Below are 42,325 nucleotides of genomic sequence, written 5' to 3'. Positions count from 1 at the left end.
GCGCCCGCCCCGCGCGGGCCCAGACCCCCCCCGGGGGGGGTGTGGGCGTGGTCTCGGCGTCCCCCGTTTTTGACCGGGGGGGGGGGGGCGGCGGCGGGGGCCGCGCGCGCCGCTCGATGGGCGATGTGCAGCAGTTCCTGTGCGCGTGGCAGGAATGCCGCGCCGGCCGCGCTGAGGCGGCTGCCCTGGGTCGTGCGCTCGAGTAGCCGCACGCCCAGCACGTCCTCCAGCCGCTGGATCTGACGGCTCAGGGAGGGTTGGGCGATGTGCAACTCCGCTGCTGCCCGGGCGAAGTTCAGGTGCTCGGCGACCACCGTGAAGTATCGCACCAATCGCAGGTCCAGATCCGTGCCGGGATCAGCGGCCGGGGACATCAGGGTTTCGTCGGGCATGGACTCACTGTATTCGTTATGCCGCTGCCGCATAACGAGGTGCAGAACAGGTCTTGGACGCCCAGGTCACGCGACTGTTGACTTGATATTGCCCGGCCGGGACTCCTCCGCCGGCCACGAAAACCATCCCGCCGATTCCAGAACCAGGAGATACCCGCGATGGGCAGGTACGAGGACAAGAATATTGTGATCACCGGCGGCAGCAGCGGTTTCGGTCTGGCGACCGCGCAGCTGCTCGTCGACGAAGGGGCACGGGTGCTGATCACCGGGCGCGACCAGGACAGACTGGATACCGCCCGGAAACAGCTCGGCGACAACGCGATCGCGGTCCGCAGCGACGCGGCATCGTTACCTGCTATCGATGCGCTCGCCGATCGGGTCGAGACCGAGTTCGGCACCGTCGACGCCCTGTTCGCCAATGCCGGTGTCAACGGTTTCGCACCGTTCCAGGCGACGGACGAGGAGCTGTTCGACCGGCTGCTGGCCATAAACGCGAAAGGGCCGTACTTCACGGTGCAGAAACTCGCTCCGCTGCTGGCCGAAGGTAGCGGCGTCGTGCTCACCACGTCGGTCGCGAACGTGCTGGGCCTGCCGATGCTCAGCGCGTATGCGGCGGGTAAGGCAGCACTGCGCTCGATGACTCGCACACTGGCGCGGGAACTGTTGCCCCAGAAGGTCCGCGTCAACGCGGTCAGCCCGGGTCCCATCGACTCCGGGATCCTGGAGAAGTCGATGCCGAGGGAGGTGGCCGAGCAGATGAAGACACAGATGGCCGCGGACAATCCGATGTCGCGGATGGGCACCCCGTCCGAAATCGCCCGGGCGGTGGTATTCCTCGCGTTCGACGCCACCTACACGACCGGCGCCGAACTCGTCGTCGACGGCGGCGGTTCGCAACTCTGATACCGGGGGAATTCCGAACCCGAAATACCGGTCGAGCGCCCTTCGTCGGTTCGGATCGGGTACCAGGGTCGTCGACGGACCCCGGCCCGGCGCCAACCAGCTGTATACATGGGGCATGCCGACTCCGCATTGGCAGCCGTTCCTGGCCGCGGCTGCTCTGATCGCATTCACTCCGGGCGCGAACCAGCTGCTGTCGCTGCGCAACGCGGTACAGCAGGGGACCGTGGATGCCCTGGTAGCGGTGGCCGGCCGGCTGTCGGCTTTCTTGCTCCTCGTATCGGCAACAGCGGTGGGTCCGGGGGAGTTGCTGGTCACCTCGGAGCCGGCGTTCACGGCTGTGAAATGGTGTGGCGTGGCGTATCTGCTCTACCTCGGCGGGCAGCTGCTCTACCGGAGTCGCAGTGGCGTATCGGACGCCTCCGGCGGTCCGGAGCCGGATGCGTCATCGCTGCGGCGAACGCGCTGGCAGCTGACTCGCCAGGAATTCGTCGTCGCGCTCACAAACCCCAAGGCGCTGCTGTTGTTCGCCGCGCTCCTCCCCCAATTCGTCGACGACACGGCAGGGGCGGTGCCCTTGCAACTGGTTGTGCTGGGCATGGTGTACCTCGCTGTCGAGTTCGTCGCCGCGACGGTGTATGCGGGAGTGGGCGGCACCCTGAACAGTTTCGATATGGGCGCACGCACCCGGCGTCTACTGGATCGCGGTACGGGTGCCACCATGCTCGCTGTCGCGGGCGGACTCGCCTTCACCCGCCAGTGAGCCCGCCGCCTCCGTGGCATGGGTCGCACCACAGCACCGCATTTCACCTTTCTGCAGCCATTCCGATGGCCGGGAAAGCCTCGTAGACTTTGCGCAGCGGAGTGTGTCAACGTCGTAGGTCTACGCCCGATCTCGTCCGCGCGTCCCGAGGAACGGAGCCTTGTCATGGCCGGATCGCCGAACAGCCACAGGAATCCCGGGGCCGGACGCCGGGGCAGTCCGGTCACTCGGGCGGCGGTCCTCGGTGCGGCGGTCGAGATCGTCGACCGCGACGGGATCGACGGGTTGTCGATGCGGCGTCTGGCCGAAGCGGTGGGCCGCGATCCGATGGTGATCTACCGGCATCTGCCGAACAAGGCCGCAGTTCTCGACGGTGTCGCCGAGGTGGTGTTCGAGGCATTGTCCGTCGACGCCGAAGCGCCGGATTGGGTCGCCGAGGTGCGCCGGGTGGCCCGGGAATTCCGGCGAGTGGCACTGGCGCATCCGCGGGTGGTGCCGCTGCTGGTGACGCGGCCGCTGGCGACGCCGCTCGGTTTGCGGCCGGCGGCGGTGGTGCGGCCGCTGGAGGATATGCTCGCGCTCCTCACGCGGGTCGGGTACACCGAGGTCGATGCGCTGCATATCTATCGAGCGCTGTTCGGGTTCCTGTACGGGCATGTGCTCAACGAACTGCAGGAGATCGTGGAGCGTCCGGAGGAAACCGACGATCTGTTGCGGCTGGGTTTGTATCGGTTGCCGATCGGCGAGTTTCCGCTGGTCCGTGCATTGGCGCCGGTGCTGGCGGCGTATGACGGCGCCGTGGAGCTCGAGCGTGGTCTGGATATCCTGCTGGCCGGGCTGGCGGCGACCTTGCCCGGACCGGATCACGCGCCGCTGCCCGGTTCCGGTGATGCCACTTTGCCCGGGCCGGAGGATGCGCCCGCCGCGCGATGACGTGACGCGCCGGGTCCGCTGAAATGTGCGGCCGGGGTGAGGGTGGCGGTGAGGCCGTTGATCAGGATGTCGAGGCCGCGTTCGAGCTCGGTGCCGCCGTCGTAGCCGGCCAGCTGGGCGGCCAGTCCACGGAGCAGCGGGAACTCGCCGATCGGTAGATGGTGCAGGCCGAGTCGCAGTAGATCTGTGGTTTCCTCCGGCCGGTCGACGACCGCCTGTATCTCGTTCAGTGCATGGCCGTACAGGAATCCGAACAGGGCGCGGTAGATGAACAGCGCGTCGCTACCGCTGAAGTCGGCCCGGATGAGCAGTTCCAGTATCCCTTCCACCGGACGTAGGGTGCCCGGCGGTCGCCGGCCGAGCGGCGTGACGAGAGGATGGGTGACCAGCAGCGGCACCACATGCGGGTGTGCTACAGCGAGCCGGCGGAAGTCCCGGGCGACGGCGCGCAACTGGTGGCGCCAGTCGGGGTCGCCGGGGTCGACCCGTAACTGGTCGAGCACGAATTCTGTGATGCCGTCGAGGAGTGCGGATTTATCGGCGGCGTGCCGGTAGAGCGCCATCGGGTCGCGGCCGAGCCGTTTGCCCAGGCGTCGCATCGACAACTGCTCGACACTGTCGCTGTCGATGATCTCGAGCGCGGCCGCCAACACCGCCGCGCGGGTCAGTGGCGGGGTGCGGCGGTTGCCGAGCCGATCGTCCGATCGGTCCTGGCTGTCGAACGGGCCCGCTCTCGTCTCGTTCACTACCCGCACCGCCTGTTCATCTGCCGTTGACAACGACGTATATCTACACTGTAGACATACGGCGTATTGGCGTCTACGGTGTTCGTATAACCGGATGCGCCGATCGCCATACCCGCGCCGCCTGGCGGCCGGTCACCAGCGAGGAATGCGGTGAGGTCATGCCCATCAGCACGCAAACCATCTCCTACACGCACCTGTTCCGGCTCAGTGACGACCGGGGGATACTCGAGCACGCGCGGCTCACCGAACCTCGTGTCGACGGCGGTTACTGCGTCGACGATGTGGCACGCGGCCTCGTTGTCGCTGTCCGCGAACCCGAACCCTCCCGGCAATTGCTCGACCTCACCACGGTGTATTTCGACTTCCTGATCGACGCGCTCACCCCGGATGGGCGGTGCCACAATCGACGCGGGCCGGACCGGCATTGGCAGGACGAGCCGAGTCTCGACGATCATTGGGGCCGCGCGCTGTGGGCACTCGGCGTCGTGATCGCACACAGACCCGACCTGGCGGAGACCGCGCTGGCGCGCTTCACGGTCGCGGCCCGGCAGCGGCCCCGGTCTGCTCGCGCGATGGCATTCGGCGCCCTGGGTGCGGCCGAGGTGCTACTGGCGGATCCGAGGAATCATTGCGCTCGTGAGTTCTTGGGCGATACCGCGACCCTCATCGGTCCACCGACGCGCCGGTCCGATTGGCGGTGGCCCGAACCGCGGCTGCAGTACGCCAACGCCGTGCTGGCCGAGGCGTTGCTCGCCGTCGGCTCGCTGCCCGGCAAGGAGCGCATCCTCGCCGACGGGTTGGCGATGTTGCGATGGCTGCTCGCGACCGAGACTGCCGGTGATCACCTCTCCGTGACCCCGGTCGACGGCTGGGCGACCGGGGAACCCAGGCCGGGCTTCGATCAGCAGCCCGTCGAGGTCGCGTGCCTGGCCGATGCCTGCGCCCGCGCCTACGACGTGACCGGTGACCGGCATTGGAAAGATGCGGTGTTGCTGTGCGAAGCCTGGTTCCGCGGCAGCAACGATATCGGCGTCCCACTGATCGATCCGCACAGCTCCGGTTGTTCCGACGGGCTGGAAGCCACCGGTCGCAACGAGAACCAGGGCGCGGAGTCGGTACTGGCGCTGATATCGACCCAGCAGCAAGCTCGGCGCCTGCTGCGGGAACGGCTGTAGACACCGAGCCACCCGGCGCGTCGACCGGAACAGGAGCAACGATCATGAGGCCACGATCGAACGCGACGAACTCGCGTCGCCAGGACTGGTCCGACCGGCGGCTGCGGCTCGAACTCGATCCCGTCGGAATGGGGAACGCCGACGGGGTCTGGTGGCCGCACAGCCGCAACCTGGTCGCGGAGCTCGGGGAGCTGTTCTCGGCACTGCGGCCCGGGTTCGGTCCGGTTCTGCGCGTGAGCTATCACCGCGACGAGTGGGCCACCGCGCCAGGGGAACTCGTCAGCGGTGGGCGCCGGACCCGGCTCGACGGATACCGGCATATGCCCGCGCGCACCCTCGATATCGTCGGGGTCGGCGCCACCCTGACTCTTCGGATCATCACCCCGGTCGCCGAGGCCGCGACGAGCGCGGTACGGCACCGCTCGATCCCCGATGGCGGGCCGGGGTCCGATATCGACGCGTGGCTCCGAGCCCGGCACCGGGCGGCGCCCCGGCGCGGGCGGTGAACAGGCCGGATACCCGGGTAGCATGAAGGAGCCCGGGCGTTTCGTGTGAGACATCCCCGGCCTCGCCGCACCCGGCGAATGCACACAGCGGCGGGCGTGCGACCGACGAACCGATTGCCGCCGTCGCCCGGCGCAGCCCAGAGCGCGCCCAGTACGCGCCCGCGTTATATCGCTGGGACGACGAAGGCGGTCTCCTCTCGCCGCTCCCGGAATCCCGGTGCCTGTCCCAGGCAATTCCAGGAGCGTGATATGACCCAGAATCCGCAGAGCCGGAGCGGTGGCCGCGCAGGCGACCGTGACCCCGGTCGATTCCCGCCCGCCGCCGGTGGCGGGCAACCATTCGCCACACCCACCCGCACGCCGCGATTGCTGATCGGCGACCGTGCAGGAGGCGTCGAGGGTGTCGATGGCGCGTGGTGGCCCAGGACCGACAACCTGACCACCGAACTGCACGACCTGATCGCCGCCCTCACCACGCGGCTCGGGGCGACCACCCGGATCGCGTTCGACTGGAATGTGCTCAGCGCGGCCCAGCGGGGCATCGATCCACCCGACGGGATCGAGATCATCGGCCCACTTCCGGGCCAGCCGGCCCAGGTGATGGACGTTTTCGGCCTGGAAGATCGCCGTATCCGATTACTGGTGATCGATCCCGCCACCGACGCAGAGCATGCAGGCACGCAGATGCGCAGGGCGGTGAGCACAACCCCACACGATGCGGAGCGATGAACGGGCCTGTCACTGCCCCGCGGTACCAGCTCGTGCCGTGCCACGTCGGCGGATCAGGTGTGTACCGGTGTTCGGCGCCGGCCGGTCCCAGCTCCCGGAGGGCAGCGGCATCGGCCGCGCCGACGTGTCGACAATAGTTGACATGTCGGGTATTTCCGACGTAACTTGGCGATGTGGCCCCCGATGATGTGTTTCTCGCGTTGTCCAATCCGGTACGCCGGCGGCTGCTGGAAGTGCTGGCCGACGGACCCCGGACGGCGGGAAGCCTGGCGGGTCTGTTCGAGCTGAGCCGGCCCGCGGTCGCCGAGCATCTCCAGGTACTGCGGCGAACCGGGCTGGTTCGCGACGAGGCAGTCGGCCGGCATCGGCATTACCACCTGACCGCCGACCCGCTCGCCGAGGTCAGTGCGTGGGTCCACCCGTTCGAACGCTTCTGGCGCCGCCGGTTGCGCACCCTTGCCGATCTCGTGGAGGAGAACCCCGTGACGAATACCGACGCGGATTTCGCGACCATCTCGCTGGACCAGTTCATCGCCGCGCCACCCGCGAAGGTGTGGCGGGCGCTCACCGATCCCGAGCTGCACGGGCAGTGGTGGGCGCCCGGCGATATCGCCGCTACCGTCGGTCACCGTTTCCACCTCGAAATGCCCGGCTGGGGGTCCATTCCCTGCGAGGTCGTCGAGGTCGAACCGGAACGCCGCTTCGTCTACACCTTCAACGAGAACTGGACGCTGGCCTGGCAGCTGACACCCCAGGACGACGGCACGCTGTTGCACCTCGACCATTCCGGTTTCGACCTGCTCGACCACAAGAGCCGCGACGCCTATGGACGGATGGGTCCGGGATGGCGCGACAAGGTGCTGCCCGGCCTGGCCCGGCTCGCCGAGGGATTGCCCGGCTGACTGTGCCGCCGAGCCCGTCCCCGGGCGCCCGAATCCATCGCCGCCGGTTCGAGTCGGCACCGATGGACGATGGATGACCCTGCCGGAAGGGTGCCTACCCGGCCGGCACAGCGCGTCACCATGGCGGGATCGGCGCTCTCCCCGTTCATTCGAATCGGGCTGATCCCAACCGGGCCGGCCGCACCGCGGGTGGCGCAATAGCCGCGAATCCGCGTGTCCGCGCTGGTCGCGCCCACCATCCACCCGGCGCATTCGCCGGTCCCCATACCTACCGTTACAGCGGCTGTCCGGGACCGTCGCGAAACGCCACTATCGTCACCGTTCATGCAGGTCAGCGAGATGAACACTGAGCGGTCGGGCGGCGGCGCGGCCGTCCGCCGCTTGCGTGCGGACCAGGCGAGGCGCGTTGCCGATATCCTGCGCCACCAGATCCACGCCGGCACCGTCGGTGACACCCTGCCCGGCGAACAGCAACTGGCCGCGGAACACCGGACCTCCCGTAACATCATCCGCGATGCGCTGGCTCTGCTGCGCGACGAAGGTCTGATCGACCGCGCCCCTCGGGTCGGAACCCGGGTGGCCGCCCAGAAATTCGACCACGGACTGGACGCGCTGCTCGGCTTGCAGGAAACCCTGGAGGGTCGCGGAACAGTCCGCAACGAGGTCCGGGCCGGCCAGCGCATCACCGCCCCGCCGGTGGTCGCTCGGCGGCTCGGCCTCGAACCCGGTGAGCAGGTCGTCTACCTGGAACGCCTGCGCTACCTCGGCGATCGGCCGCTGAGCCTGGACCTCACCTACCTCGCCCCCGATATCGGCGCCCGCATCCTCGACCACGATCTCGCGCACACCGATGTGTTCGTTCTCCTCGAACAGCTCAGCGGACAACCCCTCGGTTCGGCGGACCTGGCCGTCGAGGCGATACCCGCCGACCGGCACACCGCCGCCACTCTCGACGTCCCCGCCGGCGCACCGCTGCTGATGCTCGAACGTCTCACCCGCCTCGACGACGGAACACCGGTCGACCTCGAATACATCCGGATGCGCGGCGACCGGATCACCCTGCGCGGCAGCCTTTCCCGTACGAATCCCGAATGGAAGGTCCTGTAGATGGCCCTGGCGAACCAGCGCACCGATATCCCCGTGACCATCGACGAATCGCTCTGTATCCAAGGCTGCACCCTGTGCGTCGAGATCTGCCCGCTCGACTCCCTGGCGATCAATCCCGACAACGGCAAAGCGTTCATGCACGTCGACGAATGCTGGTACTGCGGCCCCTGCGCCGCCCGCTGTCCCACGGGCGCCGTCACCGTCAATATGCCGTATCTCCTGAGGTAGAACCACCATGCCCACACTGAAACGCCTCGCCGCCGTCCTGGCCGCCGGGGCGCTCGCCCTCACCGGGTGCTCGCTGGAAGACGCCGCCGCGGGCGATACGGTGCGCGTCGTCATCGGATACCAGTCGAAGACCATCAACACCGTCACCGCGGGCACATTGCTGCGCGCCCAGGGTTATCTGGAGCAGCGGCTGGACCGGCTCACCGAGGACGGTGGACCGGCCTACGAGGTCGAATGGCAGGACTACGACACCGGCGCCCCGATCACCGCACAGATGGTGGCCGAGAAGATCGATATCGGTTCGATGGGTGATTACCCGCTGCTGATCAACGGGTCGCGCACGCAGGCCAACGAACGGTCCCGCACGGAATTCCTCTCGGTCACCGGCTACAACCCCAAAGGCGCACTGAACATGGTGGTGGTACCGCCGGATTCGCCCGCCACAGGCCTGCCGGACCTGGCGGGCAAGAAGGTCTCCGCCAGCGTCGGCTCCGCCGGTCACGGCACACTCGTGCAGGCGCTGACCCGCGCGGGAATCGACCCGGTCACCGGTGTCGAGGTGCTGAACCAGCAGCCCCAGGTGGGGGCGTCGGCCCTGGAATCGGGTCAGGTGAGCGGGCTGTCGCAGTTCGTGGCGTGGCCGGGACTGCTGGTGTTCCAGGACAAGGCGAAACTGCTCTACGACGGCGCCGAGTTGAATGTTCCGACATTCCACGGGGTCGTCGCCCGCAAGGACTACACCGCGCAGCATCCCGAAGTGGTCGACGCCTTCCTGCAGGCGCAACTCGACGCCACCGAATTTCTGTGGCGGGAACCGCTGGAGGCGGCGCGGATCGTCGCCGAAGGTTCGGACCTGCCGCAAGAAGTGGTCTATCTCTACAACGGCCCCGGCGGCACCTCCTTCGACACCACGCTCAAACCCAGCCTGCTCGCCGCGTTCGAAGACGATGTGCGGTACCTGAAGTCGATCGGCGATTTCGCCGACCTCGACACCGCTGCCTTCGCCGACGACCGCCTGATCCGCGCGGCGTTCGCCGCCCGCGGCCAGGACTACGACGCGGCACTCGCCGACACCACGAACCACACCAGCGGTTCCGGTAACGAACTCTGGGTCGACGGGCAGGACACCACCCGGCCGGCCGGTGATCCCACCGAACTGCTGCGCGCGGTGAAAACTGCCCGCGCGCAAGGCGAAACCGTCCGAGCCGCCTATGTGGTCGATTCCGAACTGGGCACCCGCTGGTTCGCCGACAAGGCCGTGTGGTTGCGTGACGGCGACACCTACCTGGCCTTCACCACCCCGGCGGCCGCCGCCCGTCACCGGCAAGCCCACCCCACCGCCCAGCCGGTCGGCTACGACCAGGCCGTCGCGGAGGTCCGGTCGTGACCGTCGCCGCCCCCGCCGATTCCGGCACCGCCCTGCACAGCGACCACCCCCGGCCCCGGCGCGGCACCCGCTCGGTGTGGCCGGGCCGGGCACTGCGGGTGGGTTCGGTGGCCGGCGCCGTGCTGATCTGGCAACTGCTGACCGCCGCCGATATCCGGTTGTGGCTGCGGTTCGACACCCTGCCCACCGTCACCGAAGTGCTCACGGCATTCGGACGTCAGCTGGGTACCGACGTCTACTACCTGGACCTCGCCCAATCACTGATCCGCATTCTCACCGGTTTCGCCATCGCGACCGTGCTCGGTGTCGCGAGCGGGATCGCCCTGGGCCGGTCCCCGGTGTGCGCGGGGATCCTCGGCCCGCTCACCGAACTCGCCCGGCCCATCCCCGCGATCGCCGTGGTGCCGATCGCGATCCTGCTGTTCCCCGACGACGAAGCCGGGATCGTGTTCATCACCGGCCTCGCCGCCTACTTTCCGATCATGGTCAGCACCCGGCACGCGGTACGCGCTCTGCCCACCCTGTGGGAGGACTCCGTGCGCACCCTCGGCGGCAATCGCTGGGATGTGCTGGTGCGCGTCGTGGTTCCGGGCGCGCTGCCGGGCATCTTCGGTGGGTTGTCGGTCGGGCTCGGTGTCGCCTGGATCTGCCTGATCTCCGCGGAGATGATCTCGGGCCGTCTCGGCGTCGGCTACCGCACCTGGCAGGCCTACACCATCGTCGACTACCCCGGGGTGTTCGTCGGGATCATCACCATCGGCGCCCTCGGGTTCGGCACCTCCGCGGCGGTCGAACTGCTCGGCCGCCGGGCCACCCGCTGGCTGCCCAGGGGAGAGGAGAATGCCCGATGACCACCACTCTCACCACCCGCGATACCCGGAGGGACACCGGCGAACACGCGATGGCCTTACGGCTGGACGCGGTTTCGCTGTCCTACACGGGTGACCCGGTGATCGACAACCTCACCCTGGATGTCCGGCCGGGCGAAATCCTCGTCCTCACCGGGCCGTCCGGCTGCGGGAAATCCACCGTTTTGCGGGCGCTGGCCGGCCTGCTGACACCCGACTCCGGCCGGGTCCTCGCCGACGGCGACCTGGTCACCGGCACCTCCCGCGACCGTGCCGTCGTCTTCCAGGACAACGCACTGCTGCCGTGGCGCAGCGTGCGCGCCAATATCGACCTGGCACTGCGGTTACGCGGCGAACCGAAGACCGGGCGCCGGGCGGCCGCCGACCGCTGGATCGACGAAGTAGGGCTCACGGGGTTCGGCGATTTCCTACCCAAGAACCTGTCCGGCGGTATGCGTCAGCGGGTACAGCTGGCGCGCGGCCTGGCGGGTGCACCGCGGGCGGTGATGATGGACGAACCCTTCGGCGCGCTGGACACCCAGACCCGCGCCACCGTGCAGCGGCTGCTCATCGAGACCTGGCAGACCCACCCCACCACCGTCGTATTCGTCACTCACGACGTGGACGAGGCGCTGCTGCTCGGCGACCGGGTCGCGGTACTCGGGCGGGCCGGGCACCCGCTGCGAGCCCTCGTCGATATTCCGAACCCGCGCGAAATCGCCGACCGGGCCGGCGAACGCGCCCGAATCCTGGAGGCCCTGACGTGACCGCACCGACCCTGTTCACGGCGCCGGACCTCGCCGATACCGTCCGCCTCGACTGCGATGTCCTGGTCATCGGTGGCGGCACCGCCGGCACGATGGCCGCGCTGACCGCCGCCGAACACGGCGCGCAGGTGCTGCTGCTCGAGAAGGCGCACGTCCGGCACTCCGGCGCGCTCGCCATGGGAATGGACGGAGTCAACAACGCGGTGATTCCGGGCAAAGCCGAACCGGAGGACTACGTCGCCGAGATCACCCGCGCCAACGACGGAATCGTCGACCAGCGCACCGTCTACCAGACCGCGACCCGCGGTTTCGCCATGGTGCAGCGGCTGGAACGCTACGGCGTCAAATTCGAGAAGGACGAATACGGCGAGTACGCAGTGCGCCGGGTGCACCGGTCGGGGTCCTATGTGCTGCCGATGCCCGAGGGCAAAGATGTGAAGAAGGCGCTGTACCGGGTGCTGCGGCAGCGCAAGAACCGGGAGCGGATCCGGATCGAGAACCGATTGATGCCGGTCCGGGTGCTCACCGCAGGCGGCCGGGCGGTCGGGGCGGCCGCGCTGAACACCCGCACCGGCGAATTCGTCACGGTCGGGGCCAAGGCCGTCGTCCTGGCGACCGGCCCGTGCGGGCGCCTGGGGCTACCGGCATCCGGGTACTTGTACGGCACGTACGAGAACCCGACCAACGCCGGCGACGGCTACTCGATGGCCTATCACGCCGGCGCGGAGCTGAGCGGGATCGAATGTTTCCAGATCAACCCGCTGATCAAGGATTACAACGGACCTGCCTGCGCGTATGTGGCGAACCCGTTCGGCGGATACCAGGTGAACGCCCAGGGGGAGCGGTTCGTGGACTCCGACTACTGGTCGGGGCAGATGATCGCGGAGGTGAAACGCGAGATCGATTCCGCGCGTGGACCCATCTACCTGAAGGTGTCGCACCTGCCCGACGAAACCCTGCGCACCCTCGAAGGAATCCTGCATACCACCGAACGCCCCACCCGCGGCACCTTCCACGCCAACCGCGGCCACGACTACCGCACCCACGATATCGAGATGCATATTTCCGAGATCGGTTTGTGTGGCGGGCATTCCGCGTCGGGGGTGTGGGTGGACGAGCATGCCCGGACGACGGTGCCCGGCCTGTACGCGGCGGGTGACCTGGCGTGCGTACCGCACAACTACATGATCGGCGCCTTCGTTTTCGGGGAACTCGCCGGCGCCCACGCCGCCGGAACCCTGCCCGGCGTACCCGCACCGGACACCCTGCCCGCCGACCAGGTCGTCGCCGCGCACGAACTCGTCTACCAGCCCCTGCGCAACCCCGACGGGCCGCCGCAACCCCAGGTCGAATACAAACTGCGCCGCTTCGTCAACGACTATGTGGCGCCCCCGAAAACCGCCGCCAAACTCTCGCTGGCGGTGGAAACCTTCGAACGGATGCGCGGTGACCTCGCCGACATGGGCGCGCGCACCCCACACGAACTCATGCGCGCCGTCGAGGTGTCGTTCATTCGCGATTGTGCGGAAATGGCCGCCCGCAGTTCGCTGACCCGTACCGAATCCCGCTGGGGTCTCTACCACGAACGCGCCGACCTCCCGGAACGGGACGATCAACAGTGGCGCTACCACCTCAACCTCCGCAAACGCGCCGACGGGGAGATGGAGTTCCTGAAACGGCCGGTCGCACCGTATCTGGTGCCCGTACCGGGACTCGACGACCTGCCGTCGCGTGACGAGCCGGTCATTGTTGCCCAACCCGAACTGGTAGGCCACCGGCGCGCCCCCGAACCGGCCGAACCCGCGCCCCCGGCGGCCGCCCCCGGCCCGGTGCACGCCGCGTCACCGCGCCTGCTCGCTCTGCTCGCCCTGGACACCCCTACTGCCGCCGAACTCGCGGAGTATCTGTCCGATGCCGAGGAACGCGTGCGGGTCGCGGCGATCGCGGTGTTGACCGAGCACACACCCGACGGATACGTGCCGCTGCTGATCGGCGCACTCGACGACGCCGCGGCACCGGTCCGGAGCGCGGCCGCTGCTGCGCTCCGCGAACTGGTGGAAGTTCTGCCTGCGACAGAAGGTCTCGCGGCGCGGCTCGCCTCCGAGGATTCGGTGGTCCGCGCCGCGGTCCTGGATCTGTTGCGAGCCACTCGGACCGGATCCTCCGACGACTACCGTTCGGCCCTCGCCGACTCCGATCATCGAGTGCGTATCGAGGCGGTCCGGGCGCTGGTCTCGATAGACGAGTGGGCACCGATCGCCGCCGCGGCGGGGGACGCCGACCGGGAGGTGCGGATCGCGGTTGCCCAGGGACTGGCCGGTATCGGTTCGGGTGGCGGTACGGCGGTGGCGGCACTGGCCGAGGACCCGGACCCGCTGGTCCGCGCGGCGGCACTGGCAGCCTTCGCCGATCTCGGGACGACCGAGGCGGCTATCGTGACATGTATTGCTGCTCTGCGTGATTCGGCCTGGCAGGTGCGAGTCGGTGCCGCCCGCGGACTGGCCGCCGCGGACGCGGACCGGGCCGTTGCCGCGCTCACCGAAGCACTGGCAGATCCGCATCTCGATGTCCGGAAGGCCGCGGTACTCACACTCGGGACCTGGCCGGACAGCGAATCCGCACGCACCGGACTGAAGCAGGCGCTCGACGACACCGATGCCGATGTCCGCGCCTATGCCCGGCGATTCCTGTCGGCCTGATGCCGGTCGCCTCCCGTCCGGCGGATCGAGCCGCGCTGCCGCGGCAAGTTCGGCAGCGGCAGCGTTGGACGTGCTGTCGGCCGCCTTACGTGTTCCCCCGCACCGGCCGACTGCTCAGCCGCCCCGCGCGGTCGCCAATAGTTGTTCGACAGTCGCCAGTTTGACCCGTGGACGCCCCCCAGCGGCGCCCGCGGCTCGTTCGGCCCGGTCGATCGCCTGCCAGGCGGTGCGGTCGAGCATCTCCGGTTGCCGCTGCCGGACCAGTTCCGTCAGTGCGGTGCGGTCCCGTGTCGGTGCGGTCAGTGCGCCGGCCCGGAAATCGTCGAGGACGGCCGCGACGGTTTCGGCGGCGTCGGCGCGGTTGGAACCGATCACGCCGCGGGGTCCGCGTTTGATCCAGCCTGCCGCGTATACGCCGGGAACCGGTGTTCCGGACTGATCGACGACTCGGCCGGAGCCGGTGGGTAGCACCCCGCGGTCGTCGTCGAACGGCAGATCGCCGATCGGCTGCCCGCGGTAGCCGACGGCGCGCAGGACCAGCGATGCCTCCAGTTCACCGGTGTCGGTGGTCGGCCGGGCGGTGGGTGATGCGGCCGGGCCGGTGAGCTCGTTGTGCACATACCGCACCGACCGGACCCGCTCGTCGCCGGTGATCTCGGTGGGGGAGACGCAGTACTGGAACCGGATCCGCTTGTGCCCGTCGCGTGGCGGCCGGGCCGCGTACTCCCCGGCGGCGGCGATCTTCAGCCCGAGTTCATATGCCGCTTCCGGGCTGTCGAGGAACGCCTGCCCGGCTTCGCCGAGGACCACATCCGCCGGGTCGAGGACGATATCGACTCCGGCCAACCGCCCCAGCGCCCGGAATTCGGGGGCGCTGTAGGCGGCGTGGAGCAGCCCGCGCCGGCCCAGGATCACGACCTCACGGATATTGCTGTTCCGCAATGCCGCCAGGGCGTGGTCGGCGATATCGGTGGCCGCGAGTTCGCCGGGGTCCATGGTGAGCATCCGTGCGATATCCAGGGCGACGTTGCCGTTCCCGACGATTACCGCCCGCTGCCCGGACAGGTCGAATTCCCGGTCCGCGTAGTCCGGGTTGCCGTTGTACCAGGCCACGAACTCGGTGGCGGAGTGGCTGCCCGGGAGGTCTTCGCCGGGGATGCCGAGGCGGCGGTCGGTGGGTGCGCCGACCGCGTAGATCACCGCGTGCGCACTGTCCCGGAGTTCTTCGTGCGTGATGTGACGACCGATTTCGGTGTTCAGATACATCTGCAGCGTGTCGCGTTTGAACGCGGCCGCGAACATATCGGTGACCCCGCGGGTCTGCGCGTGATCCGGCGCGACCCCGTACCGGGCGAGCCCCCACGGGGTGGGCAGCCGGTCGAACATCTCGACCTCGACCGAACCGGCGGACAGCAGCTGCTCGGCGGCATAGCATGCGGCGGGCCCCGTACCGACGATCGCGACCCGCAAGGTTCCCAGGTCCTTGGCGAGACGCCGGACCGGCGGCGGGGGAGCCATATCCGGCTCCAGCGGGTGCTTCCCGAAGTATCCGGCGTTGACGTCGAGGAACCCTGCGAGATGTTGCGGCAGGTCCTCTTCGGCGTAGATCGCGTCCACCGGGCAGGCCTCGTAGCAGGCACCGCAATCGATACAGGTGTCCGGATCGATGTAGAGCATTTCCGCGGTCGCGAACTGCGGGTCCTCCGGGCGTGGGCGGATGCAGTCCACCGGGCATTCGGCCACGCAGCTCGCGTCGTTGCAGCAGCGCTGCGTGATGACATACGCCATCAGTTCTCCCGGTGCCGGCGCCGGTATCGCACCGTGCACGGCTGCTGCAGCTGTACCACCATCTTGGAGTGGTCGTTGCGGTAGCTCTCCGAGGGCTGCGCCATCTCGAACTCCCAGTCCCGCAGCAGCACCGAGAAGATCGCCTTCAACTGCATCAGCGCGAACGCGGCACCCACGCAGCGATGCCGCCCGGCGCCGAACGGGATCCAGGTCCAGCGGTTGACCAGATCCTCTTGGTTGGGGTCGATATAGCGGCCGGGGTCGAAACTGTCGGGGTTCGGGAAATCCTCCGGCAGCCGGTTGGAGATCGCGGGGGTCGCCGCGACATGGTCGCCTTCGGCGATGGTGTGTCCGCACACCTCGAATTCACCCTGCGCCACCCGCATCAGGATGATCAGCGGCGGATGCAGCCGCAGCGTTTCCTTCAGTACCGCCTCGAGCTGCGGGATCTGGCGCAGCGCGTGGAAACTCACCTCCTGGCCGTCGGCGTAGAGCTCGTCGAGTTCCTTCACGACCCCCGACAGCGCCTCCGGGTGACGCAGCAATTCGATCACCGACCAGGCGGCGGTACCGGAGGTGGTGTGGTGGCCGGCGAACATCATCGAGATGAAGATGCCGGTGACCTCGCTGGCGCTGAAATGCGGTGTGCCGTCTTCCTTCTTCACCGAGACCAGCACATCGAGCAGATCGCGGTCGTCTTTGTCGGCGGGCGGGTTCGCGATCCGGTCGTTCATGATCTCCTGGACCAGCTCGACCAGTTTCGCCCGGGATTCGTCGCGGATCCGGAAACTTTCGATCGGCATGTACGGGTCCACGTACGCCAGCGCATCGGTCCCGCGTTCCAGGTTGTGATAGAGGTGTGCGAACCGGCTGTCGAGTTCCTCGCGGAACTTGGTCCCGATCAGGCAGGCCGACGAGGTGTAGATGGTGAGCTCGGCGAAGAAATCGAGCAGGTCGATTTCGCCTTCGTCGCCCCAGTTCGCCAGCATCCGGTCGACTTCGCGTTCGATGGTGGCGGCGTGGCCGCGCATCTGATCGCCGCGCAGCGCGGAATTGTGCAGCATCTCCTTGCGCCGCTCCGGGCTGGCGTCGAAGACCACACCCTCACCGAAGATCGGTTTCATGAACGGGTAGGCGGCGGCCTGGTCGAGGTCCTCGTCGGCGGCGCGGAAGAAGAATTCGTTCGCCTCGGCGCCCGTGAGCAGGATGACGTGGCGGCCGGCGAGTTCGAACTGGCCGACGTCGCCGCATTCCTCCCGCACCCGGCGCATCAGCGCGATCGGGTCGGTGCGGAATTCCTCCAGATGGCCGTGTTCGTGTTCGCCTCCGGACACCCGCGGCGGTTTCACCGAAGTCATGTGGAAATCCTTCCCCAGATTACTGTCCAGGATCTATGGTAGACACCTGTCCAGACAGTACTACGGCAGGTGGACCGCAATCAAGGCGCGCGACCGGGAACGGCCCGCGAACCGCTGACGCGACCACGCCAGAATGCCATACTGTCCGGACACCTGTACGGAAGAGTGTTCGGCCCGCGCTCCGTCGCCGGCCCCGGAAACGAGAGCAGGTCCATGAGCGGTCAGCAATCCCTGTGGGGCCGCGGCGCCGTGGTCGTCGGCGCCACCAGCGGCATCGGCCACGCCGTCGCACACGCCCTGGCCCGGCACGGTGCCGGAGTGGTCGTGAACGGCCGCAACGAATCCGCCGTCGAACGAACCGTCAACTCGCTCACCCTCGGTGGGCAGCGCGCGGTCGGCGTCGCGGGCAGCGCGGCCGACGAAACCGTCGCCACCGAACTCGTCGATACCTGTGTGCGCACCTTCGGAACCATCGATATCCTCGTCAACTGCGCCGGGGCCGCCGAACCCGCCGAATCCTCGATTCTGAATGTCAGCACCCGCGATTGGCAGGCCCTGCTCGACTCGCACCTCACCACCACCTTCAACACCTGTCGTGCCGCCGCCCCGAAAATGGTGGCGCAACGCCGCGGCAGCATCATCAACACCAGCTCTTTCGCGTACCTGGGCGATTACGGCGGTACCGGTTACGCGGCCGGCAAAGGCGCGGTCAACAGCCTCACCCTCGCCATCGCCGCCGAACTCGCCGAATACGAGATTCGCGCCAATGTCGTCTGCCCGGGCGCTAGAACCCGGCTCTCCAGTGGTTTCGCGTACGAGGCCAAGATCATGGAACTGTATCGCCGCGGCATGCTCGACGAAATGAGCAAGGATGCCGCCCTCGACGCCCCGCCCGCCGAGTATGTGGCCCAGCTCTACCTCTATCTCGCCGGTGCCGAAGCCCGGGAGGTCACCGGACAGATCTTCGTCGCCGCCGGCGGGTTCGTCGGCCGCTACGACCGGCCCAACCCGAGCATCCTCGGCTTCCGCGACCACAAGGACACCCCGCCGTGGACGCCCGAGGAACTGCACACGATGATCGGCCGCAGCAGCGAACAGGCCGGCCGGGTATGAGTGAACCGGGGCAGGTGGTGCGTGACCAGGGCGGGTCTCCGGTCACGCCCGGTAGCGACCACCCGAGCGAATTCTCCGAACTCGGCTGCTACGGGCTCGCCGGGCACGCCACCGACCCGTACGCCCTGCTCGGGGAAGCCCGCACCGCTGAAGAACTCGGCCTGGGAACGCTTTTCCTGTCGGAACGTTTCAACACCAAGGAAGCCTTCACGCTCGCCGCCGCGGCCGGCGCGGTAACCACCGACCTGCGGATCTGCACCGCCGCCACCAACCACAACACCCGCCACCCGCTGGTCACCGCGGCCGGCGCGGTCACCTTGCACCGCCTCACCCGCGGCCGCTACAGCCTCGGCCTGGGCCGCGGTTTCCATGCCCTGTTCGATGTGATCGGCCTACCGCGAATCACCTCCGCGCAGATCCGCGATGCCGTCGATCTCTACCGCCGACTCTGGCGTGGCGAAACCGTTCTCGGCCACGACGGACCCGCCGGGCGGTATCCGCTGTTGCAACTGGATCCGTCCTACGACGAGAATATTCCGGTCACCCTCACCGCCATCGGCCCCGCCACCCTGCGGCTCGCCGGGGAGATCGCGGACTCGGTCGTCCTGCACACCTTCTTCACCGACGACACCACCGCCCGTGCGGTGCGCACCATCCGCACCGCCGCCGAAACCGCCGGTCGTGACCCTGCCGCCATCCGGATCTGGTCCGTCCTGGCCGTGGTGGACGAATCGCAGGGCGAACTCGCCCGGCTGCGTAAACTCGCCGGCCGCCTCGGCACCTACCTGCAGGGTTACGGCGATGTCCTGGTCCGGGTCAACGGCTGGGACCGGCGAGTCCTCGACGATTTCCGTGCTCACCCCCTGGTCACCGGGGCCGGTGGAGCACTCGACGCGGTCGCGGACCCGGAAACCCTTGCCGCCGTCGAGCAACTGCTGCCGGCCGAATGGCTCGCCGCTTCGGCCACCGGTACCGCCGCGCACTGTGCGGAACGGATCGCCGATCAGTTCCGGACCGGCGTCGACGGCGTAATCCTGCACGGCAACACACCCGCCGAGCTGACCCCCGTACTCACCGCCTGGCGGGAGCACCGCCGAAACGAAGGGTTCACCGGCCCGGCGAACCGATTCCCGGAGAAGTGATCGATGACCGCCCCCACCACCGTCGCCGAGCTCACTCCCGAATGGCTCACCACGGCGCTACACGGCCACGTCGACGAGGTCGCCGCCGAACCGGTCGGTACCGGCCAGATCGGGTCGGTGTACCGGCTGCGGCTCACCGGTGACGGTGTTCCCGCGCAGCTACTGGCCAAACTCCCTGCTACGGACCCGGGTACCCGGGGCATGCTCGCGGGCGCCTACCGGCAGGAGATCCGGTTCTACACCGAGATCGCCGCCACGGTGGCGATCCGCACACCTCGCTGTTACTACGCCGAAACCCACGGCGACGGCAGCGAATTCGTGCTGCTTCTCGAAGATCTCGCACCCGCCCGCCAAGGCGATCAGATCGCGGGCTGTCCGGTCGCGCACGCCCACCAGGCCGTCGCCAATCTCGCCGGCCTGCACGCGCCGCGCTGGTGCGACGAAACTCTGCTGGATATCGAAGGTTTCAGCCGTAACGGGCCCGAGGAAGCCGCGACACTGGGCGAGCTCTACGGTCCCACCACCGATCTCTTCCTCGACCGCCTCGGCCATCGCCTCACACCCGAGGACTGCGATACCGTGCGCGCCTGCGGCGCGGTGATCGCCGGTTGGCTGATCGCCCGGCCCGAACGGTTCGGGCTGGTGCACGGCGACTACCGCCTGGACAATCTCCTGTTCGGCGCGGGGGACCGGGCGGTGGTGACCGCGGTCGACTGGCAGACGGTCAACCTCGGTCTGCCTGCCCGCGACCTCGCCTACTTCGTCACCACCGGCCTCGACCCGCAGATACGGCGAACAGAAGAAGACAAGCTCGTCGCCACCTACCATCGGCGCCTGGTCGAACTCGGGGTCACCGGCTACGAACTCGACGACTGCCGCCAGGACTATCGGTTCGCCGCCCTCCAGGGCCCGCTGGTCGCGGTATTCGGCGCCGCCTACGGCACCCCCACCGAACGGGGCGACGCCATGTTCGCCACCATGATCCGCCGCAGCTGCGCCGCCATCCGCGAGCTGGACTCGTTGACGGCGCAACCGGCCCGGGTTCGCTGAGCTACGTCCCGCGCCACGCCTCGCGTGCCGGCCCCGTCCCTCCACCCGCCGCAGCGCAGGCCGGTAGTCTCGGCCTCCATGGCCGGACATCCCGTTCGGACCGCGGAAGCCTGACGGGTCCGGTGAACCCGCTCTCTTCGAGAGGGTTGATCTGCCGTGGCTGCGCGCCGGCGGTGGTCGGTAGATGGCGCGGCGGCCGGTTCCTTCGGGTAGGTGACCGGGCCGAGGCTGTCCTCACGAACTCGGTGGAATAACCCGGCCGACCCCACCGTTCAGGTAGATGCAAATGCATAGAAATCGATCGGTGGGAGTGACATCAATGCAGTTCGGAATCTTCTCGGTCAGCGATATCACGCGTGACCCCGTCACCGGCGTGACCCCCAGCGAGGCCGAACGTATCGAGGCGATCGTGCAGATCGCGAAGAAAACCGAGGAAGTGGGTCTCGATGTCTTCGCCATCGGGGAGCACCACAATCCGCCGTTCTTCTCGTCCTCACCGACGACTCTGCTGGCCCATATCGCCGCCCTCACCGAGCGTCTGATCGTCACCACGGCGACCACGCTGATCACCACCAACGACCCGGTGAAGATCGCCGAGGACTACGCGATGCTGCAGCATCTGTCCAAGGGCCGCATGGACCTCATGCTGGGCCGCGGCAACACCGGACCCGTCTACCCGTGGTTCGGAAAGGACATCCGGGCCGGTCTCCCGCTGGCCCTCGAGAACTACAACCTGCTGCACCGGTTGTGGCGCGAGGACGTGGTGGACTGGGAAGGCAACTACCGCACCCCACTGCAGGGCTTCACCGCCACCCCGCGGCCGCTCGACGGTGTGCCGCCGTTCGTCTGGCACGGTTCCATCCGCACCCCGGAGATCGCCGAACAGGCCGCCTACTACGGCAACGGGTTCTTCGCCAACCACATCTTCTGGCCGACCGCGCATTCGCTGCAGCTCATCGAGTTCTACCGGCAGCGGTTCGAGCACTACGGCCACGGCACCAAGAAACAGGCCATCGTCGGCCTCGGTGGACAGGCGTATATCGCGAAGAAATCCCAGGACGCGTGGAACGAATTCCGTCCCTATTTCAACGAGGCGCCCGTGTACGGTCACGGCCCGTCACTGGAGGATTTCGCCGAGATGACCCCGCTGTCGGTGGGCAGCCCGCAGGAGATCATCGACAAAACCCTCACCTTCCACGACACCTTCGGTGACTATCAGCGCCAGCTGTGGCTGATGGACCATGCCGGTCTGCCGCTGAAGGCGGTGCTGAACCAGCTCGACCTGCTCGGCGGGGAAGTGGTGCCGGTCCTGCGCAAGGAACTGGAATCGCGCCGCGACCCGGAGTCGGCGCCGGCCCCGACCCATCAGGCGCGGGTCGACGCCACCTACGGCGACACTGCGCCCCGGCAGGCGCGGCCCAACGCCAACCAGGGCGACAACCTGGCAGGCGCCAGCCCCTACCAGGACACCGACATCCTGGCCGGGAAATGAACCGGACCAGCGGCCGCCTGGCCAACGATGCCTGGGAGGCGCTGCTGACCGCGCACGCGGTGATGATGAAACGGTTCGCGGCCGAGGACGTATGGCACGGGCTGACGATGCGCGAATACGACGTCCTCTACACGTTGTCCAAATGCTCCGATCCGATCCGGCCCGCCGAACTGAACCGGCACGTCCTGCTCACCCAACCGGCCCTGTCGCGGATGGTGGACCGGCTGGTGGAGCGCGGCCTGGTCCAGCGCACCCCCGACCCGGACGACGGCCGCGGGGTCCGGCTGAGCCTGACCGATACGGGCCGGGCGCACCAGCGCCGGGTCGGTGGCCGGCACGCGGTGGGCGTCGCGCGGGCGCTGACCGGTGTCCTCACCGACGACGACCTGCACGCTCTCGAAGAGATCTGCCGAAAACTCGCGACCTCGGAGTGAGCGGCCCGGCCCCGAGGCGGTATCGCCGCGTCACCGAGCAACCCCGGCTCGCACCCGAGCGCCGGGCGAGCGGGACGGCGCGGCATGGGCGCGCAGGGCCTGCTCACAATCGATCTACCAGGAGTAATCATGAACAGCACCAACGGACAAGCCCGCCCGCCGTATCGGCTGGTCGTGGTCAGCGGCGGAACCAGCAACCCGTCCTCGACCCGGATGCTCGCCGACCGGGTATCCGCCCGCGTCGGTGCACTGGCCGCCCGCCGCGACGCCCAGGTCACCGTCAGCGTCATCGACCTGCGGGAACTGGCCACCGAGATCACCACCGCCCTGGTTTCGCAGCTGATGGGTCCCAAGATGACGGCGGCGATCGAGACCCTGGCCGCCGCCGACGGACTGGTTGTGGCGGCTCCTGTCTACAAGGCCGCCCCGAGCGGGCTGCTCACCTCCTTCTTCCATGTCCTGGACAACGACCTGCTCATCGCCAAGCCGGTGATCCTGGCCGCCACCGCCGGCACCTCCCGGCACGCCCTGGTCGTGGACGAGCAGATGCGCGCCCTGTTCGCGTTCCTGCGCACCATGACCGTGCCTACCTCGTTGTTCGCCGCCTCCGAAGACTGGAACGACGCCGACCTGAACAAACGGATCGACCGGGCCGCACTGGAACTGCTGCTGCTCATGGAAAGCGAATTCGCACACCGGGTGAAGGCCGAGTCCTGGGACAGCTACCAGCACACCTTCGGCAGTGCGGGCGGCAGCGAGGTCGGTATCGATCTCGACACCGATCTCATGCGCCTGGCGGCCGGCGGCGCGGGCTGACCGGGCCCCGATCCCGCGGGTTCGCGGGAGCGCGCAGTGCACCGGCCGTGCCCTCCCTGCGGCGGGGAGGGCACGGCCGCACGTGTTAGCTTGCTGCCGTGGCCGCACCTCTCGACACCATCGACCAGGTCACCCGGTATCTGGATCTTGCGGGCGTGCTGGCGTGCGCGATGCTGGGCGGCGCGGTGTCCCGCAGTGAAGGACTGGATCTGTTCGGTTTCCTGGTCGTCGGCATCGTCTCGGGGCTCGGCGGCGGCATCATCCGCGACACCCTGCTCCAGCAGGGCCCACCGGTCGCACTCACCGACTACGCCTACCTGCCCACCGCGGTACTCGGCACGATCATCTCCTTCGTCATCCATCTCAGCGAACACGCCTGGGATCGGCTGTTCACCGCCCTCGACGCCGCCGTCATCGGATTCTGGGCGGTCACCGGCGCACAGAAAACCCTCGCGGCCGGACTCGGCTGGCTACCCGCGATTCTGCTGGGTATCACCACCGCCGTCGGCGGCGGCGCCACCCGCGACGTCCTGCTGCGCCGCGTGCCCGCCGTGTTCGGTGGCAACGGCCTGTACGCCTCCGTTGCCGCTGTCGTGGCCGGCACCATGGTCGTCTGCACCTATCTCGGAGCCCCGGCGCTCGGCATCTTGCTGGGCATCGTCTGCTCGCTGCTGCTGCGCCTGGCCGCCGTCCGGTTCGGCTGGGGTCTGCCCAACGGGCTGGACTGGCAGCCGCATACTCGCCTGGCGGAAGCATTCCGGGGCGCCCGGCCGCCACGGCGCAGCCGGCGCGTCCGCCGCACCCGGGTAGAACCGGGAGAATCGAGCTCCGAGATCCGGCCGGACCAGAAGGGTGTCGCCGACGGACAGGCCCCTCGGCTGCTCTGATCTTCCTCGGCACCATCCGGGGCCGCGGACGCCACGCGTGGAGACCGATCCACCGGTTCGCGAGGAGGCCGGACCGCCGTACACGTCGACGGCGTGGAGGGGTCCCTCGAGCGCATCTGCGGTCACGATGTGCACCTGGCAGGCGTGACCTGCCGTGACTGGGCAACCGGTCTCGCCTGTGGCACGATTTCTCCGGTGACCAGCAAACCCGCCGCCGATCCTCGATTGCGTGACCTCGTCCTGCTGCGGCGGGTCCGCGACCGGATGGACCGCGAGTTCGCGCAACCCCTCGATGTCGCCGCGCTCGCCCGCGGCGTCAATATGTCGGCCGGCCACCTCAGCCGGCAATTCCGCCTCGCCTACGGCGAATCCCCCTACGGCTACCTGATGACCCGGCGTATCGAACGCGCCAAGGCTCTGCTGCGCCGCGGCGATATGAGCGTCACCGAGGTCTGCTTCGCCGTGGGCTGTTCTTCTCTGGGGACTTTCAGCACCCGTTTCACCGAACTGGTCGGCGTACCACCCAGCACCTACCGGCAGCAGGCCTCCGGTGAAGCGGCCGGGATGCCGAGCTGCGTCGCCAAACAGGTGACCAGACCGATCAGGAATCGAGAAGCGCAGGTCACCGCGGCGCGGCTAGCGTCGTCGTCATGAACCTCACCATCCACTCCAGCTATCTCCCGCACGACGACCCGGACGCGGCGCTGGCCTTCTACCGCGATCTCCTCGGCTTCGAGGTACGCAAAGATGTCGGCTACGAAGGGTTGCGCTGGATCACCGTGGGCCCCGTCGATCAGCCCAGTACGTCCATCGTGCTCACCCCGCCGGCCGTGGATCCCGGTATCACCGACGACGAACGCCGCATCATCGGCGAGATGATGGCCAAAGGCACCTACGCCGGGATCAACCTCGCCACCGAGGACCTCGACGGTACCTTCGACCGGCTCCAGGCCGGTGACGTCGAAATCGTCCAGGAACCGACCGATCAGCCGTACGGTATCCGGGACTGCGCCGTGCGCGATCCCGCCGGAAACATGGTCCGCATCCAGCAGGTCGGCTGAGTATCCCGGCCCGGTGTCCACTCCGGCGTGGTAGCGCCGGCAGTGAAATCTTCGATATGCGTGCGGGTGGGCACCGGATCCCCGGCGGGTCCGGCCGCCCGCCTCGCGGGTGCGCCGGGCGGTCGCCGGAATGCCCCGGCGACCCCGCGGGCCCCGTCGGCCCGGCGCACCGAACGATGTCACCGCGTTCTGGTTGGATCGACCGGACGACGACGGCGGCGGGGTCCGCGTGGGCGGCCCGAGCAACAGAGGGAGACCAGGAGACCAGATGAGTATGGCCACGAAGACCGGCAGACAGACGTCCGAGCCGCATCTCGCCGACAGTCACGACCTGATTCGCGTGTACGGCGCGCGGGAGAACAACCTCAAAGATGTCAGCGTCGAGATCCCCAAACGCCGGTTGACCGTGTTCACCGGTGTTTCCGGGTCGGGGAAGAGCTCACTGGTCTTCAGCACCATCGCCGCCGAATCCCAGCGGCTGATCAACGAAACCTACAGTGCGTTCATCCAGGGGTTCATGCCCAACCAGGCGCGCCCCGATGTCGATGTCCTCGACGGGCTCACCACGGCCATCATCGTCGACCAGGAACGGATGGGCTCCGATCCGCGCTCCACCGTCGGTACCGCCACCGATGCCAATGCCATGCTGCGGATCCTGTTCAGCCGGCTCGGCACCCCGCATATCGGGTCACCGCAGGCGTTCTCCTTCAATGTCGCCTCGATCAGCGGCGCCGGCGCGGTCACCGTGGAGAAGGGCGGGCAGACGGTCCGCGAACGCCGCAGTTTCAGTATCACCGGCGGGATGTGCCCGCGCTGCGAGGGCCGCGGATCGGTATCGGATTTCGACCTCTCCGCCCTCTACGACGAGAACTTGTCGCTCAACGAAGGCGCCCTCACCATTCCCGGTTACAGCATGGACGGCTGGTACGGCCGGATCTTCCGCGGGTGTGGTTTCTTCGACGCGGACAAGCCGATCAAGAAGTTCACCAAGAAACAGCTCAACGACCTGCTCTACAAAGAGCCCACCAAGGTCAAGGTCGAGGGCGTGAATGTCACCTACGAGGGCCTGATCCCGCGGATCCAGAAATCGTTCCTGTCCAAGGACCGGGAAGCGATGCAACCGCATATCCGCGCGTTCGTCGACAAGGCGATCACCTTCGACACCTGCCCGGAGTGTGGCGGCACCCGGCTCAGCGCCGAGGCCCGTTCGTCGAAGATCAAGGGCATCAGCATCGCCGACGCCTGCGCGATGCAGATCAGCGATCTCGCCGCCTGGGTGCGCGATCTGAACGAACCGTCGGTGGCGCCGCTGCTCACCGCGCTCGGGCAGACCCTCGACTCGTTCGTCGAGATCGGGCTCGGCTACCTGTCGCTGGAACGTCCCGCGGGCACCCTGTCCGGCGGTGAAGCGCAACGCACGAAGATGATCCGGCATCTCGGGTCCTCGCTCACCGATGTCACCTACGTGTTCGACGAACCGACCATCGGGCTGCATCCGCACGATATCCAGCGGATGAACGAACTGCTGCTGCAATTGCGCGACAAGGGTAACACCGTGCTCGTCGTGGAGCACAAACCCGAGGTGATGGCCATCGCCGACCACATCATCGACCTCGGCCCCCGCGCCGGTACCGAGGGCGGGCAGGTGATGTTCGAGGGGTCCATCGAGGGCCTGCGTAAAAGCGACACCATCACCGGCCGCCACCTCGACGACCGGGCCGCGCTCAAATCCTCGGTCCGCACTTCCCGCGGTGCGCTCGAGGTTCGCGGCGCCGATGCGCACAATCTGCAGAATGTCGACGTCGATATCCCGCTCGGTGTGCTGGTCGTCCTCACCGGCGTCGCCGGGTCCGGGAAGAGCTCGCTGATCGATTGCGCGGTCGCCCGGCACGACGATGTCGCCATGGTCGATCAGACCCCCATCAAAGGGTCGCGCCGCAGCAACCCCGCCACCTACACCGGCCTGCTCGATCCGATCCGTAAGGCCTTCGCGAAAGCCAACGGGGTGAAACCCGCCCTGTTCAGCTCCAATTCCGAAGGCGCGTGTCCCGCCTGTAACGGCGCCGGGGTCATCTACACCGACCTCGGGGTGATGGCCACGGTCGAATCACCGTGCGAGGAATGCGAGGGCCGGCGCTTCCAGGCCGAGGTCCTGGAGTACACCTTCGGCGGTCGTAATATCGCGGAGGTCTTCGAGATGTCGGTCGCCGCAGCGGAGGAATTCTTCGGTGCCGGTGACGCTGCCATCCCGGCGGCGCACAAGATCCTCGACCGCCTGGTGGATGTCGGTCTGGGCTACATCAAGGTCGGGCAACCGCTCACCACCCTGTCCGGCGGTGAACGTCAGCGGCTGAAACTGGCGACCCGGATGGGTGAGAAAGGCGGGATCTACGTCCTCGACGAGCCGACCACCGGTCTGCACCTCGCCGATGTGGAGAATCTGCTCGGCCTGCTGGACCGGCTCGTGGACTCGGGGAAGTCGGTGATCGTCATCGAACACCATCAGGCGGTGATGGCGCACGCCGACTGGATCATCGATCTCGGTCCCGGCGCCGGCCACGATGGCGGCCGGGTCATCTTCGAAGGCACTCCCGCCGATCTGGTGGCTGCCCGGTCCACCCTCACCGGTGAGCATCTGGCGGACTATGTAGGGAGCTGACCGGCAGGAAGAGTGCTCGGTCACCGGCGGAATGCTGTGCCGCCGGTGACCGGTCAGCGCGTTGTTCACCGCTCAGCGGACGAAAGTGCCGAATCCGTCGGAGTCGTAGAACTCCAACCACAATCGGTCGCCGTCGAATCGTGCCTGCGACACCGTTCCCGGGTTCGCGGCCTCCCCGGTGGGGGTGAAGACGAAGGTATCGCCGTCCCAGTGCCGCAGCGGGACGGTCACCTTCGCCGGGCCCAGGGTGAGCAGCAACCGGTCACCGTCCACCGCGACCTCCGCCGGACCGAAATAGTCGTTTCCGTAGACCCCCGCGTAATCGTCGAGCGGCGCCGCGGGTGCCGGATTCGGCGGTGGATCCTTACCCACCAGCTCACCGGTGGGCCCCTCGATCTCGGCGAAGGCCTCCTGATACAGGCCCCACCAGTCCTCCCGCACTTCGCCGAACTGCACCAGATCGGCGAATTCGGCGTTCAACGTCTCCGGCACTCCGATCGGCGCGGCGTTCGTCAGCGTCACGATCCCCACATTCGCCGACGGGATCAACGTGAATGCTGTCGCCGCGCCCGCGTTGAACGCCCCGGAATGGCTCAGCACTACCCGGCCCGCCGCCGACGTGCCGACATTGAAGCCGAACCCGTACATACCGGCCCGTGAGTCCGGAGTCGCCGGTGGCGACGAAACGGCCTGTGGGGACAGCGCGGGCAGCAACGCATCCGGCGCCACCACCTCCCGGCCCTTGTACGAACCGTCCTCGAGGACCATCGTCATCCAGCGCGCCACGTCCGCCACCGACGAGCTGACACCGCCCGCCGGCGACTGCGCGTCCGGCTGTCGCGGAGGTTCGGTGCGCCGGTAGTCCTCGCCTACGCGGGTGTGCCCGACCGCACGGTCGGCGGCGGCCGCGAAATCGGCGTAGCGGGAGCTGGTCGCCGTCATTCCCAATGGTTCGTAGATGGCGCGTTCCGACAGGTCGGACCAGTCCGTGCGGGCCGCCTCCGCGACCGCGGTGGCCGCCGCCGTCAGCCCGAAGTTCGTATAGTCGTAGGAGTTCCGGAACGGTCCCAGCGGCAGCAGCCGCAACCGCTCCAGCACCTGTGCCCGGTCGAATCCGAGGTCTTCGAGCTTGTCCCCGGCATGATCGGGCAGCCCGGACCGGTGCGCGAACAGGTCACCGACGGTCGCGTTATCGCTGACATACGGGTCGCTCAGCGCGAACCAGGGCGCGAGCTGCCGCATCGGTGTATCCCAGTCGACCGGCCCGGCGGCGACCTCGCGGGCCACCACACTCGCCCCGATCGGTTTCGACATCGAGGCCAGCTGGAACACGGTATCGGGCCCCACCTCCTGCTCGGTGCCGGCCTCGCGGACCCCGAAACCCTCCTGGTATACGACCTTGCCGGCGGCGACGATGGCGACCGCCATGCCCGGGATACCGGTCTCACGCAGCAATTCCTGCGCCCGTTGATCCACTCGGTCGACGATATGTTCCACCCGTCCGTCCGGTATGGCGATCCCGGGCGCGCGGGCGGGTTGCGGGGGCGCCGCGCTCGTGCTCGTGGTGGCGCCGGGCACCGGTTCCTCGATGCCGCATCCGGTGGCCAGCGCGGCGAGGGTCGTCACCGCGGCCCCGAGAGCCGTCAACCGACGTCTGTGCACAGCCGCCTCCGAGAGGTTGTCGCCGACACGAGCCCAGCCGCCCGAGCCTAACGCTGCCGGTGGTCGGCGCCCGGCAGCGCGGTCGGCGTGGCCGGGTCCGATCCCGTCGGTGACCTGGCCACTGTGGCGCCGCTGGTGGTCGGCGAGCGGACCCCGTCGACCACGGTGTTCGAAGCAGGCACGGTACCGCGCGCGTCGCGGCCGAATTACGCCGCCGGATCGTCATCGAAGCCGGTCGGCGGTGTCGCTTCGGCTACTCCTCCTCGGCCGAGCCGCTCAACCGGCGTGCGGCGTCGCGGACGAGCTCTCCTGTCCGCGTGTACCGGTCCGGTGTGAGCCGGGTGTCGGGCGCGCTCACCACGATCGCGCCCCGGGGGGATCCGGTGATATCGAAGATGGCCGCGCCGATACTGGTCGAACCGTGCTGTACCGCGCCCTCGCACAGCGACCAGCCGCGGGTCCGGATCCGGTCGTATTCCGCCGCGGTGAGCAGCGTATCGGCCGTTTCGGCGCGTTCGATGCGTTCGGCGGGGGTGAGGTGCGCGAAGATCGCACGTCCGGCGGCACTCGTCTCCGGCGGGTGGACCTGGCCGATCGGTAGTGCGGTGCGCACCGTATGGGTGCCGTCCGCGACGGTCGCGACCACGAGCTTCCCGCCTTCCAGGAGCGCGAGGTGGGTGGTTTCTCCGGTGGTATCGCGCAGGGCGGCCAGCACGGGACGCGCGCGGGCGAGCAGCGAGGATGCGCTGTGGGCCTGCCCCGCCATCGTGACGATTTTCGCCGAGAGTTCCCACCGTGGCGGGGCATCGGGAAGCGGCCGGATCCATCCGGCTTGGTGGAGGGTCGCGAGGACGCGCTGCATCGCACTCTTGTCTTCCCCGAGTACCCGGCACAGCTCGGTCAGCCCGACGGGCTGGCTCGCGGCAATCGTTTCGACCACCTGCAGGCCGCGCAGCAGGCCACTCAGAGTCTTGACCGGAATATGGATCACCCCTACCTTGGTATCAATAAGAGATATCAGGGTATCGCATAACGATACTCTATACAAGGTGTGGGGCCGTTTCCGGTAGCGCACCGCTGTGTGGAGGAGACGCCGTGACAGCACCGCAGCAGCAACTCGATCCCGAATTGTTCGATCCCGAACCCGAACCCGCGGATATCCGCTACACCGTGATCTCGGTGGACGATCATGTCGTCGAACCCCCGCACCTCTTCGACACCTGGATGCCGGCCGCCCTCCGGGATCGCGGTCCGCGGATCCGGGAGACGGCGGACGGTGCCCAGGTCTGGGAGTTCGAAGGCAAGACCTACTCTCAGGTGGGCATGAATGCGGTGGCGGGCCGCCGTTCGGAATCGGTGAAATACGAACCGTTCCGCTTCGAGCAGATGCGTCCCGGCTGCTACGACATCCACGCCCGGGTGAAGGATATGGATCTCGGCGGAATCTGGGCGATGCTCAATTTCCCGTCCCAGATCACCGGTTTCTGCGGCCGGGTGTTCGCCTTCGCCGCCGACCGTGAAGTCGGCAAGGCGGCCGTACGAGCCTGGAACGACTGGTTGTACAACGAGTGGTATCTCGCCTACCCGTCCCGCGTGATCCCCGGGGGCATCACCTATCTGGGCGATCCGACAGAGGCGGTCGCCGAGATCGAGCGTAACGCCGCCCGCGGTTTCACCTCGGTCACTCTTCCCGAACGTCCCCATGCGATCGGGCTGCCGTCGCTGTGGGAGCGCGAGTACTGGGATCCGATCATCCGGGCCTGCGTCGAGACGGACACCGTGATATCGCTGCATGTGGGCAGTTCGGGAATGTATGCCTATCCGCAGGGTGCGCCCGGCCTTCAGCTGGGCGCCACGATGTTCGGCCAGCTCTCCCTCGGAGCATGCAGTGAATGGTTGTGGTCGGGATACCCGAAGGATAATCCGACGCTGAAAATCGCGATGAGCGAAGGCGGTATCGGCTGGGTCCCGATGCTGATCGACCGCCTGAACAACATCATCGACCGCTCCGGCTACGGCCTGGGCTGGGACGAACGCCCGGCGGATATCCTGCGCCGCAATTTCTGGTTCTGCACACTCGACGATCCGTCCACGATCGCCCTGCGCGAAGTGATCGGTGTGGACCACATCATGCTCGAAACCGATTACCCGCACGGTGACGGGACATGGCCGCATACGCAGGACGTGATCGAGCGGTACTGGGCCGGTATCCCGGCACCCGAACTCCGGAGGATGTGCAGCGAGAACGCGGCGAAGCTCTACCGCCATCCGCTGCCCGATACCGTGCTGCCCCGGGACTGAGGAGGCCCGGATGGGTTTTCGCCCGAGCGCCGACCGGCTCGTTCCCGAGCTGACCCCGGCCGAGGAGATCGTGCTGCTGGCGCGAGCCCTGTGGCGCGAGGGATATCGCGACCATCTGGCCGGCCATATCACCCGGAACATGGGTGACGGCACGCTGCTGTGCAATCCGTGGCTGCTGACCTGGCAGGAGTTCGGCCCAGGCGATGTGCTCCGCATCGATCTGGACGGCGTCGTGCTCGAGGGAGACTGGCCGGTGCCGCTGGGTATTCCGCTGCATCTCGCCCTGCACCGCGCACGCCCCGATGTGCAGTTCGTGGTGCACAACCATCCCGAATTCGGGACCATCTGGGGCGATCTCGGGGAGGTGCCACCGGCCTACGACCAGAGTTCGAGTCTCGGCGGCGGCGAGCTGGTACTGGTCGACGAGTACGCCGGTGCGGTGAACAGCGCCCAAGCTGCCACCGCGGCCATCGCCGCGGTGGGTGATGCCGATCTGGCGCTGCTCGGTGGGCACGGCGTGCTGGTGATCGGCAGTACCGCGCGGGCGGTGTTCCTGCGGGCGGTGGCGCTGGAGCAGCGGGCGAAGAACGCGTGGATGGTGCGGGCGGCCGGCGGGCCGGAGAAATCCGCGCTGCCCGATTGGTGGGTCGACCGGCAACGCCGCAGCGACGGGAACGGGTTCCACGGATTCTGGGAGGCCGCGGTGCGGGCGGAACTACGTGACGATCCGGAGCTCGAACAGCAGATCCTGTCGCTGCGGGGGTGATTGCGCGCGGCCCCGGCGCATCCTGAGGTGAAACGGAGGCGCTCCTCCGTAGCGACTACCAAACAAGTGCTTGGTTGGATAGAATCGCGTTTCAGCAGTCCTTGTCGATCGCGAGGGCAGCATCTTCATCGAAAGGGTCCGACACGATGCAGCTCACCGGGTTCGAGGGGAAGGTGGCCGTGGTCACCGGAGCCGGGCGGATGCGATCCATCGGCCGGGAGACCGCGCGGGCGCTGGCCCGGGCCGGTTGCGATGTCATCGTCACGGGCACCGGCCGCACCCCGCAGCGGTACACCGAAGAAGAACGCGCCGGCGGCTGGCGTGATATCGACTCGGTCGCCGACGAGATCCGCGCACTGGGGCGGCGCGCCGGCGCGGTGGTCTGCGATATCGCCGAAGAACAGGCGGTGGATGCCCTGGTGCGGCAGGTGCTGGACGAATACGGGCGCGTCGATATCGTCGTGAACAATGCCGCCGCCGCCCGCGCCGGGGACCGGGTTCCGGTGCTCGAGTTGCCCACCGAGGCGTGGGATGCGGTGATGCGGGTCAACCTGCGGGGGACGTTTCTGGTGAGCCGCGCGTTCGCTCGCGCCATGGTCGAGCGCGGTGCGGGCGGCAGTATCGTCAATATCTCCTCGATCGCCGGGAAATTGGGTGGTGCGAACACCGCCGCCTACGCCGCGTCCAAAGCAGGTGTGCAGGCATTGACCTCGTCGATGGCGAAAGAACTGGGTCCTGCCGGGATCCGGGTGAACGCGGTCTGTCCGGGGGTGACCGGAACCAGCCGGCTCGACGATCTGCCGGCGCAGGCGTGGCAGAGCTACGTCGAGGCGAACCTGCCGTTGCAGCGGGTCGGGGAGGCGCACGAAGTCGCCTGGGCGGTGCTGTTTCTCGCCAGCGAACAGGCCGGCTGGGTCACCGGCCAATCCTGGAATGTCGACGGTGGTCAGTTGACCGTTCGCTGACCGTGTCCGCCGTAGTACGTTCACCGCCCTGCGCGCGGTATCCGAGGAAAGGGATCCTTCCCCCATGTCCGATCGATCGACGACCCCCGGCCCCCGCGCGGCCGTCACGGCCCGCCTCACCGCTCCCGGTGCCGACCTCGAGATCACGCAGGAGCCGGTTCGCGGAAATCCCATGCCGGTGTTCCGGCACCGCAGGCATGCCCTGCCGGAACTGCTGATCGAATCGGCCCGCTACGGCGACAGTGAATACCTCGTCTGCGGGGACACCCGGTGGAGTTTCACCGAACATCTCGACCGCGTCGCCTCGTTGAGCCATGCGCTACGCACGAACTACGGGATAGGCAAAGGTGACCGGGTGGCGATCCTCGCCGCCAACCGCGCGGAATGGATTCTCACGTTCTGGGCGGCGACCTCGCTCGGCGCCGTCGCCGTGGGAATGAACTCTCTGTGGTCCGCGCGCGAAATCGCCTACGGGATGCAGCATTGCACGCCGGCGCTCGTTGTCGCCGACGAACCGCGCCGGACGCTACTGGGCTCGGTCGAGGTGCCGGTGTTGTCGATCGAGACGGATATTCCGCGGCTGGCCACGGCCACGGCGGGGGTACCGTTGCCGGTAACCGATATCGACGAGGACGATCCGGCGGTCATCCTCTACACCAGCGGCACCACCGGACGCCCGAAGGGTGCCGTGCATTCCCACCGAAACATGATCGCCGCGGTCGACTTCTACCGGTTGAGCGATGCCGTCGCCGCCGAACTGGGCAGCGCCCCGGGGCCTCGCCGGTTCTTGCTGGCCACCCCGCTGTTCCATATCGCGGCGCTGCACAATCTCGCCGTCCCCCGGCTCGCGTTCGGCGATACCGCGGTGATCCACACCGGCCGCTTCGAGATCGCCCGGGTGCTGCGGCTCATCGAGACCGAGCGCGTCACCAACTGGGGTGCGGTGCCGACCATGCTGCACCGTCTCCTGGAACACGGGGACTTGTCGGGATACGACCTGTCGTCGCTGCGCACGATCTCGGTGAACAGCGCACCGTCCTCCGCGTCGTTCAAAAAGCGGCTGCGGGAGGTGCTTCCCGTCGCCGGACGGTCGCTGGGAACAAGCTACGGCCTCACCGAATCCTCGACGGCGGCGACCTTCGCGACCGCGGCCGACCTGCAGGAGCGGCCCGATACCGTCGGCACCCCGGTACCGACGATGAGTGTGCAGATCCGGGACGAGCACGGCAGGCCGGTGCCGGACGGCATCGAAGGCGAGATCTGCCTGCGCGGCCCGCTCGTGATGCTCGGTTACTGGAACAACCCGGAGGCCACCGCCGCCACGATCGCCGCGGACGGCTGGATGCGCACCGGCGACCTGGGCACGATGAACGACGGCTATCTGTGGGTGAGCAGCCGGCGGTCGGATCTGATCCTGCGCGGCGGGGAGAACGTCTACCCGATCGAGGTCGAGAACGCGTTGAGCGAACACCCCGCAGTACGGGAATGCGCCGTCCTCGGTGTCCCGCATGCGGACCTCGGTCAAGAGGTGTGCGCGGTGGTGGTCACCAGGGGAGCGGACGCGGTGAGCACCGCGGAGTTGAGCGCGTTCGTCGGCGAGCGGATCGCCCGGTACAAGGTGCCCACCCGGTGGGAGATCACGACCGAACCGCTGCCCCGTAACGCCACCGGGAAGGTGAAACGACTCGAGGTCGTCGGGGCGTATGCGGGCGGCAGCTGAACGAACTCGCCCGGGGCCGCAGGATCTGCGGCGGCGCTCATACGGTCGTAGCGGCGTCGTCGAGCTAGCGGATCCGTGCCCGCAGCAGGTGTAGTGGATCCGAAGTGTCCCGCCGGCCGCGGGGCCCGTGTCCCTCGGGTTCGGTGAGCCTGCCGGCGTCGGAACGGGTCCATTCGCGTACCGCCCACCGTTCGGCGATGGCCCATCTGCCGTGGCGCAGTTCCATCAGATCGACATAGCGGCAACCGCTGGTGAAATCGTCGTGGCCGGACGCGCCCCAATGGGCCGCCGTGGAATACGATTCGCTGATCGCCAGGTTGCCGTGCAGTTCCACCAGGTGATTGCCGATGTGGTGCATGGTGCCGCCGAGCGCGCGGAGCTTCGGGCGCACCCATTCGATGAATTCGTCCACCGTGCCGTCGAATCCGGTGTGATGGTCGATCCCACCGGGGTGGTAGGCGTCGCGCACCAGGTCGAAGTCGAGCCGGTCGATACCGCGGCAGTAGCGCAGTACGACCTCGTAGATGGCCTGTTTGTGCAGTAGTTCCTGCACTGCGTCGGTCGTCACCGCGCTACTCCTTCTGTCATCCGTGCCCGGACCTGATCATCCAGTCGAGCAGCCGCTTCGCCCCGGCCGGATACGGCCGCGCGGCAGACGCAGTGCCGAGAAGGCCGAACCCGGTTTCCGTGGCCCCATCTCAACCCGCCCGCACCCCGAAGGGAACGGGTATTTCCGGTGGGTGAGACCCCGGCAGGCCCGGAACCGGCCCGCGGATTAGCGTCCGATTCGCCGAGATACACCAGGCCCCGCAAACGAGTGGGAGTAGGAACACCCGCTCGCCGAACCCAGGGAGACCCGATGAGTTATGACCCGCCGGCCCGTCCCACCGTGCGCACCGCGGCCGACGGCACAGTACTGACCTCGGCACCCCGGGACACACCTGTCGATCGTGCGACAGCGGCAGCGCGGCGCGTGATCGACGCATTGCTGCGCACCGACCGCGCGAACGCCAACCTCGATCGGGTGGCGGAGGAGCTGGACAGTATCGCCGACCATCTCGAGCAGCACGCTCCGGAGGTGGCCGAACGTCTGGTGGACATGTGGCACGGTGAGGGTGTCACACGTCATGACCCGGTGACCGGCCCGGAGAACGCGATCGCGCCGCCACTCGTACTCACCGGCCGGGCCGACGGATCGGTCGACGGTGTGGTGACCCTGACGATCCCGTATCAGGGCCCGCCGGGGCACGTACACGGGGGAGTGGCCGCGCAACTGCTCGACCACACGCTCGGGGTCGCCAATACGTGGGCCGGCTGCAACGGCCCCACCGCGCAGTTGAATGTGCGATACCACCGCCCGACACCGTTGTTCGTGCCGCTCACCGTCAGCGGCCGGACGGTGTCGCAGAACGGCAACAAGATCGACTCTGTCGGTGCGATCCATACTGCGGACGGTGCGCTGTGTGTCTCTGTCGAGGCGCTGTTCATCGACAAAACCGTCCCGCGGCCCCGCGCGGCGGCAGAGCCGGTTTCCCGGCGGAGCGCGCCCGAAGTACCCGGCCGGGTGGGTGAATGATCGGAGGCGAGAAGGCGGCCGGCTCCCGCGGCCGTCGAATCGGGCCGCCACCCGGCATTCCGGTCTCACCGCGCCGCGGCTCGTCGGCCTTGCTGTAGGCGTAGCTCCTGGACGGCTTACTCGAGCTCGCGGGTTATGTGCTCCGGGACGGTGAGCGCCGGATCGTTTCCGGTGCTCTCGGCCGCGTCGTCGGGTTTCCCGGCCGGATCCCCGGGTGTGCCGGGTCGTCCATGTGATAGCTGATCGCTTTTATTGCACAGGGTTTGATTTTTCGTGATTGCGTCCCGGGTTACGGCACGCTTCGGCGTTTTCGGCGTGGGATATCCGGGAAACCGTTGACAGGCCGCTGTGATCCATCTAACGTTCCAACCAAGCAAGTGCTTTGGAGTGCCCTAACTTTGCTTGGTCTCTGTGGTGGGCGCTGATAGCCAAGCAGCATGCAAGGAGAGAGCATGGGTCTCGGTTCATTCAATGCGGCAATTCCGTCGGTCCCCTCGTCGGAACAGCGACACAACGACGACCGCGGCGGCCACCGGCCGGAACCCGTTCGGCAGCAGTCGAAAGCGTGGTGAGCGGCACCCTCGCGCCGGTATCGCGATACCCGGAAACCGGCGCGGCCCACCCATCGGTGAACGACCTCCGGTAGCAACCCCGGCCCGAACCGGCGGCGACCCGCGCCGAACCCGGCGATCCCCAGCCGGGGACGTGCAGACATCGACGCCAACGGCGAGTCCCGGTCCGCACGGACACCGGCAGCGACCACGAAACCTCCGGGTGACCTCCCGCGCCGACCCACCCGCCGTAGACCTCACCCGCGCAGCCACATACCGACCCATATCCCCACGTGACCGGGCGAGTTCCGATACGAGCGCAGTCCGCACCCACCGGCAGCCCGACCGAAAGCTCAACTCTTGCGTGAAAGGAACCCCATGAACCGCAGAAGGTTTCGCCGTGCCCGGCATCTGCTGGCCGCGGCCGTGGCGACGCTGGTCGTGGCCGGTTGCGGGGGCGGCCCGATCGACGGCGGTTTCGGCGGCCCGGTCGGCGATATCGATCCGGACGCTGTCCTGCGGGTCACCAGCAGTTCCCCGACCAGGAACCTGGACCCCTACCTGCAGACGAGCTACGGCGGCTGGGGGTACTTGACCGTTCTGTTCGACCGGCTCACCACCGTCGACAAGTCCGGCAATCTGATACCCGGACTGGCGAAATCCTGGCAGTTCGCCCGTGACGGCTCATATCTGGAGTTGAAACTCCGCAGCGATGTCTCATTCCACGACGGCGCAGCGTTCGATGCCGCGGCCGTGGCCGCCAATATCCACCGGGGCCAGAACATGGAAGGCAGCACGGTCGCCGACGCCCTGCAAAACATCACCTCGGTCGAGGAAGCCGACAACTACACCGTCCGCCTGCATCTGCGGCCCGGAACCGGCGTGGAACTGCCGGGAGTGTTCAGCACCAACGTCGGAATGATGATCAGCCCGAAAGCGATCGCCGCCGGCACCGATATCCGCAACGGTCCCGGCACCGCCGGCTCCGGAGCCTATGTGGTCACCGAATACGTGCCCGAGGAATCACTGTCGCTGGCCCGGGCCGACGGCGGCCCCAACTGGGACCCCGAGGCCGGGCGACTGGCCGGGATCGAATTCGAATGGATACCCGACGCCCGAACCCGCTTGAACGGGATGAAAACGGGGATGACCGATCTGAGCTGGGTCAGCTCCGCCAACGAAGTGATCGAAGCACAGACGCTGGGGCGCAACCGCACCGTGGGCGTCGACGAGGTCGTCTTCCGCAATGTGCTCGGCCTGTATATGCGGCCCGACGGCGACCTCGCGAAACCGGAGGTCCGGCAGGCCGTCGCCGCCGCCATCGACCCCGAAGCCGTCAGCGCCCTGTTCTCCGGAACATGCACACCCCACCGGCAGCTGTATCCGGCGGGAAGCTGGCCCGCGGACGAAAACTACACCTACCCGTATCACTACGATCCGGACAAGGCCAGGGCCCTGGTGCAGGCGGCCGGCGGAGCCCACGTGACGCTGACCTTCGCCGCCGGCACCAACACCGAGAAAACCGCGAACGTCCTGCAATCGAGCCTGTCCCGAGCCGGTATCGACACCGACCTCAACCCGGTTCCCAACACGCAGAACGAACCCCGGTACATGGCCGGCGATTTCGCGTCGATGGTGTCCAACAGTTTCAACGCGAAGGTCGATCCCGCGGAGACCGTGAACACCTTCCTGTTCGGTGCCTACGCCCTCGCCAACGGCAACCGGCAGATCCGGGACCTGGTGACCCGGGCGGCCGACCCCACCCTGACAGAGCAACAGCGCGCCCCGCTGTACCACCGGGCCTGGGACCTCACGCTGAAAGAAGCGATGTTCGTCCCCATCTGCAATCAGACCAACGCCACGCTGTTCACCAGCCAGGTCGTCGGCGCACAAGACATCCCGTGGGCGGATCTCGGAATCTTCGACCTCCGCCATGTGGCAATGACCGAATAGTCCGCCGGAATGATGAGGAGATCCTGTGCTGCGTTATGCCGGGCAGCGGTTATTGGCGGCGATTCCGCTGCTGCTGATCGTTCCGCTGCTGATATTTCTGTTGATGGACCTGGCTCCGGGCGATCCGGCGGTGGTGCTGGCGGGGGAGAACGCGACACCGAAACGGTTGCGGGAACTACGCGAGAACCTCAACCTCGACGAGAACGTCTTTATGCGATACCTCGACTGGGTCGGGTCGGCGTTACGCGGCGACCTCGGAATGTCACTGTGGTCGAACCAGACGGTAGCCGAATTGCTGGGCCGGAGAATAGCCACGACCTTGTCGCTGGTGCTGTTCGCGATGGTGCTGGCCGTGACCATCGGTCTGGTCTTGGGCATCCTGGGCGCGCTGCGGCCGGGCGGTGTGGTCGACCGGGGGATCAACGCCCTGGCCTCGGTGGCGATCGCCGTCCCCGCCTTCTGGTTCGGACTGGTCCTGGTCCTGCTGCTCGCCGTCACGCATCAGATATTTCCCGCGTTCGGCTACGTCCCGATATCAGAGGGAGTGGTGCCGTGGTTCCAGCATCTGGTGCTGCCCGGAGTCGCGTTGGCGCTGCTCCCCGCCGCCGAGGTGACCCTGCAGCTGCGGTCCGCGCTCGGCCGGGTACTCGGCAGTGACTACATCCTCAACGCCGAAGCGCGCGGACTGTCCCGGGCGAGCGTGGTCGGGAAACACGGGCTCAAGAACGCCTGCATCCCGGTAGTGACCGTGCTGGGTTTCCGGGTCTCCGAAGTGCTCGGCGGCGCGGTCACCATCGAGATCATCTACAACATGCCCGGTCTGGGTAGCCTGGCGGTCAACAGTGTCCAGAACCACGACGTCCCGGTACTTCTCGGCTTCGTCCTGTTCACCACGGTCGTCGTCATCCTCGTCAATCTGGTCGTCGATATCTCCTACGGCTACTTCAACCCGAAGGTGCGCTCATGACCGCGACCACACCGGCAGACACCCGGCCCAGGGTCGGCCGTAGAGTATTCGACTTCCTGCGCCGCCGCCCCGCCGCCACGGCCGCAGCGCTGTTCGTCGCCGCGCTCATCCTCGTCGCGATCTTCGCGCCCGTGATCGCACCCCACGACCCGTACACCCAGGATCTGCTGCACCGGCTGCAACCCCCCGACGCCCGGCATCTGCTGGGCACCGACGACTACGGTCGCGACGCGCTGAGCCGGTTGATCTTCGGTGCCCGCATCTCGTTGACGGCGGCACTGCAGGCGGTGACGCTGGCACTGATCCTCGGACTACCCCTCGGAGTGGTCGCCGGTTACCGCGGCGGATGGGTCGACACCCTGCTCACCCGGCTCATGGAAGCCCTGATGAGCGCACCGTCCCTGGTCCTGGCGATCACGATCGTCGCCGTACTGGGTTCCGGGATCACCAACGCGATGTTCGCGGTGGGACTGGTGATGGCGCCCCGGTTCTTCCGCGTCGCCCGGGCCTCGACCATGGACGTCCGCGGCGACACCTATATCGAGGCCTCCGTCGCCCTGGGGTGCACGACATCCCGGACGATCATCCGGCACATCCTGCCGAATGTGATGCCGCCGATCGTCCTGGTCGTCTCGGTCTCCCTCGGCACCGCGGTCGCCGCCGAAGCGAGCTTGAGCTTCCTGGGTCTCGGCGCCGAGGCGCCCGCCGCGAGCTGGGGGTCGATGCTCAGCACCGCCGCCTCGAATATGCAACTCGCCCCGCACCTGGTGTGGCCCCCGGGCGTGATGATCTTCCTGACCGTGCTCGCCTTCACCTACCTCGGTGACGGCGTGCGCCGAGCCCTGACGAGGAGCCGCAATGGCAGTAGCAACTGACAGCCTCCAGCCGGCGGACACCGCCTCCGGCGCGGCCCCCGAGACCCTGCTGCGAGTACGCGACCTCACCGTGCAGTTCCCCGCCGGCCGCGGCCGCTGGACCACCGTCGTCGACGGTGTCTCTTTCGACGTCGGCGCCGGTGAATCCGTGGCCCTGGTCGGCGAATCCGGCTCCGGGAAAACCGTGTCCTCCCTGGCGGTCATGGGCCTGACCGCGCATACCGGCGGCCGTATATCCAGTGGCTCCGTGGAATTCGAAGGCCGCGAACTCACCGCGCTCCCGCCGCGGGAATGGCGCACGCTCCGCGGCACCGGCATGGGCATGATCTTCCAGCAACCCATCCGCAGCCTCAATCCCGCCTATACCGTGGGCGACCAGATCGCCGAATCGGTCCGCCGCCATCTCGGCCTCGATCGCCGCGCCGCCATGGCCCGCGCAGTGGAAATGCTCGAGCTGGTCCAGGTACCCCGCGCCGCCGAACGGGTCCGCGAATATCCGCACGCCTTCAGCGGCGGAATGTGCCAGCGCGTCATGATCGCCATGGTCATGGCCTGCAACCCGCGGCTGCTCATCGCCGACGAACCCACCACCGCACTCGACGTCACGGTGCAGCAAACCATCCTCGATCTCCTGCGGGACCTGCAGGAGCAGACCGGTATCGGGTTGTTGTTCATCACCCACGACCTCGCTGTCGTCGCCGAACTGTGCCGGCGCGTGGTCGTCATGTACGCGGGCGAAGTGATCGAAGAAGCCGACGCCGAGCAGCTGTTCTACACACCCCGCCACCCGTACACCGCCGGCCTGCTCGCCTCGATCCCGCACCCGGGCCGCGGCCGCGGCCGGCGGCGCACCGTCGGTTTCGTCCTCGCGGTACATCAGGCTGTGGTTGCGCTGCTCGAATTCGATATGTTTGGACCCCTGGAACAGTGCCGAGACTTCTTCGAAGCCGGTGGCCGCGGCGGGTGCGCGGCGGCCAGGGCGATATCCGCCCGGTCGTTCACTGCCAGCAGCGCGCCGTGGCGGCGAGTCGCAGCGCGTAGCTCGGCGAGCGCCGCGAGTTCACCCATGGCCTCCAGCGGGCCGAACCGCTGCTCACCGGGCGACCC

General features: G+C 67.9%; 37 protein-coding genes and 4 pseudogenes. 33 read left to right on the top strand and 8 right to left on the bottom strand.

Going from position 1 to position 42,325, the window contains the following annotated elements; translation table 11 throughout:
- Positions 1–392: LysR family transcriptional regulator (locus tag QH195_RS12120; protein WP_280435427.1), on the bottom strand; the 392-nt coding region annotated here is incomplete at its 3' end.
- A gap of 159 nt (positions 393–551) precedes the next feature.
- Here QH195_RS12120 and QH195_RS12115 point away from each other — a divergent pair.
- The 3 genes from QH195_RS12115 (at position 552) to QH195_RS12105 (ending at position 2,988) form a co-directional block, all read left to right on the top strand.
- Positions 552–1,295 (top strand): SDR family oxidoreductase, encoded by a 744-nt coding sequence (locus QH195_RS12115; protein WP_280435426.1) that lies wholly within the window; start codon positions 552–554, stop codon positions 1,293–1,295.
- Positions 1,296–1,410: 115 nt separating this feature from the next.
- On the top strand, positions 1,411–2,055 hold the full coding sequence (locus tag QH195_RS12110; protein ID WP_280435425.1) for a LysE family translocator: 645 nt from the start codon (positions 1,411–1,413) through the stop codon (positions 2,053–2,055).
- A 165-nt stretch (positions 2,056–2,220) separates the two neighbouring features.
- Entirely contained in the window at positions 2,221–2,988 is a 768-nt protein-coding gene (locus QH195_RS12105) for a TetR/AcrR family transcriptional regulator C-terminal domain-containing protein (protein ID WP_280435424.1), read from the top strand.
- Here QH195_RS12105 and QH195_RS12100 read toward each other — a convergent pair.
- Positions 2,919–3,656 carry a TetR/AcrR family transcriptional regulator gene (locus QH195_RS12100; RefSeq protein ID WP_280435431.1) on the bottom strand — a complete coding sequence of 246 codons (738 nt, stop codon included), beginning with the start codon at positions 3,654–3,656 and terminating at the stop codon, positions 2,919–2,921. The two genes, QH195_RS12105 and QH195_RS12100, sit on opposite strands and share 70 nt — an antisense overlap.
- A gap of 236 nt (positions 3,657–3,892) precedes the next feature.
- Between QH195_RS12100 and QH195_RS12095 the strand changes: the two genes are divergently transcribed.
- From QH195_RS12095 to QH195_RS12045, 11 genes and pseudogenes are all read left to right on the top strand, one after another.
- Positions 3,893–4,909: a glycosyltransferase gene (locus tag QH195_RS12095; RefSeq protein WP_280435423.1), complete on the top strand. Its 1,017-nt coding sequence runs from the start codon at positions 3,893–3,895 to the stop codon at positions 4,907–4,909.
- A gap of 44 nt (positions 4,910–4,953) precedes the next feature.
- Positions 4,954–5,415, top strand: a complete 462-nt coding sequence (locus tag QH195_RS12090) for a DUF5994 family protein (protein ID WP_280425195.1) — start codon at positions 4,954–4,956, stop codon at positions 5,413–5,415.
- A 249-nt stretch (positions 5,416–5,664) separates the two neighbouring features.
- Complete coding sequence (locus tag QH195_RS12085; protein WP_280435422.1) at positions 5,665–6,144, top strand: DUF5994 family protein; 480 nt, start codon at positions 5,665–5,667, stop codon at positions 6,142–6,144.
- 173 nt (positions 6,145–6,317) lie between these two features.
- Positions 6,318–6,620, top strand: a pseudogene (locus QH195_RS12080) (metalloregulator ArsR/SmtB family transcription factor); the annotation flags it as partial.
- A gap of 6 nt (positions 6,621–6,626) precedes the next feature.
- Positions 6,627–7,046 (top strand): SRPBCC family protein, encoded by a 420-nt coding sequence (locus QH195_RS12075; RefSeq protein ID WP_280425210.1) that lies wholly within the window; start codon positions 6,627–6,629, stop codon positions 7,044–7,046.
- 324 nt (positions 7,047–7,370) lie between these two features.
- Complete coding sequence (locus tag QH195_RS12070) at positions 7,371–8,153, top strand: GntR family transcriptional regulator (RefSeq protein ID WP_280435421.1); 783 nt, start codon at positions 7,371–7,373, stop codon at positions 8,151–8,153.
- Positions 8,154–8,381, top strand: coding sequence for a 4Fe-4S dicluster domain-containing protein (locus tag QH195_RS12065; RefSeq protein ID WP_030519968.1), 228 nt, complete (start codon positions 8,154–8,156; stop codon positions 8,379–8,381).
- 7 nt (positions 8,382–8,388) lie between these two features.
- Positions 8,389–9,768, top strand: coding sequence for an ABC transporter substrate-binding protein (locus QH195_RS12060; protein WP_280435420.1), 1,380 nt, complete (start codon positions 8,389–8,391; stop codon positions 9,766–9,768).
- Positions 9,765–10,619 carry an ABC transporter permease gene (locus QH195_RS12055; RefSeq protein WP_432278835.1) on the top strand — a complete coding sequence of 285 codons (855 nt, stop codon included), beginning with the start codon at positions 9,765–9,767 and terminating at the stop codon, positions 10,617–10,619. Before QH195_RS12060 ends, QH195_RS12055 begins: the two co-directional genes overlap by 4 nt.
- A gap of 50 nt (positions 10,620–10,669) precedes the next feature.
- Entirely contained in the window at positions 10,670–11,383 is a 714-nt protein-coding gene (locus QH195_RS12050; protein ID WP_280435429.1) for an ABC transporter ATP-binding protein, read from the top strand.
- A complete protein-coding gene (locus tag QH195_RS12045; RefSeq protein WP_280435419.1) occupies positions 11,380–14,082 on the top strand; it encodes a fumarate reductase/succinate dehydrogenase flavoprotein subunit in 2,703 nt (900 codons plus the stop codon). Before QH195_RS12050 ends, QH195_RS12045 begins: the two co-directional genes overlap by 4 nt.
- A gap of 114 nt (positions 14,083–14,196) precedes the next feature.
- On the opposite strand, the gene QH195_RS12040 is transcribed toward QH195_RS12045, so the two are convergent.
- Entirely contained in the window at positions 14,197–15,870 is a 1,674-nt protein-coding gene (locus tag QH195_RS12040; protein ID WP_280435418.1) for an FAD-dependent oxidoreductase, read from the bottom strand.
- A complete protein-coding gene (locus QH195_RS12035; RefSeq protein WP_280435417.1) occupies positions 15,870–17,228 on the bottom strand; it encodes a cytochrome P450 in 1,359 nt (452 codons plus the stop codon). Before QH195_RS12035 ends, QH195_RS12040 begins: the two co-directional genes overlap by 1 nt.
- Before the next feature lie 213 nt (positions 17,229–17,441).
- Between QH195_RS12035 and QH195_RS12030 the strand changes: the two genes are divergently transcribed.
- The 10 genes from QH195_RS12030 to QH195_RS11985 all read left to right on the top strand — a co-directional run bounded on the left by QH195_RS12030 (position 17,442) and on the right by QH195_RS11985 (position 27,882).
- The gene (locus tag QH195_RS12030; RefSeq protein WP_280435416.1) at positions 17,442–18,341 is read left to right on the top strand and encodes an SDR family NAD(P)-dependent oxidoreductase; all 900 of its coding nucleotides are present in this window, start codon (positions 17,442–17,444) and stop codon (positions 18,339–18,341) included.
- Positions 18,338–19,483: a TIGR03857 family LLM class F420-dependent oxidoreductase gene (locus tag QH195_RS12025; RefSeq protein ID WP_280435415.1), complete on the top strand. Its 1,146-nt coding sequence runs from the start codon at positions 18,338–18,340 to the stop codon at positions 19,481–19,483. Before QH195_RS12030 ends, QH195_RS12025 begins: the two co-directional genes overlap by 4 nt.
- Positions 19,484–19,486: 3 nt before the next feature.
- On the top strand, positions 19,487–20,533 hold the full coding sequence (locus QH195_RS12020; RefSeq protein ID WP_280435414.1) for a phosphotransferase: 1,047 nt from the start codon (positions 19,487–19,489) through the stop codon (positions 20,531–20,533).
- A gap of 319 nt (positions 20,534–20,852) precedes the next feature.
- The gene (locus tag QH195_RS12015) at positions 20,853–22,025 is read left to right on the top strand and encodes an LLM class flavin-dependent oxidoreductase (protein WP_280435428.1); all 1,173 of its coding nucleotides are present in this window, start codon (positions 20,853–20,855) and stop codon (positions 22,023–22,025) included.
- The gene (locus QH195_RS12010) at positions 22,022–22,459 is read left to right on the top strand and encodes a MarR family winged helix-turn-helix transcriptional regulator (protein WP_280425206.1); all 438 of its coding nucleotides are present in this window, start codon (positions 22,022–22,024) and stop codon (positions 22,457–22,459) included. Before QH195_RS12015 ends, QH195_RS12010 begins: the two co-directional genes overlap by 4 nt.
- A 129-nt stretch (positions 22,460–22,588) precedes the next feature.
- Positions 22,589–23,275 (top strand): CE1759 family FMN reductase, encoded by a 687-nt coding sequence (locus QH195_RS12005; RefSeq protein ID WP_280425207.1) that lies wholly within the window; start codon positions 22,589–22,591, stop codon positions 23,273–23,275.
- 98 nt (positions 23,276–23,373) lie between these two features.
- A complete protein-coding gene (locus QH195_RS12000) occupies positions 23,374–24,162 on the top strand; it encodes a trimeric intracellular cation channel family protein (protein WP_280435413.1) in 789 nt (262 codons plus the stop codon).
- A 264-nt stretch (positions 24,163–24,426) separates the two neighbouring features.
- The gene (locus QH195_RS11995) at positions 24,427–24,816 is read left to right on the top strand and encodes a helix-turn-helix transcriptional regulator (protein ID WP_432278297.1); all 390 of its coding nucleotides are present in this window, start codon (positions 24,427–24,429) and stop codon (positions 24,814–24,816) included.
- On the top strand, positions 24,813–25,223 hold the full coding sequence (locus QH195_RS11990) for a VOC family protein (RefSeq protein ID WP_280423854.1): 411 nt from the start codon (positions 24,813–24,815) through the stop codon (positions 25,221–25,223). Before QH195_RS11995 ends, QH195_RS11990 begins: the two co-directional genes overlap by 4 nt.
- 268 nt (positions 25,224–25,491) lie before the next feature.
- Positions 25,492–27,882 (top strand): excinuclease ABC subunit UvrA, encoded by a 2,391-nt coding sequence (locus QH195_RS11985; protein WP_280435412.1) that lies wholly within the window; start codon positions 25,492–25,494, stop codon positions 27,880–27,882.
- A gap of 72 nt (positions 27,883–27,954) precedes the next feature.
- Here the strand turns inward: QH195_RS11985 and QH195_RS11980 are convergent, their stop codons facing one another.
- The gene (locus QH195_RS11980; protein ID WP_280435411.1) at positions 27,955–29,529 is read right to left on the bottom strand and encodes a serine hydrolase; all 1,575 of its coding nucleotides are present in this window, start codon (positions 29,527–29,529) and stop codon (positions 27,955–27,957) included.
- A 268-nt stretch (positions 29,530–29,797) separates the two neighbouring features.
- Positions 29,798–30,535, bottom strand: coding sequence for an IclR family transcriptional regulator (locus QH195_RS11975; RefSeq protein ID WP_280435410.1), 738 nt, complete (start codon positions 30,533–30,535; stop codon positions 29,798–29,800).
- 104 nt (positions 30,536–30,639) lie between these two features.
- On the opposite strand from QH195_RS11975, the gene QH195_RS11970 reads away from it, so the two are divergent.
- The 4 genes from QH195_RS11970 (at position 30,640) to QH195_RS11955 (ending at position 35,296) form a co-directional block, all read left to right on the top strand.
- Positions 30,640–31,845: an amidohydrolase family protein gene (locus QH195_RS11970; RefSeq protein ID WP_280435409.1), complete on the top strand. Its 1,206-nt coding sequence runs from the start codon at positions 30,640–30,642 to the stop codon at positions 31,843–31,845.
- Between the two features lie 10 nt (positions 31,846–31,855).
- Positions 31,856–32,611, top strand: coding sequence for a class II aldolase/adducin family protein (locus QH195_RS11965; protein WP_280435408.1), 756 nt, complete (start codon positions 31,856–31,858; stop codon positions 32,609–32,611).
- Between the two features lie 146 nt (positions 32,612–32,757).
- Positions 32,758–33,576, top strand: a complete 819-nt coding sequence (locus QH195_RS11960) for an SDR family NAD(P)-dependent oxidoreductase (protein WP_280435407.1) — start codon at positions 32,758–32,760, stop codon at positions 33,574–33,576.
- 64 nt (positions 33,577–33,640) lie between these two features.
- Positions 33,641–35,296, top strand: a complete 1,656-nt coding sequence (locus tag QH195_RS11955) for a class I adenylate-forming enzyme family protein (protein WP_280435406.1) — start codon at positions 33,641–33,643, stop codon at positions 35,294–35,296.
- Between the two features lie 64 nt (positions 35,297–35,360).
- Here QH195_RS11955 and QH195_RS11950 read toward each other — a convergent pair whose 3' ends face one another.
- Positions 35,361–35,864 carry a nuclear transport factor 2 family protein gene (locus QH195_RS11950; protein WP_280435405.1) on the bottom strand — a complete coding sequence of 168 codons (504 nt, stop codon included), beginning with the start codon at positions 35,862–35,864 and terminating at the stop codon, positions 35,361–35,363.
- A 291-nt stretch (positions 35,865–36,155) separates the two neighbouring features.
- On the opposite strand from QH195_RS11950, the pseudogene QH195_RS11945 reads away from it, so the two are divergent.
- The 5 genes and pseudogenes from QH195_RS11945 to QH195_RS11925 form a co-directional block, all read left to right on the top strand.
- Positions 36,156–36,809: pseudogene (locus QH195_RS11945) on the top strand (hotdog domain-containing protein); the annotation flags it as partial.
- 992 nt (positions 36,810–37,801) lie between these two features.
- On the top strand, positions 37,802–39,376 hold the full coding sequence (locus tag QH195_RS11940; RefSeq protein WP_280423845.1) for an ABC transporter substrate-binding protein: 1,575 nt from the start codon (positions 37,802–37,804) through the stop codon (positions 39,374–39,376).
- A gap of 25 nt (positions 39,377–39,401) precedes the next feature.
- On the top strand, positions 39,402–40,343 hold the full coding sequence (locus tag QH195_RS11935) for an ABC transporter permease (protein ID WP_280435404.1): 942 nt from the start codon (positions 39,402–39,404) through the stop codon (positions 40,341–40,343).
- Positions 40,340–41,218, top strand: a complete 879-nt coding sequence (locus QH195_RS11930) for an ABC transporter permease (protein WP_280435403.1) — start codon at positions 40,340–40,342, stop codon at positions 41,216–41,218. Before QH195_RS11935 ends, QH195_RS11930 begins: the two co-directional genes overlap by 4 nt.
- A pseudogene (locus QH195_RS11925) lies at positions 41,202–42,014 on the top strand (ABC transporter ATP-binding protein); the annotation flags it as partial. The gene QH195_RS11930 and the pseudogene QH195_RS11925, both read left to right, overlap by 17 nt.
- Positions 42,015–42,187: 173 nt before the next feature.
- Here QH195_RS11925 and QH195_RS35070 read toward each other — a convergent pair.
- Positions 42,188–42,325, bottom strand: a pseudogene (locus tag QH195_RS35070) (thiamine phosphate synthase); the annotation flags it as partial.

The organism is Nocardia carnea, from assembly GCF_029868855.1.
In the GTDB taxonomy this organism is placed as follows: Bacteria; Actinomycetota; Actinomycetes; order Mycobacteriales; family Mycobacteriaceae; genus Nocardia; species Nocardia carnea_A.
This window is presented reverse-complemented; position numbering and strand designations above follow the sequence as displayed.

What these genes read in the sequence shown, in the direction of transcription:
- QH195_RS12115 (WP_280435426.1), top strand. Translation starts at nt 552, where the DNA reads ATGGGCAGGTACGAGGACAAGAATATTGTGATCACCGGCGGCAGCAGC.
- QH195_RS12110 (WP_280435425.1), top strand. Translation starts at nt 1,411, where the DNA reads ATGCCGACTCCGCATTGGCAGCCGTTCCTGGCCGCGGCTGCTCTGATC.
- QH195_RS12105 (WP_280435424.1), top strand. Translation starts at nt 2,221, where the DNA reads ATGGCCGGATCGCCGAACAGCCACAGGAATCCCGGGGCCGGACGCCGG.
- QH195_RS12095 (WP_280435423.1), top strand. Translation starts at nt 3,893, where the DNA reads ATGCCCATCAGCACGCAAACCATCTCCTACACGCACCTGTTCCGGCTC.
- QH195_RS12090 (WP_280425195.1), top strand. Translation starts at nt 4,954, where the DNA reads ATGAGGCCACGATCGAACGCGACGAACTCGCGTCGCCAGGACTGGTCC.
- QH195_RS12085 (WP_280435422.1), top strand. Translation starts at nt 5,665, where the DNA reads ATGACCCAGAATCCGCAGAGCCGGAGCGGTGGCCGCGCAGGCGACCGT.
- QH195_RS12070 (WP_280435421.1), top strand. Translation starts at nt 7,371, where the DNA reads ATGCAGGTCAGCGAGATGAACACTGAGCGGTCGGGCGGCGGCGCGGCC.
- QH195_RS12065 (WP_030519968.1), top strand. Translation starts at nt 8,154, where the DNA reads ATGGCCCTGGCGAACCAGCGCACCGATATCCCCGTGACCATCGACGAA.
- QH195_RS12060 (WP_280435420.1), top strand. Translation starts at nt 8,389, where the DNA reads ATGCCCACACTGAAACGCCTCGCCGCCGTCCTGGCCGCCGGGGCGCTC.
- QH195_RS12050 (WP_280435429.1), top strand. Translation starts at nt 10,670, where the DNA reads ATGGCCTTACGGCTGGACGCGGTTTCGCTGTCCTACACGGGTGACCCG.
- QH195_RS12040 (WP_280435418.1), bottom strand. Translation starts at nt 15,870, where the DNA reads ATGGCGTATGTCATCACGCAGCGCTGCTGCAACGACGCGAGCTGCGTG.
- QH195_RS12035 (WP_280435417.1), bottom strand. Translation starts at nt 17,228, where the DNA reads ATGACTTCGGTGAAACCGCCGCGGGTGTCCGGAGGCGAACACGAACAC.
- QH195_RS12030 (WP_280435416.1), top strand. Translation starts at nt 17,442, where the DNA reads ATGAGCGGTCAGCAATCCCTGTGGGGCCGCGGCGCCGTGGTCGTCGGC.
- QH195_RS12025 (WP_280435415.1), top strand. Translation starts at nt 18,338, where the DNA reads ATGAGTGAACCGGGGCAGGTGGTGCGTGACCAGGGCGGGTCTCCGGTC.
- QH195_RS12020 (WP_280435414.1), top strand. Translation starts at nt 19,487, where the DNA reads ATGACCGCCCCCACCACCGTCGCCGAGCTCACTCCCGAATGGCTCACC.
- QH195_RS12015 (WP_280435428.1), top strand. Translation starts at nt 20,853, where the DNA reads ATGCAGTTCGGAATCTTCTCGGTCAGCGATATCACGCGTGACCCCGTC.
- QH195_RS12010 (WP_280425206.1), top strand. Translation starts at nt 22,022, where the DNA reads ATGAACCGGACCAGCGGCCGCCTGGCCAACGATGCCTGGGAGGCGCTG.
- QH195_RS12005 (WP_280425207.1), top strand. Translation starts at nt 22,589, where the DNA reads ATGAACAGCACCAACGGACAAGCCCGCCCGCCGTATCGGCTGGTCGTG.
- QH195_RS11995 (WP_432278297.1), top strand. Translation starts at nt 24,427, where the DNA reads ATGGACCGCGAGTTCGCGCAACCCCTCGATGTCGCCGCGCTCGCCCGC.
- QH195_RS11990 (WP_280423854.1), top strand. Translation starts at nt 24,813, where the DNA reads ATGAACCTCACCATCCACTCCAGCTATCTCCCGCACGACGACCCGGAC.
- QH195_RS11985 (WP_280435412.1), top strand. Translation starts at nt 25,492, where the DNA reads ATGAGTATGGCCACGAAGACCGGCAGACAGACGTCCGAGCCGCATCTC.
- QH195_RS11965 (WP_280435408.1), top strand. Translation starts at nt 31,856, where the DNA reads ATGGGTTTTCGCCCGAGCGCCGACCGGCTCGTTCCCGAGCTGACCCCG.
- QH195_RS11960 (WP_280435407.1), top strand. Translation starts at nt 32,758, where the DNA reads ATGCAGCTCACCGGGTTCGAGGGGAAGGTGGCCGTGGTCACCGGAGCC.
- QH195_RS11955 (WP_280435406.1), top strand. Translation starts at nt 33,641, where the DNA reads ATGTCCGATCGATCGACGACCCCCGGCCCCCGCGCGGCCGTCACGGCC.
- QH195_RS11940 (WP_280423845.1), top strand. Translation starts at nt 37,802, where the DNA reads ATGAACCGCAGAAGGTTTCGCCGTGCCCGGCATCTGCTGGCCGCGGCC.
- QH195_RS11930 (WP_280435403.1), top strand. Translation starts at nt 40,340, where the DNA reads ATGACCGCGACCACACCGGCAGACACCCGGCCCAGGGTCGGCCGTAGA.